This window comes from Pseudoalteromonas sp. T1lg24, assembly GCF_002964745.1.
GTDB lineage: Bacteria > Pseudomonadota > Gammaproteobacteria > Enterobacterales > Alteromonadaceae > Pseudoalteromonas > Pseudoalteromonas spongiae.
On the sequence record NZ_PQCB01000016.1, the window covers coordinates 365,450 to 423,120 of the forward strand.

57 protein-coding genes (2 of these 57 running past the window's edge) are annotated in these 57,671 nt (G+C 39.6%); 15 read left to right on the top strand and 42 right to left on the bottom strand.

Translation table 11 applies throughout. From position 1 onward, the window contains the following. The 7 genes from C2M30_RS09065 to asnB form a co-directional block, all read left to right on the top strand. On the top strand, window positions 1–1,388 hold the 3' portion of the coding sequence (locus C2M30_RS09065) for a carboxyl transferase domain-containing protein (protein WP_054981243.1). 220 nt of this gene lie to the left of the window's left edge; the window shows 1,388 of its 1,608 coding nt (coding positions 221–1,608); the start codon falls outside the window, past its left edge; the stop codon is at window positions 1,386–1,388. Between the two features lie 9 nt (window positions 1,389–1,397). Further along, entirely contained in the window at window positions 1,398–2,165 is a 768-nt protein-coding gene (locus C2M30_RS09070) for an enoyl-CoA hydratase-related protein (protein ID WP_105171410.1), read from the top strand. Between the two features lie 11 nt (window positions 2,166–2,176). Further along, window positions 2,177–4,138, top strand: a complete 1,962-nt coding sequence (locus tag C2M30_RS09075; RefSeq protein ID WP_105171411.1) for an acetyl/propionyl/methylcrotonyl-CoA carboxylase subunit alpha — start codon at window positions 2,177–2,179, stop codon at window positions 4,136–4,138. Next, complete coding sequence (locus C2M30_RS09080) at window positions 4,138–5,037, top strand: hydroxymethylglutaryl-CoA lyase (protein ID WP_105171412.1); 900 nt, start codon at window positions 4,138–4,140, stop codon at window positions 5,035–5,037. The genes C2M30_RS09075 and C2M30_RS09080 overlap by 1 nt, the downstream gene beginning before the upstream one ends. Window positions 5,038–5,071: 34 nt before the next feature. Continuing rightward, a complete protein-coding gene (locus tag C2M30_RS09085; protein ID WP_010560120.1) occupies window positions 5,072–5,770 on the top strand; it encodes a CoA transferase subunit A in 699 nt (232 codons plus the stop codon). 8 nt (window positions 5,771–5,778) lie between these two features. After that, on the top strand, window positions 5,779–6,435 hold the full coding sequence (locus tag C2M30_RS09090; RefSeq protein ID WP_105171413.1) for a CoA transferase subunit B: 657 nt from the start codon (window positions 5,779–5,781) through the stop codon (window positions 6,433–6,435). Window positions 6,436–7,040: 605 nt separating this feature from the next. Further along, window positions 7,041–8,702, top strand: coding sequence for an asparagine synthase B (asnB, locus tag C2M30_RS09095; RefSeq protein ID WP_105171414.1), 1,662 nt, complete (start codon window positions 7,041–7,043; stop codon window positions 8,700–8,702). Window positions 8,703–8,753: 51 nt separating this feature from the next. Here the strand turns inward: asnB and C2M30_RS09100 are convergent, their stop codons facing one another. From C2M30_RS09100 to C2M30_RS09235, 29 genes are all read right to left on the bottom strand, one after another. Further along, window positions 8,754–9,149 (bottom strand): hypothetical protein, encoded by a 396-nt coding sequence (locus C2M30_RS09100; protein WP_158683357.1) that lies wholly within the window; start codon window positions 9,147–9,149, stop codon window positions 8,754–8,756. Between the two features lie 95 nt (window positions 9,150–9,244). Next, window positions 9,245–10,327 (bottom strand): DUF3137 domain-containing protein, encoded by a 1,083-nt coding sequence (locus tag C2M30_RS09105; RefSeq protein ID WP_105171416.1) that lies wholly within the window; start codon window positions 10,325–10,327, stop codon window positions 9,245–9,247. Window positions 10,328–10,357: 30 nt separating this feature from the next. Next, on the bottom strand, window positions 10,358–10,939 hold the full coding sequence (locus C2M30_RS09110; RefSeq protein WP_010560125.1) for a LemA family protein: 582 nt from the start codon (window positions 10,937–10,939) through the stop codon (window positions 10,358–10,360). 263 nt (window positions 10,940–11,202) lie between these two features. Next, the gene (locus C2M30_RS09115) at window positions 11,203–11,862 is read right to left on the bottom strand and encodes an IPT/TIG domain-containing protein (RefSeq protein WP_105171417.1); all 660 of its coding nucleotides are present in this window, start codon (window positions 11,860–11,862) and stop codon (window positions 11,203–11,205) included. 173 nt (window positions 11,863–12,035) lie between these two features. After that, on the bottom strand, window positions 12,036–12,623 hold the full coding sequence (locus C2M30_RS09120; protein WP_158683358.1) for a hypothetical protein: 588 nt from the start codon (window positions 12,621–12,623) through the stop codon (window positions 12,036–12,038). A 146-nt stretch (window positions 12,624–12,769) separates the two neighbouring features. After that, window positions 12,770–13,468 (bottom strand): IPT/TIG domain-containing protein, encoded by a 699-nt coding sequence (locus tag C2M30_RS09125; protein ID WP_158683360.1) that lies wholly within the window; start codon window positions 13,466–13,468, stop codon window positions 12,770–12,772. An 82-nt stretch (window positions 13,469–13,550) separates the two neighbouring features. Continuing rightward, window positions 13,551–13,982 carry a hypothetical protein gene (locus C2M30_RS09130; protein WP_105171420.1) on the bottom strand — a complete coding sequence of 144 codons (432 nt, stop codon included), beginning with the start codon at window positions 13,980–13,982 and terminating at the stop codon, window positions 13,551–13,553. Between the two features lie 212 nt (window positions 13,983–14,194). After that, window positions 14,195–14,878 (bottom strand): hypothetical protein, encoded by a 684-nt coding sequence (locus tag C2M30_RS09135; protein WP_105171421.1) that lies wholly within the window; start codon window positions 14,876–14,878, stop codon window positions 14,195–14,197. Window positions 14,879–14,900: 22 nt separating this feature from the next. Continuing rightward, window positions 14,901–15,359, bottom strand: coding sequence for a hypothetical protein (locus tag C2M30_RS09140; protein WP_105171422.1), 459 nt, complete (start codon window positions 15,357–15,359; stop codon window positions 14,901–14,903). 63 nt (window positions 15,360–15,422) lie between these two features. Continuing rightward, a complete protein-coding gene (locus C2M30_RS09145) occupies window positions 15,423–17,423 on the bottom strand; it encodes an IPT/TIG domain-containing protein (RefSeq protein ID WP_105171423.1) in 2,001 nt (666 codons plus the stop codon). 67 nt (window positions 17,424–17,490) lie between these two features. Further along, window positions 17,491–17,919: a hypothetical protein gene (locus C2M30_RS09150; protein ID WP_105171424.1), complete on the bottom strand. Its 429-nt coding sequence runs from the start codon at window positions 17,917–17,919 to the stop codon at window positions 17,491–17,493. A 44-nt stretch (window positions 17,920–17,963) separates the two neighbouring features. Further along, complete coding sequence (locus C2M30_RS09155) at window positions 17,964–22,106, bottom strand: IPT/TIG domain-containing protein (RefSeq protein ID WP_105171425.1); 4,143 nt, start codon at window positions 22,104–22,106, stop codon at window positions 17,964–17,966. Between the two features lie 19 nt (window positions 22,107–22,125). Continuing rightward, the gene (locus C2M30_RS09160) at window positions 22,126–22,884 is read right to left on the bottom strand and encodes a TadE family protein (protein ID WP_234004705.1); all 759 of its coding nucleotides are present in this window, start codon (window positions 22,882–22,884) and stop codon (window positions 22,126–22,128) included. Between the two features lie 4 nt (window positions 22,885–22,888). Further along, complete coding sequence (locus C2M30_RS09165; RefSeq protein WP_105171426.1) at window positions 22,889–23,383, bottom strand: tetratricopeptide repeat protein; 495 nt, start codon at window positions 23,381–23,383, stop codon at window positions 22,889–22,891. After that, complete coding sequence (locus tag C2M30_RS09170) at window positions 23,377–23,715, bottom strand: DUF192 domain-containing protein (RefSeq protein WP_105171427.1); 339 nt, start codon at window positions 23,713–23,715, stop codon at window positions 23,377–23,379. Before C2M30_RS09170 ends, C2M30_RS09165 begins: the two co-directional genes overlap by 7 nt. Window position 23,716: 1 nt before the next feature. Continuing rightward, window positions 23,717–24,580, bottom strand: a complete 864-nt coding sequence (locus tag C2M30_RS09175; protein ID WP_105171428.1) for a type II secretion system F family protein — start codon at window positions 24,578–24,580, stop codon at window positions 23,717–23,719. Window positions 24,581–24,595: 15 nt separating this feature from the next. Next, the gene (locus tag C2M30_RS09180; RefSeq protein WP_100913336.1) at window positions 24,596–25,444 is read right to left on the bottom strand and encodes a type II secretion system F family protein; all 849 of its coding nucleotides are present in this window, start codon (window positions 25,442–25,444) and stop codon (window positions 24,596–24,598) included. Further along, a complete protein-coding gene (locus C2M30_RS09185) occupies window positions 25,437–27,167 on the bottom strand; it encodes an ATPase, T2SS/T4P/T4SS family (RefSeq protein WP_105171429.1) in 1,731 nt (576 codons plus the stop codon). The genes C2M30_RS09180 and C2M30_RS09185 overlap by 8 nt, the downstream gene beginning before the upstream one ends. Window positions 27,168–27,172: 5 nt before the next feature. Then, window positions 27,173–27,664 (bottom strand): type II and III secretion system protein, encoded by a 492-nt coding sequence (locus C2M30_RS21735; RefSeq protein WP_325050755.1) that lies wholly within the window; start codon window positions 27,662–27,664, stop codon window positions 27,173–27,175. Continuing rightward, window positions 27,610–28,467 carry a pilus assembly protein N-terminal domain-containing protein gene (locus tag C2M30_RS09190; RefSeq protein WP_234004706.1) on the bottom strand — a complete coding sequence of 286 codons (858 nt, stop codon included), beginning with the start codon at window positions 28,465–28,467 and terminating at the stop codon, window positions 27,610–27,612. Before C2M30_RS09190 ends, C2M30_RS21735 begins: the two co-directional genes overlap by 55 nt. A gap of 8 nt (window positions 28,468–28,475) precedes the next feature. After that, complete coding sequence (gene cpaB, locus C2M30_RS09195) at window positions 28,476–29,363, bottom strand: Flp pilus assembly protein CpaB (protein WP_100913333.1); 888 nt, start codon at window positions 29,361–29,363, stop codon at window positions 28,476–28,478. Between the two features lie 20 nt (window positions 29,364–29,383). Then, window positions 29,384–29,623 carry a hypothetical protein gene (locus C2M30_RS09200; protein ID WP_105171430.1) on the bottom strand — a complete coding sequence of 80 codons (240 nt, stop codon included), beginning with the start codon at window positions 29,621–29,623 and terminating at the stop codon, window positions 29,384–29,386. Then, complete coding sequence (locus C2M30_RS09205; RefSeq protein WP_105171431.1) at window positions 29,610–30,284, bottom strand: hypothetical protein; 675 nt, start codon at window positions 30,282–30,284, stop codon at window positions 29,610–29,612. The genes C2M30_RS09200 and C2M30_RS09205 overlap by 14 nt, the downstream gene beginning before the upstream one ends. Further along, on the bottom strand, window positions 30,271–31,251 hold the full coding sequence (locus C2M30_RS09210; RefSeq protein ID WP_105171432.1) for a hypothetical protein: 981 nt from the start codon (window positions 31,249–31,251) through the stop codon (window positions 30,271–30,273). The genes C2M30_RS09205 and C2M30_RS09210 overlap by 14 nt, the downstream gene beginning before the upstream one ends. Then, entirely contained in the window at window positions 31,252–32,637 is a 1,386-nt protein-coding gene (locus tag C2M30_RS09215) for a Tad domain-containing protein (RefSeq protein ID WP_105171433.1), read from the bottom strand. 58 nt (window positions 32,638–32,695) lie between these two features. Beyond that, window positions 32,696–32,989 (bottom strand): Flp family type IVb pilin, encoded by a 294-nt coding sequence (locus C2M30_RS09220; protein WP_100913328.1) that lies wholly within the window; start codon window positions 32,987–32,989, stop codon window positions 32,696–32,698. Window positions 32,990–33,019: 30 nt separating this feature from the next. Continuing rightward, window positions 33,020–33,295 carry a Flp family type IVb pilin gene (locus tag C2M30_RS09225; RefSeq protein WP_234004707.1) on the bottom strand — a complete coding sequence of 92 codons (276 nt, stop codon included), beginning with the start codon at window positions 33,293–33,295 and terminating at the stop codon, window positions 33,020–33,022. Between the two features lie 133 nt (window positions 33,296–33,428). Next, entirely contained in the window at window positions 33,429–34,022 is a 594-nt protein-coding gene (locus C2M30_RS09230; RefSeq protein WP_105171434.1) for a response regulator transcription factor, read from the bottom strand. Between the two features lie 14 nt (window positions 34,023–34,036). Beyond that, a complete protein-coding gene (locus C2M30_RS09235) occupies window positions 34,037–34,756 on the bottom strand; it encodes a hypothetical protein (RefSeq protein WP_105171435.1) in 720 nt (239 codons plus the stop codon). A 132-nt stretch (window positions 34,757–34,888) separates the two neighbouring features. Between C2M30_RS09235 and C2M30_RS09240 the strand changes: the two genes are divergently transcribed. Then, a complete protein-coding gene (locus C2M30_RS09240) occupies window positions 34,889–35,794 on the top strand; it encodes an OmpA family protein (protein ID WP_105171436.1) in 906 nt (301 codons plus the stop codon). A 53-nt stretch (window positions 35,795–35,847) separates the two neighbouring features. On the opposite strand, the gene C2M30_RS09245 is transcribed toward C2M30_RS09240, so the two are convergent. Genes C2M30_RS09245 through C2M30_RS09255 form a run of 3 tightly spaced genes read right to left on the bottom strand, consistent with a single transcriptional unit; the run spans window position 35,848 to window position 38,637 of the window. Further along, on the bottom strand, window positions 35,848–37,050 hold the full coding sequence (locus C2M30_RS09245) for an ABC transporter permease (RefSeq protein WP_010560151.1): 1,203 nt from the start codon (window positions 37,048–37,050) through the stop codon (window positions 35,848–35,850). Further along, complete coding sequence (locus C2M30_RS09250) at window positions 37,043–37,831, bottom strand: ABC transporter ATP-binding protein (RefSeq protein WP_100913323.1); 789 nt, start codon at window positions 37,829–37,831, stop codon at window positions 37,043–37,045. Before C2M30_RS09250 ends, C2M30_RS09245 begins: the two co-directional genes overlap by 8 nt. Beyond that, a complete protein-coding gene (locus tag C2M30_RS09255) occupies window positions 37,828–38,637 on the bottom strand; it encodes a DUF3025 domain-containing protein (protein ID WP_105171437.1) in 810 nt (269 codons plus the stop codon). Before C2M30_RS09255 ends, C2M30_RS09250 begins: the two co-directional genes overlap by 4 nt. A gap of 107 nt (window positions 38,638–38,744) precedes the next feature. Between C2M30_RS09255 and C2M30_RS09260 the strand changes: the two genes are divergently transcribed. After that, window positions 38,745–40,370, top strand: coding sequence for a M28 family metallopeptidase (locus C2M30_RS09260; RefSeq protein ID WP_105171438.1), 1,626 nt, complete (start codon window positions 38,745–38,747; stop codon window positions 40,368–40,370). A 91-nt stretch (window positions 40,371–40,461) separates the two neighbouring features. After that, on the top strand, window positions 40,462–41,619 hold the full coding sequence (locus C2M30_RS09265; RefSeq protein ID WP_105171439.1) for a putative manganese transporter: 1,158 nt from the start codon (window positions 40,462–40,464) through the stop codon (window positions 41,617–41,619). A 37-nt stretch (window positions 41,620–41,656) separates the two neighbouring features. Here C2M30_RS09265 and C2M30_RS09270 read toward each other — a convergent pair whose 3' ends face one another. From C2M30_RS09270 to seqA, 6 genes are all read right to left on the bottom strand, one after another. Next, a complete protein-coding gene (locus C2M30_RS09270) occupies window positions 41,657–43,213 on the bottom strand; it encodes a dihydrolipoyllysine-residue acetyltransferase (RefSeq protein WP_105171440.1) in 1,557 nt (518 codons plus the stop codon). 9 nt (window positions 43,214–43,222) lie between these two features. Further along, entirely contained in the window at window positions 43,223–44,200 is a 978-nt protein-coding gene (locus tag C2M30_RS09275; RefSeq protein WP_010560157.1) for a transketolase C-terminal domain-containing protein, read from the bottom strand. After that, window positions 44,200–45,414: a thiamine pyrophosphate-dependent dehydrogenase E1 component subunit alpha gene (locus tag C2M30_RS09280; RefSeq protein ID WP_010560158.1), complete on the bottom strand. Its 1,215-nt coding sequence runs from the start codon at window positions 45,412–45,414 to the stop codon at window positions 44,200–44,202. The genes C2M30_RS09275 and C2M30_RS09280 overlap by 1 nt, the downstream gene beginning before the upstream one ends. A gap of 288 nt (window positions 45,415–45,702) precedes the next feature. Further along, window positions 45,703–46,746 (bottom strand): succinylglutamate desuccinylase, encoded by a 1,044-nt coding sequence (astE, locus tag C2M30_RS09285; RefSeq protein ID WP_105171441.1) that lies wholly within the window; start codon window positions 46,744–46,746, stop codon window positions 45,703–45,705. A gap of 58 nt (window positions 46,747–46,804) precedes the next feature. Continuing rightward, the gene (gene pgm, locus C2M30_RS09290; protein WP_105171442.1) at window positions 46,805–48,445 is read right to left on the bottom strand and encodes a phosphoglucomutase (alpha-D-glucose-1,6-bisphosphate-dependent); all 1,641 of its coding nucleotides are present in this window, start codon (window positions 48,443–48,445) and stop codon (window positions 46,805–46,807) included. A gap of 18 nt (window positions 48,446–48,463) precedes the next feature. Then, complete coding sequence (gene seqA / locus C2M30_RS09295; RefSeq protein ID WP_010560161.1) at window positions 48,464–48,991, bottom strand: replication initiation negative regulator SeqA; 528 nt, start codon at window positions 48,989–48,991, stop codon at window positions 48,464–48,466. Between the two features lie 132 nt (window positions 48,992–49,123). Here seqA and C2M30_RS09300 point away from each other — a divergent pair, with 132 nt between their 5' ends. The 5 genes from C2M30_RS09300 to fur all read left to right on the top strand — a co-directional run bounded on the left by C2M30_RS09300 (window position 49,124) and on the right by fur (window position 51,811). After that, window positions 49,124–49,894, top strand: coding sequence for an alpha/beta fold hydrolase (locus tag C2M30_RS09300; protein ID WP_105171443.1), 771 nt, complete (start codon window positions 49,124–49,126; stop codon window positions 49,892–49,894). 343 nt (window positions 49,895–50,237) lie between these two features. Then, complete coding sequence (locus C2M30_RS09305; RefSeq protein WP_010560163.1) at window positions 50,238–50,459, top strand: DUF2788 domain-containing protein; 222 nt, start codon at window positions 50,238–50,240, stop codon at window positions 50,457–50,459. Continuing rightward, window positions 50,459–50,737, top strand: a complete 279-nt coding sequence (gene ybfE, locus C2M30_RS09310; RefSeq protein ID WP_010560164.1) for a LexA regulated protein — start codon at window positions 50,459–50,461, stop codon at window positions 50,735–50,737. Before C2M30_RS09305 ends, ybfE begins: the two co-directional genes overlap by 1 nt. A 6-nt stretch (window positions 50,738–50,743) precedes the next feature. Next, on the top strand, window positions 50,744–51,271 hold the full coding sequence (gene fldA, locus C2M30_RS09315; RefSeq protein WP_010560165.1) for a flavodoxin FldA: 528 nt from the start codon (window positions 50,744–50,746) through the stop codon (window positions 51,269–51,271). Window positions 51,272–51,367: 96 nt separating this feature from the next. Beyond that, window positions 51,368–51,811 carry a ferric iron uptake transcriptional regulator gene (fur, locus tag C2M30_RS09320; RefSeq protein ID WP_010560166.1) on the top strand — a complete coding sequence of 148 codons (444 nt, stop codon included), beginning with the start codon at window positions 51,368–51,370 and terminating at the stop codon, window positions 51,809–51,811. 259 nt (window positions 51,812–52,070) lie between these two features. Here fur and C2M30_RS09325 read toward each other — a convergent pair whose 3' ends face one another. The 4 genes in view from C2M30_RS09325 to C2M30_RS09340 are tightly spaced (at most 6 nt apart) and all read right to left on the bottom strand, a layout consistent with a single transcriptional unit that may run on beyond the window. Further along, on the bottom strand, window positions 52,071–53,354 hold the full coding sequence (locus C2M30_RS09325; RefSeq protein WP_234004708.1) for a sensor histidine kinase: 1,284 nt from the start codon (window positions 53,352–53,354) through the stop codon (window positions 52,071–52,073). Continuing rightward, a complete protein-coding gene (locus C2M30_RS09330) occupies window positions 53,341–54,708 on the bottom strand; it encodes a sigma-54-dependent transcriptional regulator (RefSeq protein WP_105171444.1) in 1,368 nt (455 codons plus the stop codon). Before C2M30_RS09330 ends, C2M30_RS09325 begins: the two co-directional genes overlap by 14 nt. Window positions 54,709–54,714: 6 nt before the next feature. After that, window positions 54,715–57,111 (bottom strand): ABC transporter permease, encoded by a 2,397-nt coding sequence (locus C2M30_RS09335; RefSeq protein ID WP_105171445.1) that lies wholly within the window; start codon window positions 57,109–57,111, stop codon window positions 54,715–54,717. Between the two features lie 3 nt (window positions 57,112–57,114). Then, a protein-coding gene (locus C2M30_RS09340) for an ABC transporter ATP-binding protein (protein ID WP_105171446.1) crosses the window boundary here: on the bottom strand, window positions 57,115–57,671 show its 3' portion. The gene runs 166 nt beyond the window's last position; the window shows 557 of its 723 coding nt (coding positions 167–723); the start codon falls outside the window, past its right edge; it ends in the stop codon at window positions 57,115–57,117.

The following is a 57,671-nucleotide window of genomic DNA, read 5'->3' on the forward strand; positions in this document are numbered from 1 at the left end:
CGCAATTTGCAGCTTTTGGTGTGTATCCAGAGCAAATCCCATGTGCCGGTGTAGTAGCAGGCATTGGCCGCGTAAAAGGCGTTGAATGTATGATCATCGCAAACGACGCTACGGTTAAAGGCGGCACCTACTTCCCTATTACGGTAAAAAAACACCTGCGAGCACAAGAAATTGCAGAGCGTTGTCATTTACCGTGTATTTATCTCGTTGATTCAGGTGGTGCTAACCTGCCTGAGCAAGATGAGGTATTCCCAGATAAACTGCACTTCGGCCGTATTTTCTATAACCAAAGCCGTATGTCAGCAAAAGGTATTCCGCAAATTGCTGTGGTAATGGGCTTATGTACCGCAGGTGGCGCTTATGTGCCAGCAATGGCAGATGAAAGTATTATCGTAAAAGAGCAAGGCACTATCTTTTTAGCAGGTCCGCCTCTTGTAAAAGCAGCAACCGGTGAAGAAGTTTCAGCCGAAGAGCTTGGCGGCGCAGATGTGCACTGTAAAACATCCGGTGTTGCCGATCACTACGCTGAAAATGACGAGCATGCCCTTTCAATTGCACGCCAATGTGTATCGCGTTTAAACCATACACGCCCTACCGCACCAATTTTAACAAATTTCAAAGCACCTCGTTACGATGCGAAAGAAATTTACGGCATTGTAGGTACCGACCTTAAAAAACCATTTGATGTTCGTGAAGTGATTGCCCGTGTTGTCGATGATTCATCGTTTGATGAATTTAAACAGTACTTTGGTGAAACTTTAGTTACTGGCTTTGCTGAGATTTTTGGTATGCCTGTAGGGATTGTTGCCAACAACGGTATTCTTTTCTCAGAATCAGCGCAAAAAGGCGCGCATTTTATTCAGCTTTGTGCACAGCGCAATATTCCATTGGTGTTTTTACAGAATATTACCGGCTTTATGGTGGGTAAAAAATACGAAGCTGAAGGCATCGCAAAACACGGCGCGAAAATGGTAACAGCTGTGAGCTGCGCTGATGTGCCAAAATTTACCATTTTAATTGGTGGTTCGTATGGCGCTGGTAACTACGGTATGTGTGGCCGCGCATTTGAGCCAACCATGATGTGGATGTGGCCTAATGCCCGTATTTCAGTAATGGGTGGTGAACAAGCCGCTGGCGTATTAACCCAAGTAAAACAAGACGGTTTAAAACGCAAAGGCCTTGCAATGAGCGACGATGAAGTTGCGGCATTTAAAAAGCCAATTATTGCGCAGTATGAAGAACAAGGTCATCCGTATTATGCCAGTGCACGATTATGGGATGACGGCATCATCGATCCTGCAGAAACACGAAACGTACTCGGTCTTGCTTTAAGTGCAGCTAAAAATGCGCCAGAGCAAGAATCGAAGTTCGGCGTATTTAGAATGTAGGAGTAAGTGATGTCTGTAACCTTAACAATAACAAAACAAAAAGTTGCGACGCTTACAATTGAACGCAGCGACGTACATAACGCATTTGACGCACACACCATCGCACAACTTATTCAACAAATTGAATATGCCAACACTTTAGATATTCGCGCGTTAGTTTTAAAAGGCGAAGGTAAGCATTTTAGCGCGGGTGCTGATTTAAACTGGATGAAATCCATGGTGTCGAATACGTTTGAAGATAACGTGGCGGATTCAATGGAGCTTGCTCGTTTAATGCAGGTACTTTTTGAAACTAAAGTGCCAACGTTATGTCTAGTGCAAGGCGCAGCTTTTGGTGGTGCCCTTGGTTTAATTGCCTGTTGTGATATTGCTGTAGCCGATGAAAAAGCGAAATTTTGCCTAAGCGAAGTAAAACTTGGCCTTATCCCGGCGGTAATTAGCCCGTATGTGATTAATGCAATTGGTGAGCGACAAGCACGTCGTTATTTCCAAACGGCCGAAGTGTTTTTTGCTGATAAAGCACTTACGCTTGGTTTAGTTCATGAAGTGTCAGATTCACCTGAAGATACACTCGACACCCTACTTCATGCGATTTTACAAAACGGACCTGAGGCTACAAAACAAGCCAAACAGTTGATTTGTGATGTAGCAAACAAACCGATAAATAACGATTTACGAAAACTGACTGCAGTGCGTATTGCCCAAATTCGTGTATCGGATGAAGGACAAGAAGGACTGCAAGCCTTTTTTGATAAACGCAAACCAAGCTGGCAATAGAGAGCATCACCATGATTAATAAACTTTTAATAGCAAACCGCGGTGAAATTGCGTGTCGCATTATCAAAACAGCACGTCGTTTAGGCATTAAGACAGTTGCGGTTTATTCTGACGCTGATATTCATGCAGAGCATGTAAAAGCAGCTGACGAGGCATACCATATTGGCGCAGCACCAAGCCGTGAATCATATTTAGATGGCGATAAAATTATTAATGTTGCGCTTAAAGCCGGCGTAAATGCAATTCACCCAGGCTATGGCTTTTTATCAGAAAACACGCATTTTGCTGATAAGTGCGAGCAAAACAATATTATTTTTATCGGCCCAAGCAGTGAAGCAATTAACGCAATGGGGTCAAAATCACGCTCAAAAGAGCTGATGTTTGAAGCCAATGTGCCGCTTGTACCCGGTTACTATGGTGAAAACCAAGACCCAGCCTTTTTACTCGCAGAAGCAGAAAAAGTGGGCTTTCCTGTTTTAATTAAAGCGACCTATGGCGGTGGCGGTAAAGGCATGCGTGTGGTACGCGATAGCGCATCATTTAACAAAGAGTTAGAAGGTGCAAAGCGTGAAGCACTTGCAGGTTTTGGCAACGATAAAGTGCTGATTGAACGCTATGTTGAAGCACCTCGTCACGTAGAAGTACAAGTGTTTGCAGATAACTTCGGTAACTGTATTTATTTAGGCGATCGCGACTGTACACTGCAGCGTCGTCACCAAAAAGTGATTGAAGAAGCCCCAGCGCCTGGTTTAAGCGCTGAGCTTCGAAAAGAAATGGGAGAAGCGGCGGTACGCTGCGCCAAAAAAATTAACTATAAAGGCGCAGGTACCGTTGAATTCTTATTGTGTGGCGATGAATTCTTTTTTATGGAGATGAATACACGCTTGCAAGTAGAGCACCCTGTTACTGAATGTGTGGTGGGTCAAGATTTAGTAGAATGGCAATTAGCCGTTGCTAGTAACGAGCCGCTACCGCTAGAGCAAGACCAAGTGGTGATCTCTGGCCATGCTTTCGAAGCGCGTATCTACGCAGAAGAGCCAAGTGATGACTTTATGCCATCTTCGGGTTTATTAAGCCTATTTGATATGCCAAATGAGCATACAAGTGATCTTTCAGCAGTAAGAATCGATACGGGTGTGATTGCAGGCTCTGAAATCTCGGCATTTTACGACCCAATGATTGCAAAACTGATTGTGCATGGTGCCAATCGTAAAGTTGCGCTGCGTCAGCTATCACTTGCCCTTGAGAAAACAGCCATTTCAGGTGTTGCGACTAACGTATGCTTTTTGCATACCTTAGCAAATCACCCAAGTTTTATTGAAAGCCCAACTAGCACCCATTTTATAGACGATCACATTAGTGAGCTAACGCAAAAAGATGAACAAGAACAGACTCTGCAATTAATAATGGCGGCGCTTGTTTATATTAATGCAAATACGTGTCAAACAAGTACATCACCTTGGAATACGCTTACCGCATTTAGCTTAAATGCCAGTAATCATTACACCTTACCATTTGTAGATTTTGACCTTGAATGTCAACGTAATAACGATGCTATGACCTTGGTTTACGATAATAAACACTTTGCAGTAAATGCCGATTTTAACGGTAACAACCTCACCGCATTTATCAACGGAGAAAAACACACGGCGAAATTTGTATTAGATGAGCAGTCTATTGCGATTATGCACAGTGGTAACACCTACCAGTTTGCTTTAAAAAGTAAGCACTATGTGGCTGAAAAGCAAAACGATGGTAATAGTTTACAAGCACCACTTAATGGCACTGTAGTCAAGCAAGTGGCAAGCGTTGGCGATACCCTTAAACAAGGTGACCCGGTTATTATTATTGAAGCGATGAAAATGGAATACACATTAACGGCACCATTTGATGGCCAGTTAAGCCAATTTTATTTTGCTGAGGGCGATCTTGTATCGCACGGTGACCTACTTGCTAAAGTTGAGGAAGCGTAATGCAACCAAAGTTTGTAAAAGTAGTTGAAGTAGGCGCACGTGATGGCTTGCAAAATGAAAGCGCGGTATCAACACAAGATAAAGTATTGCTGATTAACGCCTTAGCAAAAGCGGGTGTTAAGCATCTCGAAGCCGGCGCCTTTGTGTCTCCCAAATGGGTGCCACAAATGGCAGATTCTAGCGATGTATTACGCCAAATTGATAAAAGTGCACTCACTACATTCAGTGCGCTTACTCCTAATTTAAAAGGTGCTGAGCTTGCATTTAATGCAGGCGCAAATGAATTTGCGATATTCACGGCGGCAAGCGAAGCCTTTACCCAAAAAAACATTAATTGTTCGATTGATGAATCTATAACACGTTTTCAACCTGTGATGGATTTTGCTAAACAACATAATATTCCGGTACGCGGTTATGTGTCTTGTGTTATGGGTTGCCCCTACGATGGTGCTGTTAGCCTTGATACTGTTGTAAAAGTAACCAAAAAGCTTTTAGCTATGGGCTGTTACGAAGTATCGCTGGGTGACACCATCGGTGTTGGCACACCTCAATCTACCGAACAATTATTAAACGCCCTGCTTGAGCAAGTATCCGCTGACACGTTAGCTGTACACTTTCACGATACATACGGCCAAGCACTAGCTAACGTGTATACCGCGCTTAATATGGGCATTAAAACCGTCGATTCAGCGGTTGCAGGCCTTGGTGGCTGCCCTTATGCTGCTGGTGCGTCAGGAAATCTTGCCACTGAGGATTTAATTTATATGCTTAATGGACTTGGCATTGAGCATGGAATTGATTTAGAAATGCTAGCCCAAGCAGGTTGGCAAATTAGTGAAGCATTAAATAAACAACCAACAAGTAAAGTTTCACTGGCATTAAAAGCCAAACTAACTTAACCGATTTCTCGCCCTACTCGTTCAGGAGAATTTTATGGCAGGTTTTAATAAGGTCGTCGACAATTACCAAGACGCACTTGAAGGCATTAAAGACGGCGATACTGTTATCGCAGGCGGATTTGGCTTATGTGGTATTCCAGAGGGCTTAATCGCAGAAATTAAACGTAGAAAAACCACTGACCTTACTGTGGTTTCAAATAACTGTGGTGTAGATGATTTTGGCTTAGGTATTTTATTACACGATAAGCAAATTAAAAAAATTATCGCATCATACGTTGGTGAAAACGCGATTTTTGAACAGCAGTTACTAAACGGTGAAATTGAAGTTGAACTAACACCACAAGGTACGCTTGCTGAGAAAATGCGTGCTGGCGGTGCAGGTATTCCTGCATTTTATACCGCAACGGGTTACGGTACACCGGTAGCTGAAGGCAAAGAGGTAAAAGAGTTTGACGGTCGCCCGTATATTCTTGAAGAGTCAATTACCGGTGAATTTGCCATTGTAAAAGCGTGGAAAGCAGATCGCTATGGTAACTTAGTGTTTCGCCACACAGCAATGAACTTTAATCCTATGGCTGCGACTGCAGGTAAAATCACAGTAGCTGAAGTAGAAGAGATTGTTGAGCCAGGTGAACTATCACCAAGCGAAATCCACACCCCAGGTATTTATGTTAATCGCGTGATTAAAGGTAACTTTGAAAAGCGCATCGAACGTGTAACTACAAAAGACTAGGAGGCAACATGGCGTTATCAAGAGAACAAGTTGCAATGCGTGTTGCACAAGAACTTCAAGACGGTTATTACGTTAATTTAGGCATTGGTATTCCTACCTTAGTTGCCAACTATGTACCCGAAGGTATTGAAGTAATGCTGCAGTCTGAAAATGGTTTATTAGGTATGGGTCCATACCCTACTCGTGACCAAGTTGACGCGGATATGATCAACGCGGGTAAAGAAACCGTTACAGCAGCCACAGGTGCGGCAATATTTAATAGTGCCGAAAGCTTTGCAATGATCCGTGGTGGTCATGTAGATTTAACAGTACTTGGTGCCTTTGAGGTTGATCAACAAGGAAATATTGCTTCTTGGATGATCCCTAAAAAGCTCGTTAAAGGCATGGGCGGCGCAATGGATTTAGTTGCAGGTGCAAAAAATATTGTAGTTACCATGACTCACGCCAATAAACACGGTGAATCAAAGTTACTTGAATCATGCACGTTACCACTGACAGGTGTTAACTGCGTTAAGAAAATCGTTACTGATTTAGCTGTGTTAGAAGTTAAAGACGGTGCATTTTATTTATTAGAGCGCGCACCCGGTGTAAGCGTTGATGAAATTATCAGTAAAACGGCTGGTAAGTTAATCGTTGAAGGTGATATTCCTGAGATGACAGTGTAAACCGCTTACACAATAACAGTTCCTCATTCCCGGTGTAATGAACACTGAGAAACCCAACAAAAACCCCTCAATTGAGGGGTTTTTTCTTTTAACCCTATCGACAAAACGACTTCATAAATTATACCAATTCTGTTAAGTATGTGATCAGAGGTAGTGCTGGATAAATGAAATGATAACAAGGCGGAATCTTTCTTATGTAGTTGTTCTACAATGATAAATTCAAACGCAGTTAGCATGACATTTAACCCGCTAGAATGATCAGCTATTTAAGTGAATTGGTATTAATCACGTCGCATTAAAAGGCTAATAGAAGTCTTTGTTAAAGCCAAAATCTAGTTTTTTGATTAACTGCATAAACTAGCTCAAAAATACTTTTTTGTGCGAAAAACACACTAAATTTTCGATTTGATAATATTCATTGTAAATCATCGTTAATTATTAACAATCCAATCATTGCAAGCTTATATTTTTAACGAATCCACAATCAAATTGATAAATCATTATTTTTTGTTCATTTTAGTGTGACATTTGATTTTTGGTTTGGTACAAATTAATTAACAAACTTATCCAAGATAAGAAAAATTGACAGGAATGAGGAAAGAAGTATGTGTTCAATTTTTGGCGTACTAGACATTAAATCAGATGCAGCGCAGTTGCGTTCACAAGCAATCGAAATGTCGAAGTTACTTCGTCACCGTGGCCCAGATTGGTCGGGCGTATATTCATCAGAAAAAGCAATTTTGGTACACGAGCGTTTAGCCATCGTTGGTGTTTCAAGTGGCGCGCAACCACTTTATAACCCAGAGCAAACACACGTACTGGCAGTAAACGGTGAAATTTATAACCACAAACAATTAAAACAAGACCTAAGCGTAGACTTTGAATTTCAAACCGAATCAGATTGTGAAGTCTTACTGGCTCTTTATAAACAAAAAGGGCCTGAATTCTTAGATGACCTAAACGGCATTTTTGCATTTTGTTTATACGATGAAGAAAAAGACGCATACTTAATTGGCCGTGACCACATTGGTATTATTCCACTTTATACCGGTCATGATGAGCATGGTAACTTTTATGTTGCATCTGAAATGAAAGCCCTTGCACCTATTTGTAAAACCATTGAGGAGTTTCCTCCAGGTCATTACTTATGGAGTCAAGATGGTGAAATTCGCCCTTATTACGCACGTGACTGGCAAAGTTATGATGCGGTAAAAGATAACGACGCAAAAGTAAGCGATGTAAAAGAAGGCTTAGAAGCAGCAGTTAAACGCCAATTGATGTGTGATGTGCCTTACGGCGTATTATTATCGGGCGGCTTAGACTCATCGGTAATCTCAGCAATCACGCAAATGTTTGCCGCTAAACGTGTTGAGGATAACGATGAATCAAGTGCCTGGTGGCCTCAGTTACACTCTTTTTCTATTGGCTTAGAAGGTTCGCCAGATCTAGCCGCTGCACAAAAAGTAGCAGACAGCATCGGTACTGTACACCACCCTATTACCTTTACAATTCAACAAGGTATCGATGCGCTTAAAGAGGTCATCTACCACATAGAAACATACGATGTAACTACCATTCGTGCGTCTACACCGATGTATTTAATGGCACGTTATATTAAAGCCATGGGCATTAAAATGGTGTTGTCGGGCGAAGGTGCAGATGAGTTATTTGGCGGTTATTTATATTTCCACAAAGCGCCGAATGCAAAAGAGTTCCATGATGAATTAAACCGTAAAGTAAGTAAGTTACACCAATTCGATTGTTTACGAGCAAACAAATCGATGGCAGCTTGGGGTGTTGAAGCGCGTGTACCATTCTTAGATAAAGAATTTGTTGATACCGCAATGCGTATCAACCCTGAAGGTAAGATGTGTAAAGACGGTAAAATCGAGAAACACATTATTCGTGAAGCGTTCGATGGCTACCTACCAGATGAAGTATTATGGCGTCAAAAAGAGCAGTTCTCAGATGGCGTTGGTTATAGTTGGATTGATACTTTAAAAGAGCATGTTGAATCAATCGTAAGTGACCAAATGATGGAAGCTGCTGCGTTTAAGTATCCGATTAACACGCCACAAACAAAAGAAGCCTATTACTATCGTTCAATTTTTGAAGAGCACTTTCCAGGTGATGCTGCAGCGAAAACTGTACCACATGGTAAGTCGGTAGCTTGCTCTACTGAAGCCGCTCTTGAATGGGATGAAAGCTTTAAGAACAACGCCGATCCATCAGGTCGTGCTGCGGGCGTTCATAACGAAGCGTATTAATAATTCACTTTATATAACATGATAAAGCCCGAATTTTCGGGCTTTTTTTATTTAAAACGGTCTTGGATTTTTAGTGAAAAACGCATCTAAGCCTGTACATGAATTAAATTTTATAACCGCTATGTAATTTATATCACTATCAATCGAAGCGGGTTTAGTAAATACAACCTCATTGGTTACTGCGTAATTTCCCGACACTTGCCAGCTAAGAGAGAGCTTCGCATTTTTATAATGCGTTTGCGGAAAACCTGTCGCACAATAACGCTTTGGCTCTACAAGCGTGCAACTCACCATTTTCCCAGTCTCTGTTACTTTAAGCGTTACATTTTCAATGGTTTCGTTGCTGTCGTTGTAAAAAGCCAGACCCGAAACCATTAGCTGATTTTCCGCATGTGAACTGCAACCAAAAAACGCGCTAAATAAAGCCATAAGGGCTAAGTTACGCATATTGTTTTGCACTTTGTAATACCCCTTTACATAAAAAGAGCGCCTTTAATATCAAGCGCTCTAGCCATAAAACCATAAATAAAATACACAAACGGTTATTGATTTACGGCCATTTGTGCACTTGACACTTTTCGTGCTGCCATTAAATCAAGATTAAGTTGTTTTGATATAGAGGTTAATAATTCAAGCTCTTGCTCAATCAGTGGTAACGCATCAATATCGTAAGCTGACTGACTTATCCACGCTGGTTCAATCAGATTCGCTTTATAACTAATTAAAAATATCGCTGTGTTATCAATAAATTCACACTCAAAGCTTTGTGCACCGGCTTTGTGCATAAACATGGTGTAAAGCGCTAGGATCTGTTCCATCATCACAGGCGTAAGTATATAGCGAGCAAGCACCTGATCGGTTGAAAATACTTCGAATGCTTGTTCAAAGTAATTGTTTTCTAATTTTACTTTTTGTGTTGCTTTGGGATCTTTTGTTAGCCAGTTTGCTACTTTACCGCGATCTTGCTGAACGATAGTGTGTGAATTAAAATCAAACGGCATGGTTAACTTAACCATACAGCCTTTAAACATAGTGTGTCGGCCATTATTACCACTGCGCTCAAGCTTTAGTTCACAAAATTGAAAACCAATATTATCAAGCTCGCCAACAATGCTATCTTCTGTTTCAATGTGATCAAAACTAGGTGAGATTGCGAGCTTTTTAATCTCGTCTTTTTTGATTTCTGAGGTCAGTGAATAACTAAATTCACCATACATTTTAACTAATATCGGCATCACGTTTCGTTTGTAAAAGTGTATATAATCAAGCGCTGGTTTATACGCCCAACTGGTGCCAATACAAAACGCAAATATAAGTGTAGAAAAGAAACTACCATCGCCCCCTAGCGCAACCACTAACAAAACAATAATTACCACTGCAGGAAATACTTTAAAATTAAGCAGGCGATTTCGCTTTTCAAACTCGCTGTTAAACGAATCTCGTTGCTGCTCAATGAGATCTAACTTAGGTTTGATCTCATGTTCAAACGTGTTTTTTAAGGTGTCTGATGCTGGTACATCGGTAGCATTTTTTTTATGACGTCTGAAACGTAATGACAATGCATCAATATATCCTTTTATTTCTTTCGATAAAAAATCTGCAAACTCATGTTTATCCGATGACATAAACTCTCCTTGTTGCTAAAAAGCCCGTAACTAGTTTAAAAGTTCTGCGGCGTTAACCGGCTGTCGTTCAGATTCAGAAATTTCAAAAAATGCCATCGCTTTTACGCCAACCATGGCGGCAATGATGTTGCCTGGAAACACTTGAATTGCGTTACGTAGTACACGATTTGCACTATTAAAATTTCGTCTTGCAGCGGATATATGCGCTTCTACATCGGCATAAGTACGCTGCGCATCAAGCATTGTTGCATCAGATTTTAGCTCTGGGTAATTTTCTACCGCAATCATCAAGCCAGATAGCGAGTTTTCTAACTGACCTTCAAGTTTAAAACGTTGTTCGTTGTTATTGCTGCTGGCAGCATTTAATACATCAGTTCGTAAACGAGTTACTTCTTCAAGTAGCTCCTTTTCGTGCGTCATAAATTTTTTCGCGATTGCTAATACATTTGGAATTAAGTCGGTGCGTTTTTTAAGTTGCACATCAATGCCAGAGAACGCTTCTTCCATCGCGTTGCGTTTGGTTATTATTGAGACATACCACGCATAAAAAATAACAATAAAAACGACTAAAATTGAAATGAGCAACCAGTTTGCTGTGAGAAATTCAGACATAATTGTTTCCTTTTAACTTTATCAATCCTTTTAATAAACGGGCTAGTGTTAGTTTGTATATGACTTAGCAAAGCCCGTCTAGGTTTCAACCATTACCTTAACATTTAAGTACATCATTTTAAATTACATAAATCTCAGGTATGTTGAATTTTGCTGCGCTATTTTAGCTCTTATTAACTGTATTTTTTCGCGTCGTTCGACGTAACACCTAATCCGAAACGCTATTCAAACTGCGATAAGCAATCATAAATAATCAACAGTTTTTAATAACTAACAATTCGTACAATGTTACTCTTGGAAGACGCATTTTCGACGTATAACTGCAGGCCTGCAGCGTTATTGGGAACATCAAATTGTATTTGCGTATTGGTAATATTTGACGGGGTTACTTTTAATGCGCCAATGACAATTTTGCTGTCTTTTGTAAAACCAACGCCGTTTAAGGTAAACGGCTTGCCTTTACTAAGTGATATTTCACTGTGACCAAAAATAAGCGGAGACGCGTTATTAAACGCATCGACTTTCATTTCATTTGTTTTGCTATCAGCGTCGTAAATAAACAAGGCATACTTGCCTTTTGGCACATCAAAATTAAAGGTTAATTGATTAGCGCTTACGGAGTTAGGTTTAAAGTTAAATACATTATTGTGTTGATACACAACCACAACGGGGTCGTTTAACGCACTAAAATTATCACCTATTAACGTAATTGCGTCACCAAAACGATAGCGTCCTTTTTCAATCACATTGTTAAAATTTCCACCCAATTCATTAATTTGAATAAAACCTTTAGCAAATGGCTTTACTTTAGAAGATGGATTTAAATCAAAGGTATCAAGTACTTTATCGTTATCACTGTCTGATGCAAAAGTATTTGCACAAAACAAACAACCCGTAATAATAGCGATAACATAACTTCTCATAATTAACTCAAATTGTGACTACTTTATTAAGTTAGTCATATACCATTTATTAATAAAGATGTTTATAAAAATATTGCACAAAAGTGCGTTTTTCTCGACTGTTAACACACAGCGTTGATAATGATGCTGCTTTATTTATTCTCGTATCTAATTTGCAATCTCTAAACCTAATTTTATACCAGCCACGAAAGCGTAAAAAACAATGGAAACAACAAAATATAAATAACAGGCCAACGTGCGATACGATATTTGACCTTTACCCCGCGCGCCTTTAAAAACGCAATGAGCAATTCTGAATTTTTGATGTTAAATGTATGCACCCCGTGAGACACGTTTAATATATCCGTTAGGGAAAAGTGCGTTGTAATGTATGGACCAAATTTGAATAATGGGGTTAGCGGTAAATAATACACGGTAATACTTACGATATTGGCATATTTTATAAAGTAGTCTTGCTGCCCTTTTAAATCAGGAATACTCACACCTTTACGGGTAACAAAAATATCTGAGTTATAACAGGTACTACGCTGAAAAAAAGCCTGTAACCACACTAACAATATAAAAATAAACGGTGCTGCCATTAATATAACGCTTGTTTGTGATTCTCGTGTATTATAAAGCGGGCCAGCATCGATAAAAAATGCAATAACCATTGATGCAATCAACATCATTAAAAACGAGGTAAACCGTGTATAAGGTATTCGCCGAGTATGCGCTAAACATACTTGGTGTTGGTTTTTAAGTAACTCTTCGATATTCATTATACTTTATTTTGTAGATAATACTTTTTAGACAAATGAAACTTGGTTTGTATCTGTTGAAGAACAATATCTTGGCAGCAAAACTTTTACTAGCATCAAGTAGAAAATAACGATTTACATCAGAAACCCCATGGGTGTTTAAATCATTATTTATACTTGAATACGCGAATACTATTACTTTGCGCAAATTTGTTGCGTACTTGGAAATCGCGAACATTAGTTGACTTTGGTACTTTAAATGTCAGTGAATCATTTGAGATGACTGTAGGTTTAATGGTTTTATCGCCAAATTGTACCGTGGTATCTATATCAAACCCTGTACCAATTAACGTGTATTCTTCGTCTCTCGTTAAGATAACTGAAGTGCTGCCAAAAATAAGCGGTGCGTTTGCAGCAAAAGGTTCAATATATAAGTCATTTGTACGCTTCTCATTGCTGTAGACAAATAACTTGTATTTCCCTTGCGGCACGTTAAGTTGAAAAGAAATGCCTTTATTGCCTAATTCGACCTGCTTTACGTTATAGCTTCGTACGTTATCGTAAATTACAACCACAGGGTCTTTGATCTTATCGATACCCATGCCAGTCAGGGTAACTGTATCGCCTATGCGATAACGCCCTTTTTCAAGTTTGTTACTGAAGTTGCCTGATATTCGTGACAATTGAATTATTGGCAGGTCCTCTATCGACATTGTTTTAACTTTTTGCTCCGGCGAACTGTCATAGATATCAAACACTTTATCATGATCTGTGTCTTTTTCAGTTTGACTACTTAAGAGTGCCCCAGATGCCATTACATCAGTTGTAAGTAGGGAGAAAAGTAACAAATAAGTAAGATGCTTCATATACTTCCTTGTATATCTAGTTTAAGTTGAAAAATATATCTCAAAGTATTTTTTATCTTATGGCGTATTCCTGTTAAATACATTAATAACCAAATGGAAATACATGATAGTGGTACCATTGATTATTAGTTAAATAAAACGTGCATGTCGCTGTGAACGTCTTTGATTTAGACGTCGCGTCATATTTAACTAGATACCATTTTTCAGCTTCTGGGTAACTTTGCATAAAGTTAGGAGATTTAGGTACCCATACTCTAGATTTATCATCATTGTATTTAAAATTTGTTTCTTTTGAATAATTTTTTGAAAACGAGTTCATTGAAGTATCAATACGTTTATTCAGAAATTTACCGCCATCGGCTTTAACCTTATCTGCAACTTGATCTTCAAAGGAATCTCTATTTCCTGATGCGATACTGGTTAGAATTACCTCACAGCGTTCAACCAATGAATTTTTATCCTGAACGGATACATCAGCAGTAGATAAAGAAAACATCAAACTAGTCATTAACATAAACTATCCTTTGTTTATATCGAATAAATTAAAATAAGAGGTACCAGTCACTTTAATTATTGTTTGTTCTAAATAGTTAATACAGACCTTCCATTGTTAACTGTGTGGTTGACTAGTTTTTTAAACCAAGGATCTTAATCCTACATATGACTTTATTACAATTAAAGAAAGCAATTGCAAGATTACTCATTCGTTACAACTAATAAATAACGCTATAAAAAGCTATCACTGAATAATGCTCCGCTTATCGCAATTACACAAAGTACTGGAATAATTAACAAAAACATACGTGTCATTTTTAATATACCAAAATGTGTTCTTTCGAAACTAAGCGGGTAACCAAAGTAAGTTAGTAAATAAAGCATTGATTGAATTGGAAAATAATCCACTTTTAGTGTGATGGTTTTTTTAGAGATTGACTTTATTGTTAACTGTAAGGCGCGACAAGACAAACTATGACGCGTAGTATTTTGCATATACTGCACTTTTATATCGTCTTTTGCTAAAACTAATTGCCGTTTTTTATGACCAATTAAGCGATTTGCTGGCAGCACTAGCGCGCTGTTACTGATTGACACAAACAGTTTGCTACCAGTTTGATAGTACAAATTCACCAGTATCATTCGTAAAACTAAATAACGTGGCACAATGGGCAGATAGACTAAGGTTAAGTCTCTAAAAGCAATATTAACTATTGCAACGTGATGATTAACTAGCGGAAACAGCGAAACTGCTAAAAGTAGTACAAAGAAAATAAGTTCAAGCCAAAAAGGTAATGGATAAAATATCTTTGTTACTCTTAATTGGATAATACTGTTTTCACACAGCTCATTTTTACCGTTAAAATCGATGTATTTAAACCAATGTGTATTGTCGGTTGTTATCGTCTCTTCCATGGGTTGTTTACCACAATCCTTTTTATTTTAATAAGTTGATCATGTACCACTTGTTATCTAAGAGCGCAAATTTACAATAACCACCTTTAGTAGCGTCAGCATTGGTAGTCCTATTAATACTTTCAAAAGAATACCTTACCCATATTTCTACATTATGACCATGTCTATCAGATGAGGTTTTAACTACGTAATTATCTGACTGCTTTGCATTATCAAACACTTTTACATCTTGTATTGTAAATTCATTGATACCATTGTAATTTTTGACATAAGCCCAGTCGTAAATTTCATTTACAAAAGCTTGATACTGAGAATTTGTAGCATCAATCGGTATATAGATACTTTTCAATAATTCAACGTCTTTGTTTTTTACAACCTCAACGGCCTTTAAACAGTTTTCTTTGGGTATTGCGACATCAATTGTTGCATGGGCATAGGATGATAGCGTAATCGCTGTTATTGTTATAAATGGCTTTAACATATTAACGTCCTTATTATTTTAGTGAACTAACTTTCAAGCAAGCTGCGTGCTTATGTTAGATACTTAGCTTTTCTTAACAAGTGCTCGCGATAATGCTTTTTCGAACATTACTTCATATTTAGCGATAAAGTCTTCGGTTTGTTGTGTTCTATTTTTATAACTAAAAAACGAACTATCCTGCTTTATATGCTCTGTTGCCTCGTCTATATAACGCTCATATATATTAGACGCTTGGATTATAGCTATAAATTCTTTTGTACTTAACCCCTTGGATTGATATACGTGTGTCATAGGCAACGCAATACAGGCGAGTGCTGTGGATTCAAAGCAAAAGTCTACGCGCGTTTGCCCATTAAAATGAATTGCGCTTAAGTATGCCTGTAACTCACCAAGGTTATCTTTGGTGTAAGTAAAAACAACTTGTGACTTTTCATCGGTTTTGGTCAAAAGGAATGTATCACCCGTAATAGGCTTTGCCATTGTGGGGTAAATACCACCAATTGCGTCAATCGGTTTTGCAAATCTTTCACTTACGTTAAACGCAATAGATTGCTGAACACTATAATTAACGTAATTACTTTGACCATGTTGATTTGTAACTGAGTAACTACTACCCGCTACATTATGTGGTACACGTACCGTGATTTCGTTAGGTGAAATCATAGTGGCTTTAACTGGCATGCTTTTAAACAGTACACTAGTATCATTATCAAAATTGTCACCGTTTAACACGATCACTTCCCCGGGAATTAGTACTTTAGGGTTTAGCGCTGATAATAATGGTAACTGCCCACTTTTAATTTCAATTGGGTAAGGCTCTGACTTAAATCTGCCAGCAACGATAGTTACATTTGCATCACCACTTGCATTTGGCATCACAAGTCTCATGACGGTATTATCGTTTATTTTATTTACTTTGCTGGCGATTACGTTGTAGTGCTGCCCTTTCTTGGTTTTTATTATAACGACTGGGTTTTCTATGGATTCCGGATAGCCTTCAACTATTAACTCAATCTCATCGTTAGCCCGTGTAAAATAATTTACTTTACTATTATCAAACAAGGTATCAAGTGAGGAAATTGATAAACCGCCTGTTCGTTGCCACGGCTTAACTTTTAGTTTTTCAAGTCTATATTTATCGTACATATCAAATACACCGTCATTATCATCATCTAAATCTAGGTGATCAATAAAACGATCATTATCAAAATTGTTTGGTTTATTGCTAAGGCCGCTTTCTGATTTATCCTCTATACCATTACCATCAGCATCCTTATCGAGATAATTAGGCATGCCATCATTGTCGAGGTCGTTTGAACCTTCGATGCGGTCGCTAAATGTGTCGTTATCAGAGTCTGTATCTAACCAATTTGGTATGCCGTCGCTGTCGAGGTCACTATTAAATTGATTAAACTCCATTCCATCGAGGATCTTATCTTTATCCTGATCATTTGATTGTGTGTTAGCGCCAAATGCAGTCTCTTTGATATCGTCTAGCCCATCGACGTCACGATCAGAAAAAAATAAAATTTCGTACGTAAAATTTGGTGTACCTGCGTAGTTTTCATCAATAACACTTAGTTGGTATTTGCCAGCAGTAAAAATTGGAAAGTTCACAACGTAAATATTAGGTTTTTGGTATTTGTACAAAAAGATTTCATCGATAACGCTACCGGTTTCATTTGAAACATATACTTGCGGTTTAAAGTCTTTTGAATTGGTGTAAAAAACGGCAGTTAACGATTTACGTTCTGCCACTTCAAATTGATATAAATCTCCCTTATCTTGATTTGAAGATATTACTCCTTTTACACGCACTCCTTGAACGAGCTTAATCGGTGTTGCTATACCAGGATTATCGTTTGGCTCCTGCTCAAGGTAAACAGGGTATTGTGATTTGCGAGCATCGAATGGGTAATCATCGTTTTCATCTAAAACGCCATCGCCATCTTCGTCTTTGTTTTCCCAAGTGCCCTTAGGCGCTTCGAGGTTTTTATTAGTAGGCGCCGCAAACGCGCCTGCGTTATATAATGTGAACGCTACTAACGCTATACGAAAAATCATAACAATCCTTGTTATTTATGTTAGCGATCAAATCACTGTTAAGAAGCAACCTTCGCAAATAAAAACGCTATAAGTGAATTCTCCATAAATCGCTATCTTTTATTTTTTCAAAAACACAACCGTCATTTGATGAAAATTTCTCCCCATTTGTCCAGTTTATGAGTACTTGTGCGATGTTATCTTGCGTTTTATCTGAAAGACGCTTTTCTTTAACGATATAGTTACCGGCTTTTGACACTCTTTGTTCAAAGCGGGCTGCTTTCTTTAACAAAGCTTGCTCGGCTCTTTTAGCTTTTTCACCTTCAAACCACACTTTATCTACAAATGACTTTAGTGTTTCTAAATCTCCCTCTTTTTGCGCTTGTTGATAAACATCACATTTTTCTATAAAAATTGGATCTTGATTATTTTTTGCAGCGATACCATAGTTTGGCGATGCATTAGCTGTAAACGTAGTTACAGCTATTAATAACGTTGATAAAGATAATGATTTCATTAATTTTCCTATAATTTATGGAGGGAAACGTCCCTCCATAGTAATTAATCAATTAACTTGAACTTATTTAAGGTTAATGATTCGTCTTTAAATTTACAACCTACTGGTTGAGACACGGCGCTATTATTAACTCTAATATTAATAATTTGGTTAAATTGGTAACCGTCAGGTATATCGACTTTACGAGATGTGCTACCGGTTAATACTTCTACATTGCTTGAGAAACATACGTAATATGTTGCTCTATTGTCGGGTATTGTAATGCCTGACAGTTTGATAGAATAGTCACCAGGCGTTAACGAAATTGTTTTTGTTAATTTGTTTTGACCTTCAGTGGTTTGATCAACGAGAGTATCACCGATAAACAACTGGAAACTATCGTCTTTTTTATTTCCGTTGTCACCAAATGTGAGCATGATTTGTGCTTCTTTAATTGTGACATTTGTATCTACGGTTTCGCCATTTACTGTCACACTTAATAAACCTGATACCGCAGAATCAGGTACTAACACTGTTAAAGAAGTCTCGCTAGCATATACAACTTCAGCTGTAACTAATTCGTTTGCCGCGTTTCTAAACTGTACGATGTTATTATTCGCTTCCGGTGCAAATCCATACCCAATAATCTCAACTTCAGTATTAATGTACATAGGATTAGGGTTAACTTCGCTTATAGTTAATCCGTTACCCAACTGTAAGTAATTAGGTGATGCATTTTGAGTTTGAGAGTTCGCCACTAAATCATCTACTCTTAATTCAACTGTAACTTTTGAGTCGTCGACAAGCTGCTGTGCTATCTCTGTGGATAAATAAACGACAGCTTCTGTACAGCTTTCATTAACCGTATATGAATCTCTAATTTCCCCTCTATTCTTAATCGGTATAACTTTTTCTTTACCTGTAGTAAGATCTTTATAGGCAATATCTGGATAAACTGGGTCGCCCCAAAAATCAGAACGTGGGCATAAACCAATTCCTGTTAATGTAATCGGTTGCCAAGATGCATCATTAGTAATGTATTCAGGTGACATTTTTAGTAACTTTAGTCCCCAATTCACTCGAAACTCATAACGAGTTTTAAGCGCAAATAAGTCATACCAAGCTTCTACTAAATTGACAGCATCACTTACTTTTTTTAACTTATCATAAATGACTAAAATCTTACCGATGTACGGTATAAAGGATTGCGCTAATTTTTTAACTTCTTCTACCGCTAACGCTTGTAAATATCCGCCAATATCAAAACCATATTCATTAAAAATAGCGGAAACAATTGGACCAGGCTTAAGCATTAATAAGCCTTTTTTTTCATTATCCAAGATTTTTTCCATTTCTTTTAAAATGTCTTTTTGATCTTCTACTGTTAATTTACCATCACTGAAGGCATCATCAATCGAGTCTAAGAAACCTGGTGTTGCCATAATTACATTCGTAATATGATTGGTCCTACTATCAGCGGGATCAACAACATAACCTTCAGGATCAATAGGGTTTTCTAACTTTTCTTTTTTAGAAACGATTTCGGTCACATACTGAAATGACGGAATAATGACTCTGTCAATCAAGTTGCGAATAAACAGTTTTCTCGACACTTCAATTTTACTTTGATCAGATAACGGATCACCGCTAAACCCAGGCGTTAATACTTCGATAAGGCAATTTTTGAATTGACATACTTTGAGATGTGTATCTGCCGACCAAAGAGAAATGGCAAACACTCGATACTCAGAAGGGCTAAGCATATCTCTGTCAATCATAGAGGTAATATGGCTATATACTTTTGGCTTCTTGCCTTGTTTATCTCCAGCATCAATTCCAGTTGCTGGTGTACCTTTTGGGTTAAGGTCTTGATCTAGTTCATATACTGCCGCACTTAAGTACATCGGTGTACTGTTTTGAACTTCCGTGTATCCGTCGTAATCAAATAAACTTGTTACACCTTTTCTCGTCGGTTCGACCTTAATTCCATCTTGCCTATCTTCTGGGTGAATAATTGGACGTTGCGGGTCACTTGATACTGATTGCCCTCGAGCAAAAAGACCTTCATTCTTACCCACTCTTACCTGTTGCGACTGTTTTTTCGCCATTTCTGCAATTAAGATATCCCTAATTTGAACTAGCTTCATTTCTAATGCATATTCTTCATCAGCAAGGAAAACTTCATAATCCGAAGCTAAACCTTGCTCATAGTAAGATATAATTTCTTGGTATTCAGCCAACTCAACAAGTGTGTTTAATGCATTAGTTTTATATGCGTCGTCTTTATTTAAAAATAATGGCGTTAGGATATTTTCTTTAATAAAACTCTCTAACGAAAGCTCAACACTAGTCTGACCTTTGAACAATATAGTTGATAATATTTCTTGCTCGTTATGCCAAATACTCAACTTTGTCTCATCAATATCTACCACCAACTGTTCTGGCAAATCTTGCAATGAGGCAATCTCTTGCTTTGTAGGTAATACTTTAAAAGGTCCTGTTAACCCCTGATATACTGAAGGAATATTTACTGACGTTTGCAGTGATTTACTTTCGTCAATTGCAAAGAAGACCTTGTTACTCTTTCCATATGAGTTTTCTACATGCAAATAATTAGACTGTGTATTTTGTGGGACAACAAAACTAATAGAGTTATCGCTTTGCCAAGTAACCGCTGTTTTATATTCACCAAGCACTATGTCTGATAGAGAAGTGAGGTTTTCTCCATCTATAACAACACTGGTACCGGGTGTAGCACGTTTTTCGCTAATAGAGTAAATAAGCGGTGTTTCTGGGTGCAGTAAATGCAGCTCGACACTATTGGTTTTGTACTCGTCGGTTGCAACAAACACAGTTAACGGTTCTCCGCCCAGTTCAACAGATTCATAATTTGGTACAACAATAGTGAGCTTATCAGGGTCGTTGTTGTTGATCCTTTCGTTAACGATCGGTATACGTTTATCACCTTTCAAAACAACTACAGTGGCATTTGTTAAGTCTAGATTCTGGCCATGTAATGTAATAGGCCAAAAAGGACGGGCTGTGTTTACCATTGATTCTGATTCAGATAATGATAGTGTCACCTGAGTTAACACAGCATTAGTTTGTTGACTTGAATAATCAATAGGCGTTAGCGGAGCTTTATCGAATATATCGAGTACCCCATCATTGTCATCATCTATATCAACAACATTTATTAGCGAATCTCCATCGCTATCCAAAAGCTTTTCATCAGCCTCAAACGTTGCCTTGTCGGACGCACCATCGTTATCACTGTCCTTATCAATGAACGCAGGCAGTTTGTCCGCATCAAGATCCGTTGTTTTTTCAAACGTATCTTTTATGCCATCGTTATCACTGTCTTCATCTAACCAGTTTGGTACCGAATCATTATCACTATCGTGAGAAAATACATTGCGACTTGAAAAAGCATAATATTCATTTCCATCTACTACGCCATCACCGTCTGTATCTTGAACTAAGTGGTTTAAGCCTAGCGCTTGTTCCATTTCATCTGGCACGCCGTCTCGGTCTGAATCGATAAATGCGATAACCTCATATTCGAATAATTCATCATGAATACCATTCGCATCTAATATTGAGAAATTCAGTTGTCCTGCTTCTTTTGGTCTGATATTAATGGCAGCACCCAATGGATTAACGGTATCTATTTTAAGTTTCACATGTTGAACAGCTTTACCTTCGTTAGTTAACACTCCAACGGTTGGTGAAAATCTATCTGCTTGCTTCAAAACTATAAAAGTAATTAGGTCATCGTTATCAATAATCTCTTGTGTTACGTCAAATTTGAAATCATCAATATCAATATGTTGGTTAATGACCCCCTCTACTCTAAAAGGGACTGGACCAATATAGTTTGCTTCACCAACGTTATTGTTAAATTCTTCTTCTATGTGTTCAGGAAAAACCGCTTTGCTCTTGTCAAATGGAAAATCATCGTTTTCATCTAAAACGCCGTCGCCATCTTCGTCTTTGTTTTCCCAAGTACCGGTTGAAGGGTCAATCTGGTCATTGTTCCCGCCGCCATCATTACCACCATCGTCGTTACCATCGTCGTTACCATCGTCACCGTTTCCATTTCCTGGTTCAACAATATCTGGTTCTTTTTCAATAGGGTCATTACAACCAGTTAAGCTGAGCGCTAGCACGCAGCTTAAAAACATCGCTATAAGCGTTTTAGTTTTCATTTTGCTTCCTTTTAGTCCTTTAAATCTTAAATGGTGTTTGCATTCTAATTAACGCGTAAGACTTAATTGAAATATAATAATCGCTGTATCCACTCCCCGCGCCTGCAATAGCCCCCAGTGCATTGCAGCCTAATTGGTGCTTGTGCGGGCTGTACATTACAAACTCAGCGTCTAAAGGGTTTGGCGATGGATCAGTTAGGGTTAAAATTTTCCCTATAACCCAATTCGCAATGGGTACTTCTAATTTTTTACACCAATTAACTTCGATCTTAAGCAAATTGGCATCTTGAATATTAACGTGCTGTTCATCTGTGATTTTTTTTGCATCAGACTTACGATACATAAGATTGTCATTAGGTATTTCTTGCCAACGATTACCGTGGCGGTCACTCCTAGTTACTTTGTGTTTATCAAAAATCTCAGGCGTCGGGCTAAGAATATTTATTTGGGCACCTGCTTTGGCAATCGCACTTCCCTCAACGTACAACTTTGACATTAAATAAGCCCTACCAACTTCAAGCGCACTTGATTCATCTCGCATAAATATTGGCACCATGCCTTGTGCTAAGGCATCTCGCATTTTGGCTTTACTTCCGTTATTTAACGATCCTGCTCTTGCTGCTTCAAATGTGGCTGCATTAAGCGTCATTTTGTCGCGATAGATAGTTGCCCATTGAATCAACAGCATTATCATGACAAGAACGATAGGGGCTAAAAACGGAATGCTGATCGAAAATTCAGCCATTGCTTGACCGGTTTGAAACTTTCTACTCATCATTAAATTAATCATTGCTTGCAACAGTCGTGTCAGTAGTTTTAGAAGACTGAATTCTCATTAATTCTAAAAACAACTGATCCATGCGTGATTTTGCACTTGTGTCGACAACAAGGTGGTTTTGAGCCTCAATTAAAATATCGGTAGCTTGTCTCACCCTTGCAATTGCAAGATTATGCCATGCTTTCGCATGTTCACTATCGCTATTTATACAATTTTGATAAGCAGTTACCGCCGCATCAAGGCGATTTGTGCGCGTATAGATATTACCTAAACGAAACCAAGCCGGAGCATAGTTTCGTTTTTCAGAAAGTAATTGGCGATAAAGTCCTTCGGCCAATTCAAGCTGACCGGAGCGATAAGCGGTTTCTGCATTTGCTTCTATCGCAATTAAATTAAGTTTCGTCGATTTTGTCGGTTCATGCTTAGGTGTAGTTGAACACGCCAAAAGCGTACTTACACATAAAACTAACGTTATAATTTTAATTAATGCTCTTACCATGAGATTTTACTTCCTACTTTGATATTTAACCTTTCAGCATTACCCGACTCCAGCTCAAGCACGCAGTAAGCAGCTTTAGAGCTCGCCATTCGCCAAGGTTTTAAATTTTCATAAACATCAGTAACTGTGCCTGCTTTATCAACAAATACGGCGTCAATCGGATAACCCATCCACATTGTATGAATGCTACTACATGGCTTTATGAGTAAACCAAAGCCAGAATCAATTGTTCGGCCAAGTAAGCCTCTCAGCCTTAACCAAGCGGTATTAGCAAGCCCTACCCTAAAGTTATTTACGTTTTCGTTGTCTACTGTTAATTCAACTAGCTTCATATTAAACTTCGTAAATAAATTTCATCACGATCGGGAAAAACAGAATCGCAAAGGTTACAGGGAAAATGAATGCAACAAGTGGAAACACCAGTTTAACCGGCGCTTCAAGGGCTTTCTTTTCAGCACGTTGAAAACGTTCGACTCGTCGCTGATCAGCTTGAATTCGTAATGTTGAGCCTAAACTTGCACCCGTCCGCTCTGCTTGCGCCAATGCGCTAACTAAGTTATTGATTTCAGTAATTTGGACACGCTCTGCCATAGAACGAAACGCGTCAATTTTGCCAACACCTGCGCGTAAATCCCGCATCACCTTTTCAAACTCAACTTTTAGTGGCCCTTCCGGACCTTTATCTACTGCTTGAGAAATCGCACCTGTTAAATTCAAACCAGCTTCAACCGCCATGGTAATAAAATCTAAATACACAGGCAGTGCTTTAACTATCTTCAGTTGACGCTTTTTCTTTAAGTCATTGAGTGTTACAAGAGGTAAAAAGTAGCCTGCGATAAACGCACACGCTAAGTAATCAAGCTGAACTGAATCGAGGGCAGCTAAACAAAACCAACATAACAGACCTGAAATGATTGATACAACAATACGAATACCAAAATAGTCTTCTGCTGAAATAATGTAAGACAATCCTGAAATTTGTAGCTTTTTGTTGGTTTTAACTAAGTAATCAATAGGTAGTCGTTCGCCAATATAATGCGATGCTATCTTAACAAGCGGCCAAATAAGCTTAAGTGAAGGAGGCAACGGATCCATAAAATCCCGGCTATCTTCTGGCACATTTTGCTTGATTCTAGTAACGCTGTACGCGAATAAACATATTGATGCAGCAAAGAAAATTAGTATCCAATATAACATCTCAATAAATCCTTTTTACACGTCGATGTTTACGATTTTCTTAATAAAGAAATATCCGATGTAAAGCATGATTGAACAGCCAGCTATCACTGCCCATCCCATAGGTTCGGTAAATAAACGAGACATATGAACCGGCTCCATATGGTACAACACATAGCCAAGGAAAATAGGAAGGCCTGTCATTACAATGCCCTGAATTCGACCTTGTGCTGTCAAACTATCAATCTTGCCTTCCATCTCAATTTTTTTACGTAAAGTGTCACCTAGCCTTTCTAATGTTTCTGCTAAATTACCACCGATCTCTTTAGATATTTGCATGCCCGCAACCACTAACTTGAAGTCTTGTTCAGGCATACGTTCAACCATATTATTGAGCGCCTCAATAAAATCGACACCCAAGCGTTGCTCGCGTAAAAAGAGTGAGAACTCTTGAGATATTGGCGCATCGGCTTCTTGAACCATTGCTTCTATCGCACTTATTAAACTTGAACCCGAACGCATTGACGCACAAATCATATTGATCCCATCCGGCAGCTGTTCAATGAACTTTTTACGACGCTTTTTCTGCAGAAATTTATAAAGATAAGGGGGCAATATCGCCATTCCAATAACAGCAAGTGCTGCTAAAAACCAAGCGCCAGTGTAAGCCCAAACAACGATAAAGGTTACGAACATTAATACGATATTGCCGACAAACAACTTACCCGGTTCAATAAACAAAAACATGTCTGATAAATTGCGCTTCGCGTTGTATTTAAACGTTTCGTGGTATTTCTGCGCAAGTTCTCGTGAAATAAATGACCCACCAAAAATCAACAGTGCGACTGAAGCCCCAACGATGATCATCAATACCATGCTAGACATTTGGCACCTCTGGCTTGAAGATACTAAGGTCCACGTCTATGCCACGATCACGAAGATTCTCATAAAACTCAGGAACCATTCCAGTAGCCATAAAGTGGCCTACGACTTTTCCGTTCTCGTCGTAACCTGTTTGTTTAAACTTAAAAATTTCTGATAACTGTAAAGTATTCCCTTCAACCCCGGTTACTTCGGTAATTGAGGTAACTCGACGCGAACCATCACTGAATCGGGATTGCTGCACTATCATATTAACCGCTGAGCCAATCTGTTCGCGTATAGCCATTATTGGCAAGTCCATGCCCGCCATCATAACCATCACTTCTAAACGTGATACACAATCTCTTGGTGTATTCGCGTGCGCCGTTGTTAATGAACCATCGTGACCTGTATTCATAGCTTGCAGCATATCTAATGCCTCACCACCACGACACTCACCTACTACAATTCTGTCGGGGCGCATACGTAAACAGTTTTTAACCAAATCTCGAATTTCAACCGCACCTTTGCCTTCTTGGTTAGGTGGTCTTGCTTCCAGTGATACTAAGTTAGGTTGATAAAGCTTAAGTTCGGCGGCATCTTCCACTGTAATAATACGTTCGTCATCTGGAATAAAGTTTGATAACACGTTAAGTAACGTCGTTTTACCTGAACCTGTACCACCTGAAATAACTACGTTTCGTTTATTTATTACTGTTGTTTTTAGGAAGTTAGCCATATCTTCATTCATGGAACCAAAGTTAACGAGATCTTCAATCTCTAACTTCTTATCCATAAATTTACGAATTGTAATACACGGACCTTTCAGCGCTAATGGTGGAATAATCGCATTCACACGTGAACCATCTTTTAAGCGAGCATCAACCATAGGTTGACCTTCGTCGATACGACGACCAATTGGCGTAACAATACGTTCAATAGCACTTAAAACGGCTTGTGGGTCGGTAAAACTAATATCAGAAAGGTATAACTTACCTGAACGTTCATAGAAGATTTCATCGTAAGCATTAACCATTATTTCTGATACTGCTTTATCATTGACCAAGGCCTCTAACGGGCCCAAACCAACTGACTCATCCAATACTTCTTTCGCTAATTCAGCACTGTCGATTTCAGCAGGCAGTGAAAGCCCACTAATTATACTGTTAATTAAGCTGCCACTTTGACTTCGTAGTTCATCATCTGACATTTCAGACACATTAACGCGTCTTAAATCAATTTGGCTAATCAGCTCTTTATGAACACGTCTACGCCACTCATTGCGTTCTTTTATTTTTTGCCTAGTTTCGTCGGTATCGCCCTGCGCGAGTTCGTGATGCTCCTTGACAGCAGAACTGGGCTGAATAGTATCAGCTTTTGGTGTACTATCACTGTGCATGTTCGACTGTGAATGATTAGGTCGCTCGGAGAACGCGTGTTTAGGAGAATTTTTGTTTTCTGCTTTTACATGAATATGATAACCACCAATTTCAATCAAATCCGATTCATCTAGTGGCCCTACAGATTCAATTTTCTCTTGATTCACAAACGTGCCTGTTCGGCTGCCGCGATCTTCCAAAAAAATACCATCTGGGCGATAATAAAGTTTTGCATGTTCACGTGATACCTTAAACCCATGGAGTTTTATCAGGTGATTTTTGTCTTTACCTATGACACATGTTGGCTCACTACACCGAATTTTACCAACTTCAGTACCTTTTGCCGTTTTAATATTAACTTCAAACATACTGGCTAATCCAAGATATTAAACATTTCAAGTTTATTTGCTTCACCAATTAGCTCTTTCGCACGTTGCAAGCGGTTTTGATGCGATTCATCCTCAATCGGTACGATTTTAGGAGTCACTAAAATGATTAGCTCACTTTTCTTGTCAATAAAATCTCGTGACTTAAATAACTCACCTAAAATTGGGATATCACCAAGCAGTGGAACCTTATTTACAGACTTTGACATATCACTACTTACTAAGCCTGATATAACAAGTGTTTCACCATTTTTTACGTTTACAACAGATTCAGTTTCTCGAGTTTGAAAACCAGGATAGTCGCCGACAGTCACTGATGGGTCTATTGAGCTGACTTCAGCTCGCACAAAAGAGACAATGTTACCTTTAGCATCTGAAGTAGGTTCAATTTCTAATTTTATACCGTACTCTTTGTACTCAACATTTAACCCACCATTTGAATCAACAATTGGGATTGGTACTTCACCGCCAGCAGAAATCGCGCTTTCTCACCACTACGCGTACTTAGTGTTGGCTCGGCCAAAGTGCGAGAATCACCTTGTTCATCTAATAATTGAATCTGACTTGTTAAACCAGTCGCAATACCAAACGCCGCATAACCAGAGTTACCAATCGCCATATTGCCTACTGCATCTACAATTTGGTCACCCATTGGGTTTTCGGTGTATACCGAGAAAATATCATTCGTTACAAAGTTCTTAATACCGCCGTATGCAGGCCCTGCCATTGCACTGCCCCACTTAATACCAATATTTTTAAGCGTGTTGTTACGCATTTCTACAATCTGTACATCCATCCGGATCATATGTTTTAAATCTACAGTAGCAGGTGCCAGACTTAGCATAGAAGTTAGATTTGGAATCATTTCTGATAAGCTTTCAGCCTTTTCGATCACATCAGCTGTAACTTCACCTTCGAGCACAACCAGGCTGCCAAGCTTACGCGCTTTTACGCCCGGTAAGTCTCTAACCAATGACTGAACTTGTTGCTCAAGCTCATTCATATTAGTTGGGTCGACATTGACATAAATCTTTTGAGTTTGGTTAGTCGCATTCCAAATTTGAATCTCAGTCTGCCCCGCTCCCTCTGCAATAAGTAACAGACGGTTATCATCAAGTACTTTGGTACTTACCACACCACCTTGGCCTACTACAACGCGTGTCACTTTTGATACTGGCAGTACTTCGATAGAACCAACATGAAGCTCAAGTTTAATGTTTGCAAAACAAAGTGTTGGAAATAGTACGAAAAACATACTCAACTTAATAAAATAACGTCTCATTTTAATCCCTAAAAACTGCTATTAACCTTGTTAGCGAATGTCTTAAATTGGCTAACTGGATTTTCTATTTTATTTTCTCGTGTAACGCCTTGGGCTATCCCGCCATTACCTCCGATAATGTATTCCACTTGGTGTTCGCGCTCGTTATGCAAAAACACATCCGCTTCTTTAATTAGTGTGCTACTAACCTTTAATTCATCTTTTCTGTTTCTCAATAGCGCAACAAACGAACCGTATTCTTGAGCCAGTGATACACGACCCGCATCCATTGTTGATAAGTCTAAGGTAACTGTTGAATATGCTTCTGTTTCGCCAAAAATAGATTTCTTTAGTTTGTCTTTTTCTGAAATGCTTTGGCGACCTGTTGCTAGCACGGTTACGCGTTCAAGAATCAAATGAAGACTCTTATCACTTTGTTTTTGTGAGAGGTAAAGATCGATGTAGTCACCCGGCATTAGCATATTTGCATTAGAGTTATTTTCGTTAATATTGATAGTTACAGCACGACGCCCAGGTTTTAAAATATCCGAAAATTGCTCTTCACCGCTTTTTGGTACATACGATAATAAAATTGGTTTGCCAGGCTGCACATCATTTAACACCATCTTATTTGCAATTAAGCCAAAGTCATTTGGATGGATTGCATCATCAGGAACATAGTCTTGTGGAATTTCACGCACAACCGCTTTATCTGGTGTTAGTAAATCACCTTTTGATAGCGGTCCAACTGCTACCACAACAGGGACTTTTACTATATCGGTACGTGAATATTGTTGCTGAATTTCACCTTCTTTTACTTTTAGATACTGGCCCACAGCCCAGGCTGCTATACCGCCAAGCAATAACGATATAAACAAAAGAACCCAGTTTTTATCTAAAAATTTAATTGATTTCATTAAGTTATAACCTCTGAGTTTTATTTATTAATTATCTTCGATGGTAATGGGGTAATGCTTTTGGCATAACTGTACGCGTGATAACTGTCTTTGATTTTTTGCGTTAGGATTTCTAAGGCATTGTGTCCTTGATGTTCTTCAAGAAAACCGCCTAATTCGTTTTCTGGAATTGGCATTAACAAAGCGGCTACGAGCGCACCTGTTACAACGAAAAACTCAACTGCCGATTGTCCTTTTTGATTTCGTTTAAATGTCTGCATCTACTCTGATCGCCGTTATAAATGTTTGATTATTCTCAATATGGAACGTCGCATTAAATTCACTTGGACCTCGTCTAGCTAAAATAACCCCCTCTTTTTGTTTGTGATGAGTTTTAGCTCGGTCAATTGTAAACCCTTGTTGTTCAAGGTAACGTGTATAAAAAGACACATTGTTTGAAATGCTTTTTCTATTACTCAACAACAGTGTTACTGAGTACTTCGCGCCATCTTTTGCTTTGATTTCATTAAGTACTTTACTGCCACTGGGTTTTGGTAGGTCACTAATTTTACTAACAATACGAGCTAGTTTATTTGACGGCGAATGTGATATTGATACCACGGCTATCGACTTCGGATAATGCTGCGTAACTTGAGCTGTAAACAATTTTCCATCGAAAAATTTACTGACTACAACTTCACTTTCAAGTTCCTTTACACCGAACTTCTTACCATCACCTTGCCAAGCGTTAGCATAAAACTCTGCATGTTCTGAACGTTTGAGTGGCGTTTCAACTTGCCAAATACTCACTTGGCTACCATTCATAAAAATATCTTCTGCTACAACTGTAACCTCACTATCTTCAGGAAAAACGAGTTCAGCTGCATTAACAGAGTAAATAAATAACAAACTAAGTAACGTAATAAATCTAATCAATAACATGGTCTTTATCCTTGTCTGGATCTGTATCATCACTATCGCCTGGGTTACCGGTATCATCACCGGGAATATCTTCGCGATAACGCTCTAACGGTAATTCTTCAATATCAACATGACCAAACTTTAACGAACGCGAATTTAAATGTTTTGCAATTGGTACGTGCGACAAAAAATTACGCAATGTGTTAACCACCGCGTTATCAAAAAGGTTAGAGGGCACCAATCCTTTAACTTGATCAATGTTGTGGCGAGGCCCGCCTACATTCCAACCATCTGCAAGCACATACAGTTCACTATTCATTGCAATTTCAAATTCACTTTCGCGCTTCTTCTCACGTCCAGTTTCACTAGACATCGAGTTTCTTCCATCTTCATCTTCGAGTAGTAAATGACTTGCTATCTGAAGTTCTGATTGCCCTTTAAAAAAGCCTTTATCGTTAAATTCAGTGCCACCAATCTCAAGTAACGAAAGTGCCCCATTAAGAAGCGAAGTGATATCGCCAGGTGGCTTTTCATGCGTCGTTTTTACTTCAAAAAAGCGATGTTTTGCTTCATTTTCTTCATTGGGGTTATACGCTGCAAACAAACTTTGGTGCGCCTTGGTTGATTTTGCTTGCGTAAACTTAAAAGATGCATACCCATCGTCAAGACTGTTCCAACCCTGACTGGAATCAACTGGGCGAGAGTCAATTGGTGTAGAAAGCTTTCCGAAAAGACGATTGGGTACTTCGCTTTTTATTACATCTGTCTGCTTAATTGCCAACCTTCCTTGTCCTGAGTTGGAGTAATTTTTCTTTCCTTCCTCAAGCCATACTGTTTTTTCAAACGCGATGTAGCGCGCACTCATATCATTGTAATGTCGTGCTTCAATTACCTTCGAGAAATAGGGTAAAAGCAGCATCAGAGGTGCTATTACAAAGGCTAACAAAATGCCTACTTCAACTAACGATTGTCCATGTTGTTTCTTCATTTACATCCCTGCCAAATCTAAACCAAAAACAGCACCTAAAAGATAAGTACGTTCCGAATTGTCGATATCTTGTAAACTTGTTTGCCAGTATGGGTTATATAGATTTCCATACTCAAATCGAGTATTTGGCCACAAGTCAGTCGCGCGATAATAGTAAATTCGAGCCTTTGCTGCCGATGAGAATTGGTCACGAGGTACGTCCATGCCCTCTTCAATGTTTATGTCAACATTGCGTGTCTCATTTTCTTTCGTGGTGCCTATACCTAACGACTTTGATGTTTGTAACGCATCGATAGATTTTGATACAACAATCGTTACTGGAGGCGCATCATTCGATTGATCAATTTTCTTAACAGAATAGAACTGTTGTATGCCGCTATATGCATCATTCATTGCACTTTCCCGTGCGTATGCACGATTTGAAGCGCTGCGGTTTATACGTCTTGATTGTCCATATAGACTGCGACTTGAGTATCGCCTCGTATCATTATCTTCACCTGCGTGCGATCCGCCCCAACCTATGCGCGCTTCACGTTTTCTGCAGCGAAACCGTTTCCAACGTTTGTAGTGAATACTTAATGTATCCATTGATGTCCAGGTCTCTTTATCTCGTTCACCGTGGTTAATTAAATCTGTGCCCCCGGCTTGACGCGTTTTGTAGTAGCCTGTGCACCAAGGCCATGTAAATGAAAACGGAAAACCCCAATCATGTGAACGATTGACTAAAAATTGATCGCGAGAATTCGTGACTACTTTGAAAAATTCTTGATAACGACCGGTGTTATCTGTCCGATTAAACCCACCTTGATAATCGCGCCAATCGTTGAAAATAGTATTCATTAATGTTGTTGCAGAAATAATGTCCAATTCGGCATCAGCATCATTTAACTTTACAATTCCATTGAGTGAATCAACCATCGCAGCCGACGACGCATACGACATAATACTTTGCGATTTTGACAGTCCCGTATTCACTGCATTTGTTAGCGTCACTGCTACTTCTAACCCCGGTTGTAAAACCGTATCATTGATACTGTCGATGTACTGCTCAGCCTGCGTAAAATATGCACCGACACCTGGAATAAAGCGGGCAACATCTTCGATGTTATCGAATGTCTCTACAGCAAAATTAAACCAAGAGGAAAGACCCACATACTGTCCAATTGCAACATGATTAGCGATCATTGCGCGGTTTGTGTACGCCTTGAAATTTAGCTCACGTGCTAAAAATTGAGAACCACTTAACACTGCCGCATCTGATGTGTTTTGTAGCCGAGTTTTGTGCAGGTTCTGTTGTGATACGTTATATAAATAAAGTAAAAATAGAACGATTACGGGTAAAAAAATCAAGCCAACGACTAGCGATTGACCGCTTTGTTTTCTCATAACACAACCTTGTGAAAAATGGGGAGATGCCTCCCCAACTACCTTGTCTTAACAAGTACTAATCTGTACCAGAACCACCACCGGAAGTACCACCCGATGCTTTATTCGCACCATCGTTGTAATTTCCTAAATTGTAATTTTTATCTGCTACAGTAGCACTATCACCAGCAGCGTCTTTTGCTGCCTGAATTTGGTTTCCAGAATCTTGTCCCGAAATTTCAGTCGATATTGCTGAGACTTGATTCCGTACCGTTTTACCGAAAAAACTATATACACCTATTGCCGCAACCGCGATGAGTGCAACAATGATGATATATTCGGTCATACCTTGACCAAACTGACTACGTTTCATAACCCACCTTTAAAAGTAATAGGTAAATTATTACTTAGAACCACCTTCAGCAGACTTATTCGCTGCATCATTGTAGTTACCTAGGTTATAGTTTTTATCTGCAACTGTAGTCGCTTCTCCTGCAGAAGTTTTAGCAGCTTGAATCTGTGTTGCAGAGTCCTGACCAGACACTTCATTTGCAAGCGCTGATACTTGGTTTCGTACTGTTTTACCGAAGAAGCTATATACTCCAATAGCTGCAACCGCAATCAGTGCAACGATAATAATGTATTCGGTCATACCTTGACCAAGTTGACGTTTTTTCACTGTTTTCTCCTTAAATAGAATAAACGCACCAAAAATGATACGTGCTTTAGAGAGAATGCTCTATTCACCAAAGGGATGACAAAACTTGTTACAAAATTAAATTTTTTTGAAAAAAATACACCTAATGGCGTACTTACAAACTCGCTGTTTTACTCAGGATTTGTGTGCGGTTTTTTGCACCTGTTTTTTTCAAAATACGCTGCACGTGTGTTTTAACTGTCGCTGGAGAAATCGCCAACTCTTTTGCAATCTCTTTATTTTGTAAGCCACTATGAAGGTAGGTAACTATTTGATTTTCTTTACGTGTTAATACACTTATAGGTTTACTTTCTTCGACTCGTTTATTGATATATTCAGACGCTATTTTTGATAATGCCGCTCTACTAAAGAGCAATTCAAAGTTACCTGAAAGCACTTGTAGTTGATCAATAATCAGCTGAGGTGATAAGTCTGTTTGTAATACGCCTCGATAGCCTTTGCGTAAATAATCGCATTCTTGTTCAAAGCTTATTGATTGCTGCAACACGATAATTGACTGTTTCTCTAATCCATATAACGAATAAGAACGTAAATAGGTTGACTCTACAAAGCACACATACTTATCAGAGTGCTGCGTGTTAATTTTATCCCCGGGCAGTACAAAACGTACCTTAGTGTCTAGCAAACTGGCACATTTAAACACTTTACTCGCCAACTTATTTTCTTTGCCTATAATATAAAAATCCATTTTCTCAATTACACCTAGAAACTTAATTTACGATATGTTTGCGCATCTTTGACGCTAAAATCCTTAGTTTTTAAACGTTCTAAAGATTTTAATCTAAACCGCTTTTCATATAATTTATTATGGTATTGCGTAAAACCAAATTGGCTGTTGTCTAACAAGAAAAACATGACATCTGGTGGTAACACTTCTATCATACCGACCTCAGGTGGATTCATTCGCTGACGTTTATTGAGCGCCATACTAAGCATATTTTTCTCTTTTGCTGAGAGCATCCAACGTTTATCTGTAATCGGTGTGATAATAAACAAATTTTCGCCATCATATTCAGCAATTAGTTCGCCACTCTCTTGTTTAAATGTTAAATAATCAGGAAAGCCTTCCTCTTTAGCAGTAGCTAAAACAAGTTGATCAAACTCTTCATCTGAACCTGTAAAATTAATCTGCTTTTTAACCCTTGCTTTTATTTCTTGATCGTTAATCGACACATACGTTTTTAACTCATGATCGTATAACTGACTTACGCCCTGTTTTAACGAAACGTATTCGGTTTTATGGTAGTGTTCAGGAATATTTAAATCAAAACGCGTAAACGTATCAGACACCCAAAAGTCACTTGTACCATAATGTTGTTCACCATTAAACACCTCAAAATGGAAGTGCAAAACGTCCGCAGTTAAGCGTGGTGAAAATTGCGATAGCGCAATAACGAGGGAAATAGAAAAGAGTCGTATCATTCTTCAATCCTTGAAAATAATCGTGTGATGTCACTTCACCTTTTTACTACTTTATGGGAACATATTATTTTACATTTTGCAACGCTTTGTAATTTAGTAACTTTATAAATTCAGTACAACATAGGACGTGTTATGAAAATCAACCCCCTTGCTATTTGTGCCACAATAGCAATTTCTGCATCATTCCCTTTAAATGCAAAAACCAATCAACTAGCGCAATTTATGTCGAATATTGAAGGGTCTTCGATAACCCATCAAGATTACAAAAAGTACGTTAAAAAAACCGTATTGGTTGGGTTTGAACAAACTGGCTATCAAGGTAAAGATGTCAAAGGTTCACTTAGCTCAACTAGCTATAGTATTCCGCTTGCGTTGAGCGAAGTGGATGTGGTTGAACAATATCAAGCAGCGCTTGAAAAAAGTGGTTTTACCCTATTAAGTCAATGCTCTGCATCGGCATGTGGCAGTATCGCGAGTATGGCTAACGCACTAGGTATTTCTGCACCATTTGGGTTTGATGAGACGCAAGAGTTTCGCTCTTTTGCCATTAAAGACGACCTTTATGTCACCATATATGCAACGGGTTACGATAAAGCACGCAATCTGAATGTGCAGGTTGTGGAAAAACGCAATAACAATTCAACGGTATCTGTCGACAAAGCGTATATAGATTCGCTTATCGACAAACAAGGAAAGTATCAAATCCCCAATATTCAATTTAAGTTTGATAGTGATGAGTTAACCGAATCTTCGGGTAAAAGCATCGAAAAGCTGGCAACTTACCTAAAATCTGTGCCTAATCAAAACTTCTATTTAGTCGGTCATACGGATGACAGTGGTAATGCTCAGTACAATCAAACATTATCGAAAAAGCGCGCGTTGGCTATTCAAACTAAGTTAAGTGATTTAGGTATTGAGAAATCGCGTTTAGTTGCAATTGGTGTCGGTGAGTTTTCACCTAAAGAAAGCAATGCATCAGAAAACGGGCGTTTATCTAACCGCCGTGTTGAGCTAGTTAAACGCACAGACTTGCTGTAAACAAAAACGCCCAACAGATGTTGGGCGTTTTACAATTCTATTTTTTAAAATTGTTATCTAAATAACACTTCTTCTTTCTTAAACCAATGTACACATGCAGCCATTAATACACCAGCTAAAACAGCAGTAGCAATAAAAATCATACCAACATAGCTGTAATCTACTGTGCCTTTAATGATTTCTTTAATTGCTAATGCCACATTGGTAATTGGCACCATAGCTGTACTCATGCTGAGTTCCATATTTGGCATCATGGCAACAATCAGCGGTAAAAACGCCAGCATTGACAATGGTCCCATATAGTTTTGCGCTTCTTTAAACGAACGTGCGTAGATTGAAATCGCAAGCACGAGTGATGAAAACACGCACGCAAGTGGAATTAGCAGTAATAAGATCAATGCAAAGTCCATGAAGCCAAGCATTGAAAATGCATCAGTTATCTTTTCAACATCAAAGAAGCTACTCGCCAACTTCATCCAGACTCCCATACTGGCAACGGTTATTAATGCCGTGGCAAGCGAGGTAAAAAGTACTGTAAAGAACTTGCCCAATACCAGTTCGGTACGTGGAATTGGTGTAAGCAGTAGAGTTTCTAATGTACCGCGTTCCTTTTCACCCGCGCCTAAGTCAATGGCTGGATAACTTGCACCCGCAAGCACTAATGGGATCAATAAATATGGAATTAACGCGCCGAGCTTTTCACCTAAGTTTTCACGTAAATCGGCGGTATCTACTTTTTCTAATACAACAGGGTTTAACAGTGATTCTTGATGCTCTTTCGCAATACCAAGCTTGTTAAATTGCTCGCTTTGTAATGTTTGCGAAAACTCTTCCGCCATTTCTTTAATGCGGGTAAAAATAAAACTCAGTGATGACGCATCGTTAAATACAATTTGCCATTCATTACTGCTACCATTTTCCAACGCGTCGCGCGCATCTGAAGGGATAACAATACCTACATCAATTACTTCGTCTTTCACCGCTTGCTTTAATTCTTCAACGGTTTTGAAGTCACCTTCTACTAGCTTAAAGTTTTTATGAAAAAACAATTTGTCTTTAAATTCAGGTGCGTACTCAGCGTTTATAATTGCGTAATTATGAACCTTTTGCTCAGCCTCTAAGGCTGCTTTACTCATTAGAAAGCCCATCAGCGCAAAAATCACCGGAAAAATTGCAACCGGTAAGGCAACGACAAAAATAAGGGTTTTTCTATCGCGCAGCAGTTCTTTTAACTCTTTTAAAAATACCTCAAACACCTTGTTGCTCCTTCAAAATCGTTAAAAACGCATTGTTTAATACATCGCTTTGGCCACGTGCTTTAAATTCATCAATTGTACCATCAAAACAGGTAATGCCTTTATCAATAACACTTACGCGTTCACATAAAAGCTCAACTTCATCTAAATGGTGAGTTGAGAAGATAACCGGTGTGCCCTGCGCTTTAATACTTTGAATAAAGCTGATAACAGTTTGCGTTGTCATAATATCAAGGCCCGTTGTTGGCTCATCAAGCACAATCACTTCGGGGTTATGCACTACTGCACGGGCAATATTGGTTTTTTGCTTCATGCCGGTTGATAAATGCTCCGCTCGCTTATCTAAAAAGCTATGCATATCAAGCATCTCAAATAACTCTTCACAACGCGTTTTTACCGCTTGCTTATTCATGCCATGAAGCCGCGCAAAATACTCGATGTTTTCCTTCGCAGTTAAACGCCCGTAAAGTCCGGTAGAACCTGATAAAAAGCCAATCTTTTTACGTGCTTCAAGTGGCTTTTTAACAACATCTATGCCGTTAATTTCAATTTTTCCAGCATCGGGCCCCAATGCAGTTGAAAGCATGCGTAATGTCGTAGTTTTACCGGCTCCATTTGGTCCTAATAAACCCAATACTTCGCCCTTATTACAGGTAAACGACACATCACGAACTGAGTGAAAGTAATCTTTGTCTTCTCTAGGATCCTTTTTTTCTTGGTTTTTTACTTTGTGATCTTTAGTAAGCTTAAAACGCTTTTTTAGCGCCGACACTTCTATCATTTCAACTTCCTTCGTTTAGGACGAAAATAATCGGTATTTTCGTAAAATGCTTTTTCTTTGTTTTGCTCGTACCAATTTGGTACGCCAAGTAACGGTAATGGAAACAAACTGCTGTTATCGCAAAGAATGTCTTCGTTTTCAATAAGATTTTCAAGATAACTGTCTAGCCAAGCATACCTATCTTTCAGGCATTTTGGCATTAATTGATGTTCAACGGTGATATACAGGGCTTTTCCGGTTAATCCAAGGTAAGGGCGTGTTGCCATTTCGTAATTTGCATGGCCAAACATAAACGGATAAATCGTACTGTGCCACTGTTCACGCTGATTATAAAAACCTTCAATCCATAAATGATTTTTCAATAAATCTGCCTGTGCTTGGTCACATACGACTAACACGCCGCATTCATCCAACAATGTAATGGCATTGCGCTTTTTTGAGCGCTCGGTTTTACCATGTTTATTTATTTGCTCAATATGTAATTGATTAAGCAATGCCTTTGTCTTTGGAAAGAGTAACCAAATAAAGGCACCAAACAAATCGTGCCAGTTCTCCAAACGCGTTGGGATCTCTCCCTTGTCAAAAATGATTTCTTCGTAATAACCGTGTTGCCAGTCAACATCGTCATTAGCAACAAATGAAATTTGCTGGTTATTTCGGTTTGTTATGTTTATAGCTAAGGAGTTTAGCCAATCAAGTGTTGGCCAGTTGGAAAATTGCGTTAAATTAAATAAGGCGTTTAAATCGTCAAAGATCCCATGATGTAAAAAATCAGTCGTCCAATGTGCTGGGGCTTCAAATTTCATTCTGGTGATTTAAAAAGTAAAAACTAAAACGCGTACTTTAACGCATTTACTAGCACAACACTAAACTAGTTTTTATAATCTCCTAAATTTGTGACACAGGTTGAATTATGAAAAAACTAACGCCAATCGGTATTGCCGTCTCTTTATTGTTAAGTGGCTGTGCAACTACCAATGATCAACACGCGCTCGATGCTGCTTATAACAGCATTAATGCCGAACAACTCGGACAACATATAAAAACAATTGCATCAGATGAGTTTGAAGGTCGTGCGCCATCCACTAAAGGTGAAGAGCTCACCCTAGCCTATTTAGAAAAACATTTTAAAGCATTAGGCTTTGTCGGTGGCAACAAGGGTAGCTTTTATCAAGAAGTCCCACTTGTATCAATCGAAGCATCACCTGATATGTCGCTAACGATTGATGGCAAAGCATATCAATACAAAAAAGATATGGTAATGGGTACGAGTCGCATGAGCGAGCTTGAAGCCATTGAAAATTCAGAGCTGGTATTTGTCGGCTATGGTATTAACGCGCCTGAGTATAACTGGAACGATTACGAAGGATTAGACGTAAAAGGAAAAACCGTCGTAATGCTGGTTAACGACCCTGGTTTTGCTACGCAAGACGAGTCACTCTTCACCGGTAATGCAATGACCTATTACGGCCGTTGGACGTATAAATACGAAGAAGCATCACGTCAAGGTGCTGCTGGCGCAATTATTGTACATGAAACTGCCCCGGCCTCTTACCCATGGTCGGTGGTGGAAAACTCATGGTCAGGCCCACAATTTGGTTTTCAAAAAGAAAACAAGAATATGGATCGCGTAGCAGTTGAAGGTTGGATCACGCTTGATGTTGCCAATGAACTGTTTACGAAAGCCGGACTTGATTTTGCAAAAGAGAAAGCAAAAGCCGCGAAAGGTGGCTACTCAATTGATATGGGTGATTTAACGGCGTCTGTAACGGTTAAAAGCGAAATTAAAAAGTCAGTTTCGCGTAACTTTATTGCAACATTGCCTGGTGCCGAAACACCTGACGAACACATTATATACTCAGCGCATTGGGATCACCTCGGCAAAGATCCACGTAAAAAAGGCGACAACATTTATAACGGTGCGCATGATAACGCAACTGGTACAGCGGGTATGATTGAAATCGCAGAAGCGTTTGCAATGCTGCCAAACAAACCTGCACGTTCAGTGACCTTCTTAGCAGTAACAGCGGAAGAGCAAGGCTTGTTAGGGGCGAAATACTACGCTGCAAACCCAGTTATCGATGCAAATAAGTCGGTTGCCAATATTAATATGGATAGCTTGAACCTGCTAGGTCGTGTAAAAGACATGAGCGTGGTTGGCGCTGGTAAATCAGAAATGGATGAATACTTAGCACGCGCTGCTGCAAAGCAAAGTCGTACACTATCAGGCGATCCACGCCCTGCTGCTGGTGGCTATTATCGTTCTGATCACTTTGCATTTGCACAAATGGGCATTCCAGCGATGTATTCAGGCGGTGGCACCGAAGCGATTGACGACGAAACAGCCCGTTATCGCAAACGTATGGGACTGATTTTACGTGGATGCTATCACCAACCATGCGATCAATACCGTAAAGGCTGGGACCTTTCAGGTGCAGTTGAGGACTTACAGCTGTTTTATCAAGTTGGTTTAGATATCGCTGACAGCAAGGCTTGGCCTAAGTGGGACAGTCAATCAGAGTTCCAACGAAAAAAATAATCACCACGATTGATTAAATTAAACGGTAATGTGATTGATTCGCATTACCGTTAGTACTATAGTGAAGCTAATATTCGATTAGGTACACTGTATGTTGTTTTCCCTCTCACAATTCGCGCTACCAAAACACGCAATTAAAAGCACTCTCGCTTATAAACGCTTGTTTTTACCAATAGCATTGCTCTGCCTTATTTTTAATGAGTCGACCCGCGCTGTAGTGCTTGGCGCCCTCGCCGATGCGTTTTTACAAGTAACTATGTTTGTTGCTGCAACGCTTTATGGCTATTACTTATTGGTAAACCGATTTCCTAAACTCGAGTTAAGTTATATTGCACAGGTTACACCAAAACTTGAAATTCCGTTTGCCGCTTTGCTCGGTGCACTACCAGGCTGCGGCGGCGCAATAATTGTGGTAACACAATACACTAAAAAACAAGCCAGTTTTGGCTCCTTGGTAGCAGTACTCATAGCCACTATGGGCGATGCGGCATTCTTACTTATCGCGGCAGAGCCAAAAACAGCACTGTTGGTATTAACCATTAGTTTTACGGTTGCAACACTGTTTGGTTGGCTCGTGAACTTGCTGCACCCAGCCGATTTTCTTGCGCCAATTACACCATCACATCAACAATTACAGTGCCAAAGATTGCCTAAGCCTGTTGGTTTTATTAGCCTTCAATTTTGGCGTATTGTCGCGTTACCGATGACACTTGCCGCACTGCTTGTCGCATTTCAATATGACTTTGGTGAAAATATTAACCAAGGCTTAGGTTATATCGCTGCGGCCTGTTGTTTTATCGTGGCGCTATTGTGGGCGTGCTCATCTCCTGGTAAGAGCTATCAAGATGTCACCGCTGAAGACGACTGCAGTAAAGAAAGTTTAACAACAAAGGTACTGCAAGATACACACTTTATCACCAGTTGGGTTGTGGCTGCGTTTATTGGCTATGAATTATTCGTGCTGTGGTCTGATATGAATATAGCAGCTCTTTTTCAAAACTACGCCGTGTTACTGCCGCTTATTGCCTGCTTAATTGGTTTACTGCCAGGGTGCGGGCCACAAATTCTTGTCACCTCACTTTATATGCAAGGATTAGTACCCTTTTCGGCACTTATGGCAAATGCCATTTCAAATGATGGTGATGCCCTTTTCCCGGCGATTGCACTTGCACCAAAAGCGGCGCTCATAGCAACCTTGTATACCTCCATACCTAGTTTAGCTATCGGCTACTTAATCTTCTTTTTTTAGTACATAAAAAAGGGGTCATGTGACCCCTTTTTATTTATTAGCTCATTGCCATTAACATGGCACTTGGCGTTTCCAAATAGTGTTTCCACAAGTTATTGAATCGTGCCATCGTTGCACCATCAATAATGCGGTGATCGCCTGACCACGATATTTGCATAATTGCACGTGATTCAACCTCACCATTGGCATTAAAGCGCGGTAAATGTTGTAGTTTACCGAGCGCCACAATCGCAACTTCTGGCTTATTGATAATTGGTGTTGCTGTTGTGCCACCAATTGCACCAATATTTGAAATTGAAATTGTGCCGCCTTTTAAATCTGCAGGCGTTACACGGCCTTCGCGCGCTTGCTCTGTTAAGCGAGATACTTCATTGGCAATGTCCACCATGTTTTTAGCTTGGCATGATTTGATATTTGGTACTAACAGGCCAAGTTTTGAGTCAACCGCCATACCAATGTTGTGATCATTAAAGTATGTAAGCTCTGTGCAATCCGCATTGACTTGCGAATTAATCACAGGGTACTCTTTTAACGCTAAAGACAACGCCTTAATAAAGAACGGCATCATGGTGAGCTTAACGCCCTGCTTTGCATACTGTTCTTTAAGGCTTTTGCGCAAACTGATAAGTTCTGTTAAATCAATCTCATCGCTCAATGTGAAATGTGGAATAGTCGATACCGACTCCATCATTTGTTTCGCCATCGCAGCTTGCATACCACGAATAGGCTCAACGCGCGTTTCTTGCGTTTGTGTTGCTACTACTGGCGCTGATCTGTCGTCAGTACGCTTAGACGCTGTACTGCCGTCATTTAAGAAACGTTTAATATCTTCTTTATAAACACGGCCATTTTTACCAGAGCCATCCACATTCGCAATATCAATGTTATGCTCTCGCGCTAAACGGCGTACTGCTGGGCTTGCAACGGCTTTACCGCTGGCAACAGCTTGTGATGGTGTCGCTTCAACCTGCTTAGCTGAGGCATTTTGTTGGGCGTTCACCACTTTTTCTTGGATATTGATAACTTGTGCACTGGCAACCTGCATTTGGAAAAGCGGCGCATGTACTTTAGCAATCTCACCTTTTTGATGGTAAAGCTTGGTTACTCGACCGGTGTGTTTAGCAGGAATTTGTACCAGCGCTTTATCTGTCATTACATCACAAACCGCTTGGTCTTCTTTGATTTCATCGCCTTCAGCAACTAGCCAATCAACAATTTCACACTCAACAATACCTTCGCCGATATCCGGTAAAATAAAATCTTCAAGTGCAGTGCCTGATGGCGCTTCGCTTACCACTGGCTGCTCAGTGCTGGTTTCTGGCGCTGCTTCTTGAGGCGCACTGGCAACCGCTGCACCATCAACATCCATCGCAAAAAGCGGCGCATGCACTTTCGCTATTTCACCTTTTTGATAATACAGCTTTGTGATAACACCATTGTGCACCGCAGGAATTTGTACCAGTGCTTTATCGGTCATTACATCACAAATAGGCTGGTCTTCAGCTACCGTATCGCCTTCGCTAATAAGCCATTCGACTACTTCGCATTCAACAATGCCTTCACCAATGTCTGGTAAAATAAAATCTTGACTCATAACCACTCCTTAAAACTGCACTGACTGCTTAATTGCTGATAACACTTTTAATGCATCAGGAATGTATTCTTTTTCCAGTGCAAGCGGATACGGTGTATCTAAACCACATACACGACTAATTGGCGATTCTAAATGTAAGAAACATTCTTGCTGGATTGTTGCAGCAATTTCGGCACCAAAACCGCACGTAATAGGTGCTTCATGGCTGATGATTAAGCGGCCAGTTTTAGTTACTGACTTAGCAACCGTTTCAACATCCCAAGGTTGAATACTGCGTAAATCAATCACTTCACAACTAATGCCATCTTGCTTCGCCATTTCAGCTGCTTTTTCAATGATTTCCATTTGTGCTCCCCATGCAAGCAGCGTGATGTCTGAACCTTCAGAAACCACTTCCGCTTTACCAATTGGGATAATAAAATCATCTTCTGGCACATCGCCGATAGAGGCGCGATATAAACGCTTAGGCTCAAAGAAAATAACTGGGTTATCGTCTTTAATACATGCGCGTAACAAACCTTTTGCTTGATAAGCGTTGCGTGGCACAACCAATTTTAAACCCGGTGTATGAGCAAAATACGCTTCTGGTGATTGAGAGTGGTATAAACCACCGGCGATACCGCCACCGTATGGTGTACGAATAGTTAGCTTACCCACATTAAATTCATTACCACTGCGGTAACGGAACTTAGCAGACTCGTTTACGATTTGGTCAAACGCTGGGAAAATATAGTCAGCGAATTGGATTTCTGCGATGGCAGGTGCACCTGCTGCCGCTAAACCGTTAGCAAAACCTAAAATACCTTGCTCTGTAAGCGGCGTATTAAACACACGGTGTTTACCGTATTTTTCTTGTAAGCCACTAGTAGCACGGAATACACCACCAAAGTAACCCACATCTTCACCAAAAATACAGGCAAGTGGATGTTCCGACATTGAAATATCAAGCGCAGAATTAATCGCTTGTAACATATTCATTTGTGCCATTATTTGATTCTCCCTGCGGTTGTCGGGTAAGCGTCTGGATGCGCTTTTACATGCTCTTTTAATGCTTCGAGTTGTTTTTCAAGTAATGGAATTGGTGTGTCGTACACATCTGTAACTAAATCTTCAATCGGTGGCTTAGCCACTTTTTCAGCAACTTTTACAGCGTCTAAAATTGCTTCTCGCAAGCTTTCATCTTCTGCGTTATCTTGCGCTTCGTCTAACCAACCTTTGCTTAATAAGTAGCCTTTAAAGCGTTGAATTGGGCATTTCGTATTGGTGCTTTCTTCTTCTTTTGAACGATAGCCCGTTGGGTCATCCGACGTCGAGTGCGCACCTAAGCGATATGCAATCGATTCAATTAATACTGGTTCACCCGTTTCAACACTGTATTGACGCGCTTTTTGCGTCGCAGCGTAAACTGCAAGCGCATCTGCACCATCAACACGAATTGTTTTGATGCCATAACCAACACCGCGGCTGGCAATACCGTCACCTGCAAATTGCTCGTCTGCCGGTGTTGAAATTGCATAACCGTTGTTACGCGCAAAAAAGATAACCGGCGCTTTTAAAACAGCAGCCATATTTAGGCCCGCGTGAAAGTCGCCTTCAGATGCAGCACCTTCACCAAAATAACACAACGTGATGTTGTCAATTTCAGAATCAAGCTCGCCCGATTGCGCATTAATGTGTGGAATTTTTTGTGAATATGCATAGCCTGTTGCTTGTGGAATTTGCGTTCCAAGCGGCGATGAAATCGTCATGTAGTGCAATTCTTTTGAACCATAGTGAATTGGCATTTGACGACCTTTACCCAAATCTTTCTCATTGGAGAACATTTGGTTCATAAACTGCTCTAAGCTAAAACCGCGATAACGCAGTGCGGCTTGCTCGCGATACTGCGCCATAATCATATCGCTGTCTTTTAGCGCTGCGGCACTGGCCGTAACTGCGCCTTCTTCACCTAAACATTGCATATAGAACGAAACGCGACCTTGGCGTTGGGCTGCTTGCATACGTTCATCTAACGCACGGATGAATCGCATGGTTTTGTAAATTTTTAGTGCAGTGTCTTTATCAATGTTTGGATCTACTGCTCCTTTTACTAAATGACCATTTTCATCTAATAAACTAACAGTAGGTATGTCTAATGCGGATGGATCGATAAACTCGAGTTCCGTTGACGCATTTAACGACACATTTTGCGGGTTCGTCATAGCTTACCTCTAATGATGTAGCGCTTTAAAAATGAGTAAATATCCAATTTAGCAACATAATTAGCAATACGTTGAGATACGCATAACAGCTAGGTTATTTGAAATAAATGCATCAATTCAACTAACAATAACCATTAAACAACTAATTTATGCAAATGACTGGTATGATTAGTACATATCACCCATAAATTGGACTGATATTAAATTAAAGTTAGCTCGACTTTACGTTAACGTAAACGGATATTCAACTAATTTTAGCTGAATATCCGAAAAGGTGTGGCAAGATATTTATACAAAATCTGTTTTATTTTGTAGCGGGATAACAGTCAATAATGCGCGTTGACCAAGTGCGACCTTTGCATTAGGGAAAATAATGGCTTCGCCATCAACATCGGCAAAATATTCAGTATTGCCGTCGGTTGCCAATAGCGCTCCTTTGGCAAAGCCTGTAAAGTTTGCGGCGCTGTCGCTAAACGGAAAACTAAAGTTTTGCTCTGTACGATTAATGGTGCGGTATACATCGAATAACTCAAAGTCATCAAAGTTAAACTCCGGATATTGCATCTCATGTTGAGAGATCAGCAGCGTTAAGCTCTGCTTAGCCTTTTCAAAGCGTGACATATCGTTTTCGCCAAACGGCCTTACTTTACCTAGTTCGATAGTAAACGCATCGGCACCAAAGGTACTGCTAGAAAAATAGCTGAATGTGGTTGCAGCAGACTTCATCATCATCACAGTATTTACACCACAGCTTAATAAAAAGCTCAATTCTTCTTTTTTCCAGGGTTTACCGTGTAAAAATGGGTATACCGCGAATTTTTCATTCTTAGAATCACGAATGGCTGTGTGCAAGTCGTAATGGATACGTTTTCTGCCTTCACCGGCCTCTTTATTAAAGAAATCACTTACGTAGTTTTCGAGTTTTGCCGCACGGATTTTTTCATTATTCTGCTCACCCGCTTTGTGTGCACCACAAAACAAACGATTGAGGTTTTCTTCAACAAAACGCTTCGCAATATTTATAGATGCTGGGTTACCAAAAATAAACAGCACACGATGCGCTAGGGTTAATTTACCCTTGATAATGTTTTGGATAAGCTCATCACAAATTTCGATTGGCGCCGTTTCATTGCCATGCACAGCTGACGATAACACAATGTCTTTTTTGCCATAGCGAGGAGGAGTAAACTCAATTACGCCTGTATCTTTAACGCTAACATGCGTGCCGCTCTCTAAAGTGAACTCAAAAGGGTCTAAATGCCATTCATGATTACGGGAAATTGATAAAAAATCGCCTGAAGTTGCTAGGTTTGTTGTTGTCATAGTACTCATCTTTGTTCTTTACATAATAAAAAAGGCGGTAAACCGCCTTTTAAAACTTCTAATAATGTTATGAAATAACTGAATTAACTAAAGCTATGGCTTCAGTTTCAAGCTCGTTTAAATGTGCCTCAGAGACAAACGATTCAAGATAAATTTTATAGATATCTTCGGTACCTGAAGGACGGGCAGCAAACCAGCCATTAGCCGTTGTTACCTTTAAGCCACCAATTGCCGCGCCGTTGCCCGGTGCGTGAGTTAGCTTTGCGGTAATTTCGTCTCCCGCTAAGGTATTTGCACTAACGTCTTCCGCCGATAGTTTTGACAGTTTGGCTTTTTGCGCCGTATTTGCAGGGGCATCTAAGCGCTTATAAAGTGGTGCGCCGAATTCATCAGTGAGTGCTTTATAATGCTGACTTGGTGTTTTGCCCGTAACCGCTAAAATTTCAGCGGCTAGTAACGCTAAAATAAAGCCGTCTTTATCGGTTTCCCACACACAACCGTCGCGTCGTAAAAATGCGGCTCCTGCACTTTCTTCACCGCCAAACAGTAAACTTGATTCTAGTAAACCATCAACGAACCATTTAAAGCCAACAGGCACTTCAAATACTTCACGACCGTGCTTGGTGACGACTTTATCAATCATGCCACTGGATACCAAAGTTTTACCTACTTTAGCGCTACTAGGCCAATCTGGGCGATGGCTAATTAGGTAATCAATCGCAACAGCTAAATAATGATTCGGGTTCATTAAACCATCGGGCGTGACAATGCCATGACGGTCATAATCAGGGTCGTTACCTACCGCAATATCAAACTTATCTTTCATGGCAATTAAGCTTGCCATTGCGTGTGGTGATGAACAATCCATACGAATTTTGCCGTCTTTATCTAACGACATAAACGAAAACTGTGGGTCGATTTGCTCGTTAACCACAGTAATATCAAGATTGTATTTTTCAGCAATCAGTGGCCAGAAATTAATACCAGAACCACCGAGTGGATCAACGCCAATTTTAATGCCTGCTTTGCTGATTGCTTGCATATCAATAATGTTAGCTAAATCGTCAATATACGGTGTCATTAAATCTTGGTATTGAATAAAGCCCGAACGCTTTGCTTTTACAAATGGAAATAGCTCAACTTCAACCAAGTCTTCAATTAACAATTGGTTTGCTCTATTTTCAATCCACTTTGTAATGTCGGTATCAGCAGGACCACCATTTGGCGGGTTGTACTTAAAACCACCATCCTGTGGCGGGTTGTGTGAAGGTGTAATCACGATACCATCCGCAAGTTCAGCACTGTGCGTTTTATTGTGCGTGACAATCGCATGACTAATTACAGGTGTCGGTGTGAAATCATCATTTTCTTGCGTTACAACCTGCACTTCGTTCGCAACTAATACTTCAATAGCAGAGTTAAACGCAGCTTCTGATAACGCATGTGTATCTTTGCCTAAAAACAGTGGGCCAAATATATTGTTTTGTTTACGGTAATCACAAATCGCTTGCGTAATTGCCAATATATGAGACTCGTTGAATTTTGTGTCTAACGAACACCCACGGTGCCCTGATGTACCAAACGCAACAGCTTGCTCTGGGTTTTGCTCAATATCTGGTTCATACAAATAATAAGCTGACATCAGTTTAGGAATGTTGACTAAATCAGATTGTACGGCGCGCTGCCCTGCTCTTTCATGGTTTGCCATGATTCACCTTCAATATATTTATAAGTAATCGCGTAGCTTTTCGGCTTCTTCTTCACTGTAGCCTAATGATATGGCAACTTCGTGAACCATCATTTTTTTACGTGTCGTGTTTGAGTTCGTCATAACCCAATAGCCACTATCCATAATATTTTTTGGGTTAGTACTGCTACCCGATGCAATTAAATCTTCTTTATTGGTTGCAAAATAAATGCGGTCGCGTCCTTTAATATCCAGTACACGATTAAAAATGCCTTTATGTGTACGATGTAGCGCAGAAAGAATAAACAAAAAGCGGCCAACCACGCCTTTTTGCATTGCCAACTCTTCTTTATTAAGAATATTAAATACGTTGTCGCATTTATGTTCTTTTTGTTCTGGTTGAGCGGCTTCAGGCGCCTCTTCTTGCGTTTCTGTTACTGCCTTTTCTGGGAGTTCCGTATCCAGCTGTAACAAACGGCGCAATATTTGCGATGCACTTTCACCAATACTCTGCGTATTACTTGCTATATACTGATATAACTCGTCGTCGATTTCGATTTTTTTCATGGTTATCCTAATTGTTAGACGAATTTAGCAAAAATCCCGCATAGTATACCCAGTTTAAATTCATTTCTCTATGTTTGCTTTTTCAAGTTTCACTCGGCACAATGCAGCTTTTACATTAGCTTAGCGACCCCTATGCAATTAAATTACACTCAGCTAGGTGAGAAAACCGACGCGCTCCCAATTGTCATTATTCATGGACTATTTGGTTCAAAAGAAAACCTAAATGTAATCGCCAAACCTCTGAGCGAACACAATTGTGTAATCAATATTGATTTACGTAATCACGGACAATCATTTCACAATAGCGAAATGACATACACCGCGATGGCAGATGATGTTTTTAAACTATTAGATGAGTTAACTATTTCTCGTGCAATTGTGATTGGTCACTCTATGGGTGGTAAAGTCGCAATGCAAATGGCGTTAACGAATAGTAACCGTGTCGAAAAGTTGGTTGTACTCGATATCGCACCAACTAAATATTCACCTCGTCATCAACAAGTATTTAATGGATTAAATAATGTTGATTTACAGGCAATCACTAACCGCAGCGACGCCGATAAACAATTGGCAGAGTACATTCAAGAAGCTGGTGTAAGGCAATTTTTATTAAAGAGCCTTGCAAAAACAGATAGCGGGTTTGCATGGCGCTTTAATTTGCCTCAACTAATTGCATCGTACAATAATATTTTAGATAAGCCGCAAGGTGATGCCTTTAAAAAGCCAACCTTATTTATAAAAGGTGCTAACTCAGACTACATTTTAGAAGCCCATCGCGGTGACATTGCAGCGCTTTTCCCAAATGCAAAAGCCAAGATCATCGCAGGTGCAGGTCACTGGCTACATGCTGAAAAACCAAGCCAAGTGAATTTGGCAATAGCTCAGTTTCTAAGTGCAGATTAAATAGTTTTGTTTTTATCAAGAGCCTAGCTGTGTTTAACATGCAAACGATTAGTTAGGTTCTTTTCCCATCCGTGTTTTATACATTTAGTAAATTATGTATTTATTATGTTAACTAAATTCACGCTTTTATAATTGATGTTACAAACGTACACGAAATTTACAAAGCACACTAAAATGCTTTAAATACAAACCGAAAACACCCCTAGTGGATTTACTTATTTGTGATTTTGTTCGCCTCAAAAACCACACTTTTTAAAGTGGTACTATTTTTGATCTTTGATAATGTATTTAACGGCTTACTATGCTATAGTTGCGGCCGTTTTCGCGCAGATACAGAATAATAATGTTAGATAAATTATTAGATGGTATTGATATACTTGGACTCTATTTCGGCTTAGCCGGAATATTCTTTTTAATCGGTATGGCAATCCAAGACGTTTTAAAAAAAGGTGACGTTCCTAAATTTGGGCGTTACGTCGTTTGGTTAGTGCTGTTTTTAGGCTGTTCTGGGTTTATAGCGAAAGGGCTTATTCAGGTATTTTGGCAAGGTGCTGGAGTTGGATAATGGCCAAAGCGGAATCTGACAGAACGACCCGAGATTTATTTGAACACGATAAGCGACCGGGCCGCCCAAAAACCAACCCCTTACCACGAGAATTACAGCTTAAAATCAATAAGCGTAATCAGCTTAAACGTGATAAAGCACGTGGTTTAAAACGCGTCGAATTCAAGGTGTCTTCAGAGCTATATCAAGCATTAAATGATATGGCTGAAGAGCAGAACGTGAGTCGAAGCGCATTAATAGAAATTATATTACAAGAGAAATTAGCGACAAAAAGGTAATAAACTATGGCAAGCGTAGGCATTTTTTTTGGTAGTGATACAGGTAATACAGAGCACGTCGCCAAGCTAATTCAAAAAGAGCTAGGTAAGAAAATGGTGGATGTTCATGACATCGCTAAAAGCTCAAAAGAAGACATTGCTGAATTTGATTTAATTTTATTCGGTATCCCAACTTGGTATTACGGCGAAGCGCAATGCGATTGGGATGATTTCTTCCCTGAATTGGAAGAAATTAGCTTCGACGGTAAGCTAGTTGCTATTTTTGGCTGCGGCGACCAAGAAGATTATGCCGAGTACTTCCTTGACGCTATGGGCATGATTAACGATATCGTTACTGAACGTGGCGCTATTGTTGTTGGCCATTGGTCGACTGAAGGTTATGAATTTGAAGCGTCAAAAGCATTAGTTGATGACAACCACTTTGTTGGTTTAGGTATTGATGAAGACCGTCAGCCTGAACTAACAGAAAAGCGCATCAAAGATTGGTGTGCTCAAGTGTATGATGAAATGTGCTTGGCAGAATTAGAAGATTAAAGTTAAACCTGCGTTTACATTAGGCTATATCTAGTATAGCCTTACTAAAACGTCGTGCAAATATAGACAAAACAATAGAAAAACGAGACCAAGTTGATGACTGATCACAATTTAGAGCTAAAAAAAGCAGGTTTAAAAGTAACACTGCCGCGAATCAAAATCTTGGAGATTTTACAGTCGCCAGATAATCAACATATCAGCGCTGAAGATGTTTATAAAATCTTATTAGATAAAGGCGAAGAAATTGGTCTTGCCACTGTTTACCGTGTTCTTAACCAATTTGATGATGCCGGTATTGTTACCCGTCACCACTTTGAAGGCGGCAAATCAGTATTTGAACTAGCTGGCAGCACACACCATGATCACTTGGTATGCTTAAAGTGCGGTAAAGTAGTTGAATTCGAAGACGACGTGATTGAAACGCGTCAAGAAGAGATTGCTAAAGACAACGGCATCAAGCTAACAAACCACTCGCTTTATCTTTACGGTGAATGTGAAGATAAAGAAGCATGTAAAAAATATGCAGACGATAACAGCTAATTGTTAAGTCGATGATTTAAAAGCGCCAATTGGCGCTTTTTTTGTTTGTATTATGTTGTTTTTATAATGCTTGTTAGCAACCAACAGGCACTTTCTTTTATCAATTGACCGCTAATTATATCAATTCCGTTAAATACGTGAGCAGGGAGAGCTCAGGTTTAGTGAAATTCAAACTAGGCGAAATTTTTCTTATGTAGTTGCTGAACATTGATAAATTCTAATGCAGTTCGCATGATATTTAGCGCGCTAAGATGCTCAGCTACTTAAATGAATTGGTATTGTTAATAACCCGTTCTAATGCAAATTGCACCCACGCCCCACCCTCTGTGTGGTTTTGAAGTTTAAGTACCGAACCATGATTTTCAATAATTACGCGTGACAACATTAAACCAATACCATTACCCCCGCTTTTTGTTGTATAAAACGCAGTGCCGGCGTCTTCCAAATTAGAAAAGCCAGGTCCAGTATCGATTACATCAAATATAATGTCTGTATCGTTTGCGCTAAGCTTTAAAAACACATGTGGTGATGGACTAGATGCTTCACATGCATTATTAATTAAATGACAGAGCACTTGTTTTATCTGACTTATATCGAAAAAGCCAAACACGCTTTGCTCATATTGAATTTTGATGTCTGGGTAAATTGCCGTTAACTGCTCGCATAACGTGTCACAGCTTTCAATGTTTTTGTGAGCCGCTGGTAATTTTGCCAGTGACACATAGTTATCCATAAACGACTTTAAATAATTCGCTCGTTCATTAATTAGCGTTAAACCCGTTGCAAAACTATCCTTGTCAATGTCATTTGCGAGCCGTTTATTTAGGCTGCGCGCGACTGTGCCTATTGGCGCCAGTGTATTATTAATCTCGTGACTTAGAATACGAACAAACTTTTTAAGCGCGTCTTTTTCTTGTTGATATAAAATAGAATCCAATTGCTTTAATACCAACAAAACGTAATTTTGTTCACCGATACGACAGTGCGATTGCTCGATTAAAAATGCATGCTGTTTGCCATTAATTGTTAAGGCCACTTTTCCTTGTTGTTGATTGGCTAGTAACGCCTTGTACCAAGCCCACATATTACTTTGTTCACTTGCATCGAATGTTTGCGCCGCGTATTGATTTCTGAATATACAGCTGTGTTCGTTAAACACCAACAATGCAAAATCAACCTTCTCGATAATCTGCGCTAGCAAATCTTGCTGCTCGGTTACTAACCGCTTGTCTTTTTGCATTTTAGTTGCAAGGGCATTTAAGTGTTCAACAGTAGAGCTTAGCGCGCTATCTTGTGCCTCGTTTGCTCTAATTGCATACTCACCTTGGCGCAATGAAATCAATAACGTATCGATTAAATTAATGGTATTGCGTTTAGCTATCGCATCGCGATAGGTCTCGATTAAAAACCATAATGCTGAGGTGAGATTTACTAATAAAATAAGCGCTAACGGGTAATCATGAGTGATCAGTAAGCCATTGACGAGTATCAATAACAGCAGGCTTGTCAGCCAGCGCCCTGAAAATGCGTTAAACCGCATCATACTTAGACATTTTGCGGTACCAAGCACTGCGCGACATTCCTAAACTTTTGGCCGCTTTTGATGCGTTGCCATTAAAGTGTTCGAGCCGCGATAATAACGCTTGTTCTATGACTTCATCGATACTGAGCGTCATATCAACTGCGTGTTGTACATTTGGTTTATTATTGCTTGTTGTAGCACTTAACATTAAATCTTGAGCAGTTATTTGCTGTCCATTCGCCATAAATATAACGCGCTCAATAATATGTTTCAGTTCCCTAACATTACCCGGAAAACCATAGTTAAGCAGTGCCTGTTTAGCGCACTGTGCTAGTGACAAAGCAGGCTTATCATATTGCTTACAAAATGATGTTAAAAACTGGTTTGCTAGCGGTAAAATATCGTCTTTACACGATCTTAACGGGGGGATTTCAATTTCAACTGTATTTAAACGGTAATATAGATCTTGGCGAAACAACTCGTTTGCAATTGCTTCAGATAAATCCGCATTGGTTGCAGAAATAATACGCGCTTTATTCTCTAACACCTTGCTGCTACCAAGGGCTGTGTATTTTCGCTCTTCAAGCACATGTAATAACTTTGCTTGTGATTGCGCGGATAAATTAGCGATTTCATCTAAAAACAAGGTGCCATCTTCAGCTAAGGTAAACGCTCCTAAACGATCTTGGCTTGCGCCAGTAAACGCCCCTTTTTTATGGCCAAACACTTCAGAGTTAAACAACTCATCACTGAGCGCCCCCATATTGAGTGCGATAAAGCTTGCCTTTGAGCGATAAGAATGCTGATGAATATACTTCGCGTAATAGCTTTTGCCGGTGCCATTTTCACCCGTTAGCAGTATATTCATATCGCTTTTTGCTAAGTTTTCGAGTTGACTCAAAACTTGCTGCTTTTGTGTGCTATATGCGTGTAATGCGGATTGGTGTGCAATTGAGCGTTGTTTTTCTTGGGTTAATCGCGCTAAGTCTTGCTTATCGCGACGTGCGTTTAATTGAAGTTTAATTGCATGGGCTAAACGTTCATCTTGCCACGGTTTTTCGATAAAATCTGCAGCCCCCGTGGTTAACGCTTTAACGGCTAAATCAAGCGTTGCCCAACCCGTCATAACAATCACTGGCAACAGCGGGTCTAGTTCTTTCAGCGCGTCAATTGCTGTTAAACCCTCCGCGCCACTGGTAGTATTTTGGCTAAAGTTCATATCGAGCAGCACTAAATCGACACTGTTTTTTGCAACATAATCAAGCGCTGTATCCGGTGAAAGCACACCGTGACAAAGATACCCTTCGTCTTCTAAAAAGAACTTAAGACTCGCTTGAATATCAAGCGAGTCGTCGACAACTAAAATTGTTTTCAAGAAACCTTAATCCATTCTTAAACTTGTTGCAGGCTGCTGTTTAATAACGTGCCTTACTGGTACGTATAGTGCGAGACAAACCGCTGCAAGTACCACAACTACAGTCAATGCACCCGCCTCTAACATAATGTTAATTGGCACATTTCCTCTTAAAAAGCTTTCTGCAAGATAACATAGAACGCCAAACACTAACAACGATGTACCAATACCGTACAAAATATGCGTAATGTTCTTTTTAATAAATAACCGCATAATTTGACTATCTTTAGCCCCAATCGCGCGGCGAATACCTATCTCATAACGGGATTTATTGATATTACTAATACCCATCGCATAAATACCGATTAACGATAGCGTTAGAGCGAAACCACCTACCAGCAAAAATACATAAATAATTGCTGCAAATGAATTAATCATAGATGTGTGGTTATCGTAATGGTCGAACATGTAATACATGGTTAAATCATGAGATAATTGCATCTTAACGCGATAGAAGTCCTCCAACGCCTCATTAGCCGTGTTATTGGTCAATAATCGAATGTTTACACTGTCATCCATAAAATGGGTTTGGCGTAAACTAAAGTAAAGCTCATGGCGCGAGTCACCTGATACTCCGCTGATTACATCTTTTGCAACGCCGATAATTTCAACACTTGGCCACATCGCGTCTTGCAACATTAGCTGAGACCCGATCACATTTTGATTACCAAACAAAGCGTTAGCAAGTGATTCACTAATGATTACTACTGGTTTTGATTCACTGTTGTCATTGCTATTGAAATTTCGCCCAGTTAACAACTCTCGGGCAAACAAATGTGACTCTGCACTAATACTGATAAACTTCTCATTATAGATATCCCCATTTGGGTACAGTACGTCAGCATGGATATGCGAATCAAACACTACCGCGTCAATAATATTGCCTTGCTTTGAAAGCCCCGCCGCTAATGTATTTATTAGCGTTAATTGTTCGTCGTTGGTTAGCTCATCATTATTATCAAAATCCAGATAAACCGAGTAAACGCCTTTACTGAGCTCGCCATCAATATTCGTTGCAATTGAATACATCACATAGCCAACAGTACTTGCAATCATTAGCAAAAAACTCACCAATGATACTTGTACGCACAATAAGCGGCGTGACATTAGTGTGGTTTCTTTACCCGTTGCGCCTCGTGTACCATCGCGCAGTACATTGCTAATGTTAAACTTTGCCGATTTATATGCTGGCAGTAACACGGCAAATGTAAAAATAATGGCTAATAGTAACAGCGAGACTAAAACTGTTTGCCCATTTAAATGCCAATACCACCAATACGGCATTTTTCCACCAAACATTACATTCATGTAAAAATTCAGTATTTCCAGTCCTAACGATGTAAAGATCAAGGCGAATACCCAACTCACGATGCAATATATTAGACCTTCTGTAACATGCTGCTGGATCACACGCTTTTGTGTTGCACCGATTGCAGCGCGAATAGCAGACTCCTTTTGCTTTTCCATAATTTTCGCAAACAGTAAGTTGCCAATATTCACCCCTGAAATAAACAGCACAATCACAATACCAAACACAAACAAACCAAATACAAATACGGCTTCACCGTCGGTATTGAGCTCAACCAAAGTCAGTGATTCAATACGCACACCCTGCCCGGTTTGTTTATCACTGTCACTTACCTGGTCTTTGATTGCATTGTAAAAATAATGAGCGATTTGCGTTTCGAAGGTGCGTTCGAATTCGGCATTTGGCAACTTATAAAGAATATCGATACCATCATCAGGCTTCATATTCGCCTGCTTTAGCGGCAGCCAAATCTTTGAAAAAATCGGAAAATGATTACGCTTTTCCATTACACCAACAATAGTATGCGGCTTGCCTGCCACGTTTAACTGTTTACCAAGAATAGCGCTATCGCCCTGAAATAGTTGCTGCCACACGATATGTGAAATCACTACCACATCAAGCGCATTATTACTGTAATCGACGTTCGTAAAGCCTCGCCCAATTACCGGCTCTTGTCCCAAAAACTTAAAAAATGACGGGTCAACATAAGACGCTCGATAATGCTTGCCATAATGTTGCGTACTCAACCATAAACTGCTGCGCTTAATGGTGATCCAGCTTTCAAGTGAATTGACCTCATCAAGCTGTTTAAAGCCATCTAACATCGAATACGTAAATTCTCGTTGCGATGTTAACGAATTCCATACCTTTAAGATGCGAATGTCTTCTTTGTTGTGATTAAAACTTGAGTGCGAAAACGCGATGGTATGAATAAAATTAAACCCTATCAATGAAATGGTTAAACTCCCTACCATAATAAAGATCATTAACAGTGAAAAACGCAGTGATTTAACGATATTGCGTAGTGCGTAGCGAAAGTCTAATAACAGCCCCATAGCTTATACCTCTAACGCCACTGAAGGGTTAGTATCAGAGGTTTTCTGTTTATCGCGCACAATTGCGCCGTCTAACATGTTCAACGTACGACTGGCATAGTGCGTTGACTCTGCATCGTGGGTTACCATACAAATTGTTTTACCTGACAGGTGTAAATCTTTTAGTAACTGCAATACTTGTTGCGCGTTTTTCGAATCTAAGTTACCAGTTGGTTCATCCGCTAAGATTAAGTCAGGCTCATTGATGAGCGCGCGAGCGACCGCAACACGCTGCTGTTGCCCCCCTGATAACTGTGAAGGAAAGTGATTAATGCGGTTTTCAAGGTCAACTAACATCAACGCCTTACGCGCTTTTTCTATCATTTCTTGTTCAGAGTAGCCACCGATATAGGTCAGTGGCAACATCACATTTTCGAGTACATTTAAGTCACTTATAAGGTTAAATGCTTGGAAGATAAATCCAATATGATTAGCGCGAATATGCGCGCGTTGATCAGAACTTAAATTAACCGCTTGTTTGCCGCTAATGCTGTAGTCGCCTGCTGTTGGCTCATCAATCA

Bases quoted from the DNA above. Each gene is read 5' to 3' on its own strand.
- C2M30_RS09070 (WP_105171410.1), top strand. From the start codon at position 1,398: ATGTCTGTAACCTTAACAATAACAAAACAAAAAGTTGCGACGCTTACA.
- C2M30_RS09075 (WP_105171411.1), top strand. From the start codon at position 2,177: ATGATTAATAAACTTTTAATAGCAAACCGCGGTGAAATTGCGTGTCGC.
- C2M30_RS09080 (WP_105171412.1), top strand. From the start codon at position 4,138: ATGCAACCAAAGTTTGTAAAAGTAGTTGAAGTAGGCGCACGTGATGGC.
- C2M30_RS09085 (WP_010560120.1), top strand. From the start codon at position 5,072: ATGGCAGGTTTTAATAAGGTCGTCGACAATTACCAAGACGCACTTGAA.
- C2M30_RS09090 (WP_105171413.1), top strand. From the start codon at position 5,779: ATGGCGTTATCAAGAGAACAAGTTGCAATGCGTGTTGCACAAGAACTT.
- asnB (WP_105171414.1), top strand. From the start codon at position 7,041: ATGTGTTCAATTTTTGGCGTACTAGACATTAAATCAGATGCAGCGCAG.
- C2M30_RS09100 (WP_158683357.1), bottom strand. From the start codon at position 9,149: ATGCGTAACTTAGCCCTTATGGCTTTATTTAGCGCGTTTTTTGGTTGC.
- C2M30_RS09105 (WP_105171416.1), bottom strand. From the start codon at position 10,327: ATGTCATCGGATAAACATGAGTTTGCAGATTTTTTATCGAAAGAAATA.
- C2M30_RS09110 (WP_010560125.1), bottom strand. From the start codon at position 10,939: ATGTCTGAATTTCTCACAGCAAACTGGTTGCTCATTTCAATTTTAGTC.
- C2M30_RS09115 (WP_105171417.1), bottom strand. From the start codon at position 11,862: ATGAGAAGTTATGTTATCGCTATTATTACGGGTTGTTTGTTTTGTGCA.
- C2M30_RS09120 (WP_158683358.1), bottom strand. From the start codon at position 12,623: ATGAATATCGAAGAGTTACTTAAAAACCAACACCAAGTATGTTTAGCG.
- C2M30_RS09125 (WP_158683360.1), bottom strand. From the start codon at position 13,468: ATGAAGCATCTTACTTATTTGTTACTTTTCTCCCTACTTACAACTGAT.
- C2M30_RS09130 (WP_105171420.1), bottom strand. From the start codon at position 13,982: ATGTTAATGACTAGTTTGATGTTTTCTTTATCTACTGCTGATGTATCC.
- C2M30_RS09135 (WP_105171421.1), bottom strand. From the start codon at position 14,878: ATGGAAGAGACGATAACAACCGACAATACACATTGGTTTAAATACATC.
- C2M30_RS09140 (WP_105171422.1), bottom strand. From the start codon at position 15,359: ATGTTAAAGCCATTTATAACAATAACAGCGATTACGCTATCATCCTAT.
- C2M30_RS09145 (WP_105171423.1), bottom strand. From the start codon at position 17,423: ATGATTTTTCGTATAGCGTTAGTAGCGTTCACATTATATAACGCAGGC.
- C2M30_RS09150 (WP_105171424.1), bottom strand. From the start codon at position 17,919: ATGAAATCATTATCTTTATCAACGTTATTAATAGCTGTAACTACGTTT.
- C2M30_RS09155 (WP_105171425.1), bottom strand. From the start codon at position 22,106: ATGAAAACTAAAACGCTTATAGCGATGTTTTTAAGCTGCGTGCTAGCG.
- C2M30_RS09160 (WP_234004705.1), bottom strand. From the start codon at position 22,884: ATGATGAGTAGAAAGTTTCAAACCGGTCAAGCAATGGCTGAATTTTCG.
- C2M30_RS09165 (WP_105171426.1), bottom strand. From the start codon at position 23,383: ATGGTAAGAGCATTAATTAAAATTATAACGTTAGTTTTATGTGTAAGT.
- C2M30_RS09170 (WP_105171427.1), bottom strand. From the start codon at position 23,715: ATGAAGCTAGTTGAATTAACAGTAGACAACGAAAACGTAAATAACTTT.
- C2M30_RS09175 (WP_105171428.1), bottom strand. From the start codon at position 24,580: ATGTTATATTGGATACTAATTTTCTTTGCTGCATCAATATGTTTATTC.
- C2M30_RS09180 (WP_100913336.1), bottom strand. From the start codon at position 25,444: ATGTCTAGCATGGTATTGATGATCATCGTTGGGGCTTCAGTCGCACTG.
- C2M30_RS09185 (WP_105171429.1), bottom strand. From the start codon at position 27,167: ATGTTTGAAGTTAATATTAAAACGGCAAAAGGTACTGAAGTTGGTAAA.
- C2M30_RS09190 (WP_234004706.1), bottom strand. From the start codon at position 28,467: ATGAGACGTTATTTTATTAAGTTGAGTATGTTTTTCGTACTATTTCCA.
- cpaB (WP_100913333.1), bottom strand. From the start codon at position 29,363: ATGAAATCAATTAAATTTTTAGATAAAAACTGGGTTCTTTTGTTTATA.
- C2M30_RS09200 (WP_105171430.1), bottom strand. From the start codon at position 29,623: ATGCAGACATTTAAACGAAATCAAAAAGGACAATCGGCAGTTGAGTTT.
- C2M30_RS09205 (WP_105171431.1), bottom strand. From the start codon at position 30,284: ATGTTATTGATTAGATTTATTACGTTACTTAGTTTGTTATTTATTTAC.
- C2M30_RS09210 (WP_105171432.1), bottom strand. From the start codon at position 31,251: ATGAAGAAACAACATGGACAATCGTTAGTTGAAGTAGGCATTTTGTTA.
- C2M30_RS09215 (WP_105171433.1), bottom strand. From the start codon at position 32,637: ATGAGAAAACAAAGCGGTCAATCGCTAGTCGTTGGCTTGATTTTTTTA.
- C2M30_RS09220 (WP_100913328.1), bottom strand. From the start codon at position 32,989: ATGAAACGTAGTCAGTTTGGTCAAGGTATGACCGAATATATCATCATT.
- C2M30_RS09230 (WP_105171434.1), bottom strand. From the start codon at position 34,022: ATGGATTTTTATATTATAGGCAAAGAAAATAAGTTGGCGAGTAAAGTG.
- C2M30_RS09235 (WP_105171435.1), bottom strand. From the start codon at position 34,756: ATGATACGACTCTTTTCTATTTCCCTCGTTATTGCGCTATCGCAATTT.
- C2M30_RS09240 (WP_105171436.1), top strand. From the start codon at position 34,889: ATGAAAATCAACCCCCTTGCTATTTGTGCCACAATAGCAATTTCTGCA.
- C2M30_RS09250 (WP_100913323.1), bottom strand. From the start codon at position 37,831: ATGATAGAAGTGTCGGCGCTAAAAAAGCGTTTTAAGCTTACTAAAGAT.
- C2M30_RS09255 (WP_105171437.1), bottom strand. From the start codon at position 38,637: ATGAAATTTGAAGCCCCAGCACATTGGACGACTGATTTTTTACATCAT.
- C2M30_RS09260 (WP_105171438.1), top strand. From the start codon at position 38,745: ATGAAAAAACTAACGCCAATCGGTATTGCCGTCTCTTTATTGTTAAGT.
- C2M30_RS09265 (WP_105171439.1), top strand. From the start codon at position 40,462: ATGTTGTTTTCCCTCTCACAATTCGCGCTACCAAAACACGCAATTAAA.
- C2M30_RS09270 (WP_105171440.1), bottom strand. From the start codon at position 43,213: ATGAGTCAAGATTTTATTTTACCAGACATTGGTGAAGGCATTGTTGAA.
- C2M30_RS09275 (WP_010560157.1), bottom strand. From the start codon at position 44,200: ATGGCACAAATGAATATGTTACAAGCGATTAATTCTGCGCTTGATATT.
- C2M30_RS09280 (WP_010560158.1), bottom strand. From the start codon at position 45,414: ATGACGAACCCGCAAAATGTGTCGTTAAATGCGTCAACGGAACTCGAG.
- astE (WP_105171441.1), bottom strand. From the start codon at position 46,746: ATGAGTACTATGACAACAACAAACCTAGCAACTTCAGGCGATTTTTTA.
- pgm (WP_105171442.1), bottom strand. From the start codon at position 48,445: ATGGCAAACCATGAAAGAGCAGGGCAGCGCGCCGTACAATCTGATTTA.
- seqA (WP_010560161.1), bottom strand. From the start codon at position 48,991: ATGAAAAAAATCGAAATCGACGACGAGTTATATCAGTATATAGCAAGT.
- C2M30_RS09300 (WP_105171443.1), top strand. From the start codon at position 49,124: ATGCAATTAAATTACACTCAGCTAGGTGAGAAAACCGACGCGCTCCCA.
- C2M30_RS09305 (WP_010560163.1), top strand. From the start codon at position 50,238: ATGTTAGATAAATTATTAGATGGTATTGATATACTTGGACTCTATTTC.
- ybfE (WP_010560164.1), top strand. From the start codon at position 50,459: ATGGCCAAAGCGGAATCTGACAGAACGACCCGAGATTTATTTGAACAC.
- fldA (WP_010560165.1), top strand. From the start codon at position 50,744: ATGGCAAGCGTAGGCATTTTTTTTGGTAGTGATACAGGTAATACAGAG.
- fur (WP_010560166.1), top strand. From the start codon at position 51,368: ATGACTGATCACAATTTAGAGCTAAAAAAAGCAGGTTTAAAAGTAACA.
- C2M30_RS09325 (WP_234004708.1), bottom strand. From the start codon at position 53,354: ATGATGCGGTTTAACGCATTTTCAGGGCGCTGGCTGACAAGCCTGCTG.
- C2M30_RS09335 (WP_105171445.1), bottom strand. From the start codon at position 57,111: ATGGGGCTGTTATTAGACTTTCGCTACGCACTACGCAATATCGTTAAA.